Here is a 57,091-nt window from a genome sequence, read left to right as displayed (position 1 = left end):
ATAGACTCTCCATCCGATTTCTTATAACGTGTTTGGCGTAGGATGCTCCGTCTTACTTCGTTCTTCGGATTTCACTTCGATTAAGTGAGCATCGAGTTTCCGCTTCAATTCATCCAGCAGCACCTTCGGATCACCCTGCAAATTGACAGCCAGCTTCTGCACCCGGTACAGCTCGTCCCACATATAACCGCCTATCGGCGATACCGGACGAATGTAGGCATGCTCAAGAAGTTTAACGAAGACTTCCAGGTTTTTCTTCTTATCCAAGCCCAGCTGCTTGTTCACTTCCGGAATACTGCTCAGATCATAGGTTTGGCCGCGGCCCGCCCAGAGAAACGATCCTTCTTTCCCCGCTACAAATTTAATAAACCGCCAAGCGAGTTCTTTGTGCTTCGCGCCTTTGGGCATGGCGAACGACCAGCCCCCTGCCCACGTCACCGATCGGCCGACTTCCTTCGCGGGCATAGGTGCAATTCCCCATTCGAAATTCACGTCATCCATATCGTTCAGCAGCCAATTCCCTTCATAAATGAAGCCGACCTTCCCCGAGACGAATGGATTAACACCGGCTAGCCTAATCGCATCCGAGAAGCTTGCCAGCTTCTTGGTGCCGTACTTCTTGGCATAGCTCTGCATCCATTGCAGTGCCTCGACGTTCTCAGGATTGTTGGGTGTCAGCTCTCCTGCTTTCTCCCAATGACCGCCAAAATTCCACCCGTTCGCATATAAGAAGCCTTGCGCCATCCAAGGGACAAAACCCACTTGCTCGTAGGCGCCTTCTTTATTTCGTTTGAACATTTTCTCCGCCATCGCATCTAAATCGGCAACCGTTGCTGGCGGCTTGTTGGGATCAAGACCCGCTTCTTCCATCATCGATTTATTGTAAAGCATTGCCCGGCTGTCCACATTCCATGGCAGGGCAAACGTTTTATTGTTATATTGCGTTTCCGGCCAGATGTTTCGATAATAGATGCCTGCCATATGATCCCGAATCACATCGCTGGACAAGTCCTCCAAAGCCCCCATCGCCGCCCATTCGCTGACCAAGAATCGATCGATCATCGCGACGTCAGGCGGCCTGCTTCCTGCAATCGCCGTTAACAGTTTATCGGATGCCTGCGAATTATCGGAATTCTCGACAAACATCATTTTAACTTTAATATCCGGATTTGCCTTCTCAAAAGGGACAACGACCGTATCATGGAATTCTTGTTGAAATCCTCCGCCCCACGGGAACCAGAAGCTTATCGTTACAGGGTCGCTGCCCTGCTTCACACTGCTCTTGGAATCTTGCTGCGAAGCCGTCAGCATGGAGATGGCTTCTGAACTTAATTTGGTTCCTTTGATAAATAAGACACTCGATAACATGATGACGATGATCATGAGGGCAAGCATGAACGAAACAAGCTTCTTATTATTTAAAAGCATTTTCATCGTGACCTACATCCTCTCTTCCATTCTCGCGAAATCAATTCCATCTACTGCCATACTGCATCAGGCGTTCAGCCGGCATGTTTGCTTTGATTTCTCTTGGTGAGGGGGATCGTCATCGTGACTTCGGTGCCAACGCCATTTTTGCTTTGAATCTCGATTCCGTACTGGTCGCCGTAAGCGATATGGATTTGCGAATTAATATTCCGCAGGGCAAAATTATCGTATTCCACCGGCCCCTTGCCGCTTAGAATGAGCTGCAGATTGGAGAGCTTGTCTGCTGCAATTCCCGCGCCATTATCCGTTACCTTAAACTTCAGGCAATCGTCCTCGTGAATAAACGCGACATCAAGCCGTCCTTTGCCGGACTTTTTCTCCAACCCATGATAAATCGCGTTCTCTACAAGCGGTTGGAAAATATATTTCAACACCGTATACTTCTCAAGGGAATGATCGACATGCAAATGAAGCGAGAACTTATCCTGATAACGAATTTTCTGGATCATAATGTAGCTGTCGAGCAGCTGTACGACCTCGCTCACGGAGACCTCGTCCCGGCCTTCGTTTAAGCTTACCCGTAAATACTTGGACAGCCCGAATATCATGGTACTGATATCGTCCACCTTGTGAATGCGGGCAATCCAATGAATCGAATCCAGCGTATTGTATAGAAAATGGGCATTGATCTGAGAGCCGAGCATTTTGAGCTGTAGTCCCTGCTCGAGCAGCTTCTGCACGTAGAGCTCATTAATCAATTCCTTGATACGCGCAACCATCCGGTTAAAATGGGTAAACAGATAGCCAAATTCATCCTCCCGTTTGTCTTCGATACGAGCGTCGAAATCACCGTTCTCCGCTTTGCGCATGGCACGAATCATCTTCTGGAGCGGTCGATGGACCGTCGAGGCGATAAAGATGGCGAGCAGGATGCCGATGAAGGCGAACGCCAGTCCAAGGGTAAGGATATACCACCGGAGACTGCCCGCTTCCTTGATTAAGTCAGCGCCCAGCAGCATGCCGACAAGCGTCCAATTACTCGTTTCCAAGCGGTTGTAGACAACCAGCATTTGTTCCCCATCCATCGGTGTGCTGAATATGCCTTGCTGCTCTTCGCCAAGCGAAACCCCAAGCATGTTCGATAGGCGTACGCCATCCTTATCGCCGATGATTTGCCCTTCTTCATCCACGATGACATTCATGCCTGATCCGTTGTAGTCGATTTCCGACAGAATCTCGATAATCTCCGTTGGATCGATTTCATAGACCAGCACGCCTATGATTTCGCCGCGGGTAGTAAAGTTCTTCTCCGCACGGCCAAAGCTGAATACCGGCGTAGGGTCTCCACTCTTAATGAGCGAGGGACGGATGCCAAAATAGACGACCTCCCCGTCAGCCTCCCGAATTTGCTTATACCAGGATTGCTCCATAAATCCGTTGGTGTAGGAGTTATACGCGGGAAACGAAGTCTTAGGCGAATAATGATAGGAGAAGCCTTTCTCACCGAGCAAATAGATATCGTTGATATCATTTCTTGAATTCACGAGATTCGATAGAAAGGCCGTATTCGCGTCATTATTCTGTATCTGCTCTGTCTCATTGGTAAACTTTCCGATGAGCTGTTTCTGAATCTCCTCGTTGCCTACGACCTGAAGGGAACGATCCTCGTAGCCTTCCAAAATAATATCGATCCGTTTGCTCATCTGCTGTACATTCTGAAGCGCCATTCCGCCGATCTTGTCCTCCATCAGCTCCGCGGATTTATCATAAAAGAGATAGCCCATCACGGTAATAATAATCAGCATGCTGGCTACAAATAACACAAAAACTTTCACACCGACGGTAGGGAGCTTCAACTTTCCAATGCGTGCCAGTAGGATGGTATCCCTCTTTTCTTATGTGCCGTAGTTTCGAAATTGGGCAGGGGTTATCCCTTCCGATTCCTTAAAGGTTTTGACGAAATGCCGGAAGTCCTTATACCCCACTGATTCTGCAACCTCATATATCTTAAGCGGCGTCTGCTCGAGCAGTTCTTTCGCTTTCGCGACTCTTATGCGAATGAGATAACGGCTCAATGTTTCGCCGACCTCAGCATGGAAGACCCTGCTGAAATAGGATGGGTTCATATAGATCGTTTCTGCGACTTTATTGAGGCTGATGCCATGGTGATAATTATCGTGAATGTAGCGCAAGGCGATTTCGATCGTATTGCGCTGTCCTGATCCGGTAGCGGCTCTATCTTTCTTAAGAAAGACACTTATAATCGTGTTCTTCCAGTTGTCCAGCGTACAGCGGTAGAGCTGCAGCTTCTGCTGATGGGTGACGATGCATGGCTCCGAATGCTCTTTCGCTATGCAAAGCTCCTTCCATTTGGATAGAAGAATGCCGATATACATGTTCATCTCGCATCTAACGGCAAGCGGCGAGGTCTGTTTAACAAGCGCTTGAATGAGCTGCGTCTGCTGGTCAAGCAGATCGATCACCTTTTCTTCGTCCATGAGCTTGATGGCATGAAGAATGCGATTCATCCACGACATATCCAGCGCTTCGGCTTTGATCGCAATGGAGGGCACACCTCCGGCGAATGTGACCGTTTGTTTTCCATTAGAGGTTCCGACATCCGTGCCGTCAGGACCATAGACAAAACCAGTGCCGTTCAATACATATCCCACACTTCTTGTAAGCGCTTCCCTAAAAGCGAATACTAGTTCTTTGGCCTCTCCCATGCCGCTGATGCCTATGCTAGTTTGAATGCCCAGCACTTCAAGCGCGCCTTCAATGATCAGCTGCCCGCAGCGGTAGGCTTCCAGGTCATGATCAGCTGTCTCGTTCTCCCAAGAGATAATTAGCGCTACATCCGCAAATTCATTCTCATGCAGCAGACATGCCGCGCAGGATACGCCCGCTTCATGAAAGACCTCCTCCATCAGTTTGCCAAGCGCGTATCGGAGCTGGGAACAGCCTCTCTCGCTCATATCCCGCTCGCCCCAATCATGGACAACGGCAGATAGGACGATAAGTCGATTCGGGTTCAAATCAATGCGAAGCGCCTCCCATTTGGACACTACATCCTGGCCTGAAACAGGCTGGGTTAAACACGTTTCCAAATGCTTCTGCCTGGCGAGGGGCAGACTCTCTCTAACACGGCCTGAAAGCTCCTCCAGCCGGTAGGCGAGCTCTCTCTTCTTCGTGATTTCACCGATGCAGCGCTCAATAATCTCCATGAGGACCTTTTCCTCAATAGGTTTAAGAATATAATCGAAAGCGCCTAGCTTCACTGCTTTCTGGGCATACACGAAGTCACTGAACCCGCTTATAAAAATAACCTTTATATCCAAGCCTCTTCGCTCGATTTCCTCCATTAATTCCATACCGTCCATGGTGGGCATTCTAATATCGGAGATGACGATGTCCGGCGCATTCGAATCGATCAGCTTCAGCGCCTCACATCCATCCTTGGCATCACCAATGAATTGAATGCCATGCGCGCTCCAGTCAATCGTCTGCTTCAATCCTTCACGAATCCAACGCTCATCATCGACAACCATAAGTTTTATCACTTTATTTTGCCTCCTTCGACAAAGCGTCCCCCATCTAACTGGACTTTGACTTTCATATTACAGAAGCAGGGGAAGTTATTTAAGGTTGTTATTTTTGGATTTGGTGTATTATTTTTACCTGCTGGCTGCTCCTCGCAAGTTTCTTTAATTGAAAAATTATCCATTCGCATTATTATACAATAACATTACAAAGAGGTCGTACTTTGTCGGAATCTTGGAGTGTTCCTCTTAAGCGAGTAGAAGCACAAAAAAGGCCAACCAAGAAAATCCGGTTGGCCTAGAGGACTGCAGGCTATGAAGCAGAATAATGGCGTTCTAAGTGTGATACGATTGTCGGCATTGCTTTTGAACAGAGGCATCTCCGCTTCACGCAAGCTAACGAACCGTAGAGACCTTATTTCCGCCAAATGGCTGGGTTTGAAATTCTAACGAACCCTACAGGCCTTATTCGGTGTCAAAAGTACCTTTTTCGTCTCATTTCCCCTCATTAGCGTCCGTACGGTTCGTTAGATCCGAGAAATGGAGTATTTCGCTTAAATAAGGCCCACAGGGTTCGTTAGCGCGAAACCACTGCATACAGGCAACTGCTCGCTCTTATCGATCAGCTGCCTTTGTAATCTCTATTCATTATCAGTTCTCAATTCTCTCTCAACTTCTCAAGAATTCTACGCTTCCGATACATCATCTTGCCCGTTTCGGCGACATTCTGAAGGGTGGACCGGTTTAGATAGGCGCCGAACAGGATGCCTGCGATTGGAATCATTTGAAACATCTTTTTCCATCCGAAGTTGTCTCTGTACGTAAGCATGACCTCACGCCATCCTTGCAGCTGGGACATGACCTGCCCGCTTCTCTCGCCGGAATGGAAAGCGGCGAGATCATCAAGAATCGCTTTCTTGCCTACGATGTCGGCGGAGGAAAACTGCATACACTTGACGATAAAAACCCGTTCCGACTGCTCGGTCGGGTCATAGCCATAGCTAATCGCAACCTCTTGCAGCGCTTTAAGTGAAATGCCCAGCAGAAGCGGAATGTCGATGGCAAGCGTGAATATACCACCGATTCCCGTAGTTGCGCCTTGCACCGTCGCCGCCTTGCTGCTTGATTGGATAATGCCATCGGCCATCTCATCCATTCTGCCTAGCGGAAGCTGACCGATTCGCTCGAAAGCAACGGCTTCATCCCGCTCTGCATTCGGAAAGAATCTATGGTACATCTGCTCCTTGCTGATCAGATAACGTCCGCCGCTCTGAACGTAGCTCCCTAGCTCGTCGAGCGCAGTGCCTATTTTATCCTGAATGAACTTGGGGGTGATCCGGTCCAGGAGGGCAAACGGCAGCCTGCCGAGCTTTTCCCAGAAGAACAGCCCTTTCTGATCCTGCTCCCATCGTTCGATTTGGCTTAATTCCTTTCTTAAATAATCTGTGGTTTCTGTATTCGTCATCATGGAGTAGACACCTCGTCTGGAAATTTCACTTTAGCCATTCATACTGTAAAATGCTCCGCGACGTTTCAACTAATTCGGATCAGCATGACAATCCTCTTAATGGAGCCTAACAGAAACAGGCCGCCAATCTCGGCAGCCTGTTCACAATAGGTTGGATTCATTCGCGATGCCCGCGCATCATGGCCCCTTCTTGGGGTAACCAATCCCAATAAATATTCGCGGTGAATTCGAGGTCAAGCCTGTCCTCTGCATAAAGACATACCAACGTATATCGGAACGATGTCTCTACGAATACCAGATGAAGCTCAAGCGTTTCATTGTCTTTCCATCTGAAGCAGCCCGCGACTTTCTTCCCCATGCCATCGCTATGCTCAGAGACGCGTAGATCGTTCATGACCCAGAAGCCGCGCCCTAGTTGGAGAGTTTGGTCCACGAAGTTTTTGCGAATGGCCAATACAGCTTCCCACTTATCGAACCGAATAGATATCTTATCGATATGCTCGCGGTTTGCCTCCATCGCATAGACCCTATCTCGGATCAGCCGCTCGACCTTGGAATGGGTTTCCTCGAGCCGCACATCGATTCGAAGATCTTTCAATCGATCGCTCAGTTCCTGATAAGAAGATTCATCTGGGGCTAAAATTTCCTGTGACATCCCTGGCAGCAGCGTCTCCCACACGGAGCTCACCAATTCGTGCTTATAGTCGGTCCCCGAGAACACCGCGAGCACGACATCTTGTTCAGGCATCACGAGGCAGAATTGGCCGAATGCGCCGTCCGCCCGATACGAGTTATGCCGGCATAGCCAAAATTGATAGCCATAACCATGCGTCCAATCGTTATCTCCCACTTCACCGTTGGAGACTTGATAGGCAGATGCCTCGTCGACCCAACTCGCGGGGAGCAGCTGCTTGCCTGCCCACTCGCCGCGTTGCAAGTAAAGCTGCCCAAACTTTGCAATGTCTTCGCTCGTTAGGGTGAAATTCGAGCCGCCGTACGCAATTCCTCGCGGGCACACATCCCACGTCACGTTCGACAAACCTAGCGGTAGAAATAAACGTTCATCGAGAAAGTTCGATTCCGATGTGGCCGCCTATGCTTCCTCAGTTTTGTACCCTATCACTCATACGCTGTCATATACTGGAAAGTTGCACTGTTCATTTCACTGGCAAGCCGCTTTATTAACACAAAAGAGACAGCTGAAGTCAGCTGTCTCTTTTCCATTTACAGATTTGCAGTTGTATGTGGCGGTGAATGTACGGCAAGCCCAATCACGACTATTCGGCTTCCCTTTTTATACTTTTGGAGCACCTTAGGAACCTTGTTTCCCTTTGCGTTAATAATACTAATCGTAAGTGAAGCGTTATTTTTCGTTGCCACATAAACGGCGCGGCCATTCGCGAAAATTCTTTTCCAGTTATTATCAAAGTAATAGACCTCATCCTTTAGATCCGACAAGGTATACCGCCGGGTTAACGCCAAGTGAACCACCTCCTTAACGTAAGTTATGTGGAGGTAGCTGATAATTCTTGGACCCTTCTATATCCACCTTAGAAATCGTTTATGGACCAATATCACCTCATTCTGCACTGCCCAATTGCCTAAATCCGAGATCCCCTGATCCTCATCCTTAGCGAATCTAAAGCACATATGAAGGGGGACAATCCTTTTCCCATGCGGCTTTATGCCAATCGTAGGTCTGAAATAACCCATGATGAAGATCACCTTCATATCCTTCGCTTGAATGTTATGGCCGTTTAAGACAAGTTGCCCGCTTTGCAAATAGAGCTCTGTTGGTTTCTTTAATGTTCTAACCACGGTGGTCAGCAAAACAACCAGACACAAAAGCAGCTCCGCAGCTGTAGCAGATATGGATATTACGTTCTCTGTGCGATTCCAAGAGTCGATCGCATGATAGATGAATAGGAAGATCATCATCGACATGGACAATATGATTCTGTTCCCGGAAGGATTTTTAACAATATGATGCTTGAAATCCAATTGTATTCCTCCCCGTCAACTAGCCAACTTGGACAAATCCTTCTGATTGCGATTCCAATCATAAAGCACTTTCCATTCCTTATTGTCCTCGGTCATAGTCAGTACGCCTGTTACTTTGACTTCCTTCGTAGCACCTTGATCATTGGTCAAGACTAGACTCATGTCATAGTCCAGAAACCTATTATCTTTAGCGTCTTTACTCGGTTCGATATGAATATTCTCTGCTTTGATCGTCGATTTCTCCTTCTGAGCGATTTGCAGAGGCAAGCCAATCACCCGATTCGCCATCTGAATTTGATAGAAATCATCTGCCAGCAACGGTTTCAATTCACTCGCCTTAGCCTGAACACTCTCGGGGAATGTTACCTTCCGGTAATCGTCCACATGATATTCGAGCTCTAAGTATGCCGTCGCAGCCTTAATTTTATCTTGCTTATCCGGATCTCCGAAGGTGCATCCAACCAATATAGAGAAAAGATTACCTATAATGATTACCGAGCTTGCATACTTTTGTTTCATAGCCAACCTCCAAGTACCGGAATTTTGTCCACCTACAGCCTTTCATGCACAACTTCCGTGTCGGCGATAAAATCATGAAGTGACCGTTTATCCTCGCGAGCCGCTACCATTGTTGCACTTACGATTAAGGCGATCCCTAGCGAGAGCGCATAGATCAAGCCGGTAACCACATTTCGCAGCAGCATGGTTGCAATACTCGGCGGTTCTCCGTCGCTCATTCTTATGATTCGAATTCCACAGATCCGCTTGCCAATCGTATAGCCATTCCAAAAAATCGGAGTAAGCAGTCCATACAGAAACGTAATAAAATCCGTAACATGCTCGGTTCCATATCCTCCGGTGATCATAACCGAAATGATGGTGAGCGGAACTCCTACGAGAAGCCCATCAAGAATCAGTGCGCCTAATCGAATCCAGAAACCAGCTGGTTCATTTGTGTTCAAAATAGGACCTCCTTCGTATCTGGGTTGCCGTTATAATTGCAGTAGCGGCGCTGCCGTTCAACTGTAAAATTAATCGAGCATTTGGTTTTGATATAATTTCCGTTTCTTGAAATATTTTACGCAATGCAGGATAATACGTTGCGCTTTAACTAACCGGTTATCACGTTTACCTAATTGTATTAAGTTCATTGGAGGGATGAAATTGAGGCGACTTATAATACTTTCACGTATCGTTCCGATAATCGGTGCTTTCCTACTCCTAATTACGGTTTCTGGAGTCATATGGTATCAGCATGCGGAACCGCTGCGATACACGGGTTTAACCGAATACACGGACTCCGTCGGCAATGAAAAGTTTTATACGATTGAAATTGTGAATAGCAGCAGTACAGACATCAACATTCAAAACGTGACAATCAACGGTCAGCGGATGTCTGATCGTGTTCAACTAGGCGTTACTTATGATTCGAACCACTTGGTGCAATATATGGGGGATCAGACAGACCCTGCGACTGAAGTTATGAACTTGCATGACGCCTCCATTCAACCGCAATTATCCGCCCGGGCGGTACGCGCCGTTCTCGCAAATCAAGCGAACTCTAATCATCGTACCCCGATCCATTACGGAATCGTCATTCGCTATGACAAAGAACCCTTAAAAGAAGTCACGATTCGGTATCGCTTTCTAGGTTTTACAAAGAAATTGCGTGTCGCCACTATTAGTTGAATAGCGGGAACGCACAAAGCTTGCCATAAAAAAAAGCCGCGATATACGCGGCCATCCATATTGTCGCAATCAACGTTTAAGCAGGTTGATATGATCGAGATTCGTACTGCTGTTGAAAATAAAATTGAGTTTGAATTTCCCACGGTTGTAGGTGATTTTCTGCTGCACCAAGGATCCATTCCGAATGATGACCGAGCTGGAAGGCGCTCCCCAATGTCCGATGAGTATGCGCTTCGTTATTCCGCCAATATTCGTCTCCCGCTCAATATCGGTCCCGAAGTAGCGAATTTCCCGTATTTTGTTTAGCTTATATGCGATGGCATAGCCGGGATGACCCATCTCCGAATGATAGAAATCAAACCCATCCGCGTCCGATCTCGGCGAGCCCGGTTTACCGACCTTGCCAATAACATCCTGACGAGTGCTGATCCCGATCTTCAGCCCACTCACCGCACCGGGAAATTGGCCAACCAATGCTGGCTTATAGAAGCTGTTTAACGTCTTCAGAGCCATCGCCGCGTCAGTACTGCTCGCTTGTCGCACTTTCCCTGCTACTTCTTTGGTGTCGGCGTGAGCGATAGCACCGGATGTGACGATTAGACTGAAAAGCGTTACACTAAGTGCAACTTTTGAAACTTGGTTTATCATTAAGATCCCTCCGGCGTTCAAATCGCTTAGATTGGATTTTCTGAGATATTTTACCCCGATGTCTGATGGATTACTCGAAGTTCTTACATTTACTCCTGCCTTGATCGACTAACATAGGCAAAAAAATAGCCCATCTATCCGCTGGAAGCACGGAAAGATGAGCCTAAACATGCATTAATAGAAATAATCGTATCCGCCGTATCCACCATATCCGTCATAATACCCGCCGTACCCGCCAAAGCCTGTGAACAGGCCAATTGCGAGTAAATCGAACAGCAACAATGGAAGAAGAAATTTCACTTTTACTGTTTTCCCTTTTTCCTGTGTAAGAATCACGCGGTTACCTTGAATTTGCGATAGTGTTCCTGTAACTACTGTTCCGTCTTTCTTGACCGCATAGATCTTTTTGCCATAATACTTCGAAAGCTCTTTTTTGCTAACAGTCATTCGTCATTCCTCCCTCTCAACTGCTTGACTACTCTATTAATCTATTCAAGTACACTGCAGGATGTTTGGGATTTTCATAGAATTACATGGACCCAATCTATAAGACAACTACGATGTCAATTTCGCTGCTCGCCTTTTGTTCATCGCGAATGAAATAAGTCCCATCACCAGCCCGATCGCCGTCCAAATGGCGGCCATCCATGGATGATAAAGTACAGTCCCGTTCGTATTCGCCAATGCGCCTCCAACACCGGCTCCGGTTGCTAATCCCAGATGCACAAACGATATATTCAAGCTGAGCACAAGGTTCGACGACTGCGGCGCTAATTGGACGAAGTACGTATTGATTGAAGGAGCCGTCACAAACATGCCAAATACCCACAATGTAAAAACCAGCAAGCTGAGCAGCAGTGATGCATGAACGGCAGGAAGTATGGCTAGAGCAATCGCACGTAAAGACAAAGCGAAGGCCAACAAACGCACGGCTCCCCACTTATCTACGCCAACTCCGCCTAATCGAGAACCGATCAAACCGAACATGCCGAATACTAACATGACCACACTGATGTCAACTGCTTGCATGTGCAGGATTTTCTGAAAATACAACGTCAAATACGTGTACATCACCGAGTCTCCGGCGCTCGAGAAGAAGGAAAGCAGCATCGCGCTGACGATAACCGTATTCTTGAGAACGGTAACCTGCTTTCGGAGAGGAGCCGGCGCATCTCCTTCAATGGTAGGCAATAAGCGACCCAGCCCGAGCAGAACGAATAAGCCGATGATGCCCATTAGAAGAAAAATCAACTTCCAACTCCACTCGCCCGCGATGGCGATACCTGCCGGCAAGCCAAGCACCATGGCGCCGCTGAATGCGAAAGCGATCAATCCCATCGCCCGGCCGATTGAGTCCGGGGACACTAATTTCGCTACCGAGCTCAACGCGACGACGCAGAATACGCCTGCGCTTAATCCCAGGATGACGCGTGACAGAAGCAGTAGCGCAAAAGTCGAACTCGCGTATGCCGCCAGGCATCCAACAATAAAAACAGCTAATGAAACGAGCAGCATTTGTTTACGCGCAACGCGTGAGGTCATCGCAATTACGATCGGAGTGCCGATACCGTAAGCCAGCGAATAGGCTGTAATTAATTGCCCGGCAAGGGCGACGGAGACATTCATGTCCGCCGCAATAGTGGACAGAATGCCGGATACGACGAGCTCCGCCGTCGCTACGAGGAAAGCGCCGAATGCCAAGAGGTACAGGTTTAGTCGGTTCATAAAGTCATCATTCCTTTGCTGGTAATCCGTGGAATAACCGGTTGAATTGATTATAATGAACCCACTATAATTAAGTAAGAAGGCAAATTTTTTGGACATTGTCCATTCATTTGGATCAACTAACCATTTGGTAAGTGGCATCCCCGGAGCAACACATAAGTGGAAGTAAGCTGGATTTTGAGAAGGTGGGGTTGAACGTATGAATATGGCAGCCAATAACGAAAACAGCACTCCGCATATATGCGAAGTGCTGCAAATTCTCGGGGATAAATGGGGATTTCTTGTCATCTCCGAGCTATCCAAAGGACCCAGACGATTTAAGCAGCTGCTCCGCGATGCCGGCGTAATCAAAACCCAGTCGTTGACGAATACGCTGCGCCACCTGGAGAAGACCGGTATCGTGCTCAGGCAAGTTTTCCCTACGGTCCCCGTGACCGTGGAGTATTCGCTGACCGATAAGGGAACCGATTTTCAGGCTGTCCTGCTAGAGCTGGATAAATGGGCTACCAAGTGGGCGAAGCCGTAACCTAATTACCGTAGATCTCAAAGTCATCAATCGAGTACGCATAGGTGGTTCCCCGCACGGATGTCTAGCTATAACTGCTCGTACTCTACAAAAGGATCGCCAATTTCGATGCGATACGCTTCGGCATCGCTCGCCCCCACATAGAGATCAGCCAGACCATTTGGCTTTCTCACAATGCCCCCGCTGAAGATAACATCCGTCAGATCAGGCCGCTTGGCCGCCCCTGCCGGGAAGCTGGACCGCCTTGCAATCATCTTCATAGCGGTTTTCTCAAACGTATCCGGATGAATGGCAAACGTCATCGCTTGATAATGCCGGTTCCCGTCGTCGTCGAAGGAAGCAATATGCCCCAGCACGCCTACTAAACCATTGGCGAGCAGGTGCGGTTCATTCGCTCCGCCCCACTCCGATGCCAAGAATTGATCTTGAAATACAGGTGCATTCGCAATTTGTTCTGCCGTAATGTCCTCCAGAGCCGCACATTTGAAGAAGCCGATCTTGCCTCTGCCGCCCTTCTCGCCCTGCGGTCTGGTCAGCACGCCGATTTCACCGCTTGCCAGCTCAACAAGGCGCACATCCTTCATGTGATCCGGCCCGGTCAAGAACAGCTCCAAGCTTGCGATATCCTGTCCCCGGTAAAACTCCGTTACCCATGAGATGATTTTCTCCGGATCGGCCGGATCCATAACGAGTTTGACTCCGCCGAAGATCAGCTCGCCTTTAATACGGGTGAAAAACGGATCCTGCAGTTCGTATGGCGCATGAGAGGGATGCGGTACCCATGAATCACCTTGCTGATGGAAGAAGACTACTTCGGATAGCTCGGTCTCACGGCTCTCGACGCGTCCCGCAAGGATGGATTCGCCTCTGTCCAAGAAGGGAGCTGCAATGTTGTATACGTCTCGGGGGCCAACTCCCTCAAACTTCAGCTGCACACCTGGTTGATCGCCTTTTGGCTGCTGTTCGAACTGCTCCAGCAATTCCGCGCAGCTCTGAGCTTCTGTATGCTTCTGTAACATGAACATTCGTGTCGTACCTCCTGTATCTGTAAATCCAGTGCTAATCTTCGTAAGGCGGTGTCCGGTACCCTCCGGCGTAAGTCGAATCCGGTTTGGCGAATTCGCCTAGGATGCCGCGGCGTAGAGGCGTTGTCCGATCCATAAGCTCGCCGTCATTCTCGAACCGATCGGAATAACGAAGCCATGGCGGACTGTAAATATAATGCATCGTGTACCGGTCATAGTCGTGATTATGCTCATGCGAACGATGCCAAACTGCATTATGGAACACCAGCGCTGAACCTGCGGGTGCACAAACCACATGACGTAACGGACATTCCTCCGTCCCTTTCCGGACGCTATCCGGCAATGGTACCCGGCTGCGATGGCTGCCCGGAATCATTTCCATGTTTCCTTTGCCCGGCTCGCTTTGGTCCGTCAGCAAGTATGATACTCTCAGTTGAAGCAGCGGAATCGGATGCCCCAGCAGCTTAAAGTCGAATGCGCTCGATCCATCCTGATGCCAACCGCCATGCTTACCGCCGGCAGGCTGAACCGTACACCAAGCGGATTGAAGAATGACATTATCGGAGCCATATAAGCCGCGTACCTTCGGCATCGCTGCCGGGTGATCAATAAGCCGCTCCAATGCCGGTTCGCTGGCATAACCTTCGCCGACCTGGTGGGCTCCGCCATTCTTCGGTTGATCGGCATGCAGACGCTGCGAGGCTTCCAGACATGCCGCAACCTCTTCCGGATTTAGTACATTCGGAATGACAAAATAACCCCAGGATTCAAACATAAATCGGTCAAGCTCCGTAAATTCTCCCGGTTTGACGATAGGCTCTAGCATTTCAATATCCTCCTTTGGAAAGCGCAAAGCTTCCATTCATGGATAACAAACAGGCTCCCAAGGAATTGAGAGCCTATTCGCCTTTTCATGCGATTGCTTATGTTATTGACCTTCGTATGGATTTGTTTTCAAGAACTCATTGAATTGTCTCTCAACTTCAGCAACAACCTTCTGGTACCCTGCTTTATCGAGCTGCTTCTGGATTTTCGCCAAATTGCCCGCTGCATCATCCAATACGCCATCGCCGATCCCGTATAGCTGCGAGCGAACCTCGCTGACCTTCGCAACCTCAGTCTTCACGCTGTCCGGCACGAAGCTGAAGCCGGCATTCGGTGCCTTATAGAAGAAGTTGGTATCGCCCAAGTTGTTCAGCATCGTTACAATATTGTCCGGTGTCTTGCTGTCATAGCGAACCATCGTTGGGTTCCAAGAAAGGGTGAAACCCGGGAAGTTGTAGTTAGTAGCCGCATCTACCGTTGCTGGAATGGAATACTTCGTCGTACCTTCCGCCTGCCAGTGCTTGCCGGCGATGCCGAACTCGAACAGATCATGATTCTCTTGGCTCGCAAACAACCAGTCAAAGAAGGCGATCGTGCGATCAATGTTCTTGGAGTTCGCAGGGATGGCAGCGAAGTTCCAAGCTTTAAAGTCGCTTCCCACTGCTTTAGGCGTACCCTCCATAAGACCCGGTGTAATCACGAATGCACCTAGCTTTGCCCCCGGAATCGACGTCTCCAACTGCTGGCTTTCCGAAGAATAAATATCAAGTGTACGTAACACCGATGCTGCCTTGCCGGACATAAATTGGCCATCCGGATCCTTCTGTGCCAGGATATCCTTCTCTAGATAGCCCTTCGTATACCATTCGCGGACCATTTTGAACCCTTTCAGAGGATCTATCGTATTCAGCGGTGCAGGAAGCAGCTTCAAGAATTCCGGATCGCTGTAGCCATCCACGGTCTTCGCTGCATAAGCCGTTCCGTCCGGTTTAATCGCGATACTGACCCCTGTACCCCCCATGTTCACCATTGCGTTATGCTTCTCCGTAAGCGGATTCGTCATGGAGAGCAGCAAATCGGACACCAGATCCGTATTGCCGTTCATCGTAAACGGTACAATCCCTTTGTCATTAGCAAGTACTGCATCGTAGAACTTCTCCAAATCCGCGAGTGATTTAATTTCGCCGATGCCGTACTTGTCAGCCATGTCTTTACGGTAGTAAATCGTACCGCCGCCACTGAAAGCATGCGTGAACGGAATACCATACACATGCGAGGAGCCGCTCTTGTCTGCGAAGCTGTTATTCTTGAGATATTCGGCCGTAAATGCTTTCTTCAGCCCAGGGTATTTATCATTATTGAAGTAGGAGTCCAGATTGACCAGCTGATCCTTTGAAATCATCTGGCTGATGTTCGGATTCGTCCATTGTGCCGTGAACACGCTGTCCACTTGCTCGCCGGCAGCCAGCTTCAGGGAAACCTTTTGGCCAATGTCATCGAATGTAGTGAAGTTGAAATGAATCTTCGTATTGAGCGTATCTTTCGTTTGTTCATAGAACTTGTCGAGCACAGCTTCCAGATCGTTAACGTTAGCGGTTGGAGAAGGCATGTAGAATTCAAGCGTAACTTCTTCAGGAGCCGTGCTTTCGGTTGTTTCTGCTGCGTTAGAAGTATTGTTGGCTGCCGCCGTATTCGTCTCGGCTGCCTTGTTCGTGGTGTTTGCGGCCTTATTGGCGTTATCCTCCGAATTGTTGCCTGAACAACCTGCTAATGCTGAAAGAGACAATGTCGCTGCAACAAGAAGCGCTGCGTTTTTATGCAACTTTTTCCTCATTTGTGTACCCCTCTCGTTCTGATTGGAACGCTATATGCTAACCGGCCTCCCGGTAATAGCCTGAACGAACGCCTTTATGAATCTGATCCAGCTCCTCTTATCCTTTGACTGCTCCGACCGTTAATCCTTTGATAAAATACTTCTGCAGAAATGGATAAAGTAAAACAATAGGGCCGATGGATACCATTGCTGTAGCTACTCGAATGCCAATGGTCGGCACCGTTGCACCGCCAAGAGCTGCCCTTGCTGCGGCACTTAGCGACGAGTTCAGAAACTCCGCCTGCTGCTGCAGTCGCATGATCAAGTACTGGAGCGTAAACAACTTCTGATCATCGATGAAGAGAAGAACGCGGAACCATTCGTTCCAATATCCCATCGCCGAGAATAAGCCGATGGTTGCGAGAATTGGCGCTGATAGAGGCAGAATAATTTTGAAATAGATATAGATTTCGCTTGCCCCATCGATCTTCGCCGACTCAGACAATGCCTCCGGCAAAGAAGAAAAGTAATTCTTCATCAGGAAAACGTTGAAGCCATTCAAGGCACCGGGGATGATTAACACCCAGATGTTGTTATGCAAATGCAGCATGCGCGTCGTTAGAATGTACGTTGGGACCAAACCACCATTGAACACCATCGTTACATAGGTGAAAAATGTAATGCGATGCCGATACTTCAAGGTGCTGACCGTCAGCGGGTAGGCCAGCGAGCTGGTAAGGAAGAGCGTCAGTATAACGCCGCCGATGGTCGTGATGATTGTAACGGAATAAGCCCGATATACACTCTGCGTTCCTGTGAATATGAGCTTATAGGCGGTCAGGTCGAACTGCGATATCCATAAGCTGTACCCATTGCGAATCAGCGCCAGTTCATTGGTGAACGAAGCGGCAAGTGCAATCCATAGCGGCAGCATGCAGATGAGCGCGAATCCGATGATGGTTATGTAGAAGACGGTAAGCAGCGTCCGGTCACCCATCGTCTTGTGGTGCATGGCGATTCCTCCTTCCTTTCAAGGCTGGCTCTTAGAACAGTGCCGAATCCTTCGATAGCTTGCGCGTGATGCCATTAGCGGAGAGTACGAGCAAGAAACCAACGACGGCTTGGAATAGGCCTACTGCCGATGACATCCCAATATCGTTGTTCATCCGAAGTGCGCGGTACACATACGTATCAATGACATCCGTCGTCGGTCGCAGCACCGGATTATCGCCTACAAGTGCGTAGATCATGCCGAAGTCACCGTAGAAAATGCCGCCGATCGACAAGATGAACAGCATGAGTGTCGTTGTCTTCAACATCGGTAGTGTGATGCGGGTAATCGATTGGAAACGGCTGGCACCGTCAATTCGGGCCGCTTCATACATCTCTTGATCCAGGCCGCTTATCGTTGCCAAGTAGATGACCGTGCCGAATCCTACACCCTTCCAGAGCCGAAGCAGGACTAGAATGAGCGGCCACCAAGAAGCATTTTGATAATAGTTGATTGGCTCTAATCCCAGTAAACCGAGTACATGATTGATAACACCCGCATCCGTGGAAAAGAGTGCGATCGAGAAGATCGAGATTACCGTCCAAGAAATAAAATTCGGCAGAAACATAAAGGACTGCGCGATTTTCTTAACCGCCTTGCTGCCGATTTCGTTCAGACCAATCGCCATAAACATCTGTACAGCGAGTCCTGTTATGATGAACAGGATGTTCAGATAGATCGTATTAATCGTGACCGTAATCCAATCGTTGGAGGTAAAGAAGAACTTGAAGTTCATGAGCCCTACGAACTCACTCTTCAGACCATAAAGTCCTGCCATCGGGTTGTAATCCACGAAAGACATGTAAAGTCCGGCCATAGGCAGATAATTGAAAACGATGAGAAACAGAATACCGGGTAAAGTGAGCAAATACAGATATCGGTTCTTCATGATCTCTCGCAAAAAGCTGTCTTTCTTCTTCCTCTCAGCCGCTGCCTTCGACTGCGTTTGCCGCTCAAGCGTTAGGGGAGCTGGCATGGTTGTTCCTCCTCTGATCCATCATTTGTGCATGCTCATCGTTGATTATTCAGCTGCTTGAGCCCAAGATTGGCTCTGATTGCTTCCATTGTGATCTCTGCGTAACCGATAGAGGTATCGCTTGCCCCGTAATAGATCTTCACTAGATCGTCTTCATGCAGAGCGCCGCAAGGGAAGATGACATTCCCGAAAAACCCTTCGAGCTCATAGTCCGCTTCCGGCTCCATGATCGGCTGCTCACTTCGTGCAAGGACTTTCCATGGCTCCTGCTTATCCAGCAGCAGTGCCCCGATGCAGTAGCGGTTGGACTTATCCGCTCCGTGATAGATCTCGAGCCAGCCCTCTTCGATTTCGAACGGGACTGCGCTGGCTCCGATTCGGCCGTCATCCCAGCACCCCGGCCTTACGCCAATCAGGTGACGGTGGTTGCCCCATTGCATGAGATCACTGGATTGTGCAATCCACATCTCTGGCTGTCCGTAGTGGGAGCAAGATGGACGGTGAAGCGCGTAGTAGCTGCCTCCGATCGATGACGGGAAGATTGCCACGTCTTTGTTATCGGGGTGAAAGATGTTTCCTTGTCTCTTAAACGTTATGAAATCTTCGGTTGTGATGAGTGATGTGCAGATGCCGTATGCAGAGATTGCAGAGTAGGTTATATAATAGATGTTGTCTATTAATGTAATGCGGGGGTCTTCGATGCCATAGCTCTCATATGGACCGTTTGGCAGTAGGGTAGGTTCAGGATCAATGGTGAAGTGAATGCCATCCGTACTCCTTGCCACTCTTAAGTGCGAGATGGACGTTAAGTAGTTCCGTTCAGGCGTGCGGATGACTCTTACATCAGAGAAGTCGTATTCCGGCTTGCGTTCTATCGCATGCAGCACGATACGGTCTTCGGCAGGATTATACAAGGGGGTTACGTAAACCTCGGGATCATCGTTAATTGGACGTTCAGCAACGCGCAGCAGCAGGATCGTTTCATTCAGATAGCGGGTAACTCCTGCATTGAATACCCCGATGACTTCCATATTCGGATTGGAAGCGTTAACATTTTGAGGTTGAATAATAGGATTACTCGGTGATCGCCTCGGTTTCGTCAAGGGCACACTCTCCTGTCTATTACTTACCTGTTGTCTCAGCTACATTTATTACCTTATGTAAGCGATTATAATTTAGGTTATTTATTCCTGTCAACGATTATAATTAAGTAATTTTTCCATCTGATATTTCGACTGTAACAGGTTGGAAATCCCTAATAAACCTAGTGAAACCGAGGGTTTTCGCGGACTAGCATGCTGTTAATCGCCCTCATGATCGTAACTACATCGTGAAAACCGGGAAAGTAACACGGAAAATATTAACTTTACAATTGACTTGTTAAGTAACTTTTTATAGTATCTAATTAGAAGTCAAAATGACATTATTAGGGGAAATTCGCATGCAGGTGGGTAAAGTTACGTTAGAAACCATTGCCGCGAAACTCGGCATTACGAAAGTCAGCGTATCTAAAGCTCTAAATAACCAGCCGGGTGTCAGCGAAGAGTTAAAACGACGTATTGTACAATCTGCCCGCGAGCTTGGCTACATAAAGAAGGGGAACGTCAAGCCTTCTGCCACAGTCTCCAAACTAGGACTTCTTGTACCTAAACGATTCTTTCTGGAGTCGGATAACTTTTATACGAAAATCTATTATTATACCAATCAGGAATGTGCCAAGAAGGATATCAGCCTATCCCTCTATGTGCTGGATCCCGAGCAAGAACAGAGCGGCTCACTTCCTCTCTCGCTCATTCAGAATCAGAACGAGCTGAATGGACTATTCGTAGCCGGCGAGGTCACTGCGGATTACATGAAGATCCTGCTAGACCTACCCTTTCCCGTTGTAGTGATTGACTTCTACAAAGCAGGCATGGCACTGGACTGCATTCTGGCCGATAACTATCAAGCCGGTTATACCGTAACGAATTACCTGATCCAGCATGGACATACGCGGATCGGTTTCGTCGGCAATCCCCAATTCACAACCAGCGTGATGGACCGCTATTGCGGGTATATTAAAGCGCTTACCTATCATCAGCTTGAGATTAATCCGAGCTGGCGAATTGTAAATAATGATATCAACAATTCTTATGTCATGGACTTCCAGCTTCCGGCCGAGCTCCCAACCGCATTCGTATGTCACTGTGACATGGCTGCCTACAAGCTGCTGCTCAAGCTGCAAAAGGAAGGCATTTCCGTGCCCGATGAGGTTTCCCTTATCAGCTTCGACAACACGGATTTAAGCCAGAGCGTTACGCCAGCTCTGACTTCGATGAATATAAGCAAACATGATTTTGCGACCGAAGCTGTTCATCGCATGCTATGGCGTATTAAGCATGAGAGCGCACAGAACAAGACGACGTATTTGCAAAGTACTTTGATCGTACGAGATTCCGTGAAACGGATGTAAGCTTGATGTCTTTGACGCAGCAAGGCTGCCGGCGCTATTTGCCCGGCAGCCTTGCTGCGTTCATATTCATTTACTAGGCTCATAGAATGAATAGAAGTATATAGTACCTCCAAACGGAGTGATGTAGAGAATGATTCTAGAGGCTGGGATTGTTAGCGTATCTGATGCGGATAGCAGAATCGTCCCTTTTCTATTTGTTGCGCTTGTGCTTATCTTTCTAGTTGAACAATGGATGAGGAGAAAATAAGTCTTAGAACCCGCCTCTCGAATGAATGACTTCGCCGGTAATCCATTGGGCATCGTCACTAGCGAGAAAAGCAATTAGACGTGCTGCATCTTCCGGAAGCCCGATCCGGCCCATAGGGAATTTGGGGAGTAAAGCTTCTTTCACCTCTTCGGACATCCAACCCGAGTCAGTAGGACCCGGATCGACAGCATTCACGGTTATGCCAAGCGGTGCCAGTTCTGCAGCCAGCGATTCGGTAAAAAAAGAAATAGCACCCTTTGTCGCGGCATAGGCAAGATTGCCAGGCATAGGGCCTTTCCCCTGACCGGAAGTGAGATTAATGATGCGTCCGCCGAAATGACTATGGGAAGCATGACTGATTTTCTCTGCCTCTATCATGCGGGCGAATTCAGCGGATAGCATGAATGTCCCTCTAACGTTCACAGCACAGTGTGCATCGATGAGAGCCTCGCTTAATTGCCGAAAATCCGCATCGACGCTATAAGTAGCGTTATTAATAAGGATGGTGGGCAAACCAATTTCTTTCCGTACTTCTCCCAGTAATAAGGACGCTGAACCCGAAATCGCAAGGTCCAACTTCATATGTCCAACTTTTATTCCCCATTGGCGCAGTTCCTCAGCAAAACGTTCAGGCCAGCTCTCGTCAGCATCATTCGGGTAAATGACTTTATCGTACTCATACAAGTGCGTAAAGAATACGCTGGCGCTTTCAGCTGCAAATGCCCGACAAATAGCGGCACCAATTCCACCGGGACGACTAACCCCCGTAACTATAGCGATTTTCCCTTGCAATCTTGTCATTACAGATTTACCTCCCGTTATCGAAAACGCAGCTAGCGTAATAGCTGGTCCGGAATACTTGTAGGCTTTCACCCCTGTCAGCCCAGATGAGTATCTTATGGGTGAAGTTACTTTTGATAAAACGGGGTGCTCGGTTTGGGATACTTTGTTCCTGTTGAACCAGGTGTGAAAATATATGTAGAGGATATCAACCCGCAGGGGAATAAGACAATACTTTTTATCCATGGCTGGCCGTTAAACCATAAGCAGTTTGAATATCAGTTTAATTATCTTCCCACAAAGGGTTATCGTTGTATTGGTATTGACTGGAGGGGCTTCGGTAATTCCGATAAACCATTTAGCGGTTACAATTTTGACCGATTAGCAGATGATGTTCGTGCAGTAATCGATGCGCTTCAATTAAAAAACATCATACTTGCGGGACACTCCACAGGAGGCTCGATCTCGATTCGATACATGGCCCGGCATCATGGGCATGGAGTTTCGAAACTGATCCTAATCGATGCAGCATCCCCAACTAGCGTTCCGAAAGAAGCGGCAAACAAATTCATTGCAGAAACGAATACGGATCGTCCTAAAATGTTACGGGATGCCACGGATATCTTTTTCTTTCAGTATATAACAGGACCGTCCGCAGATTGGTTCTTTCAGCTTGGACTAGAAGCAGCAAATTGGTCCACCTCCGCCATCATGGCTACGCTCAGAGATGAGAATGTATACCATGATCTTAGTCAAATAGCGGTACCTACCTTAATCATTCACGGCATCCATGATAAAGTCGTTCCGTTTACCAATGGGCAGGAAACCAATAAGCTAATAAAAAATTCGCAATTGGTTCCGTTTCTATATAGCGGTCATTGTGCCTTTCTGGAAGAGCGTGACAGATTCAACCAAGTCATTACTCAGTTTATGGGATGATCGGCTAATCTTATTGAATGACATCCGCTGCAGGCAATATAAGATAGACGGCATCAATTTCATTGTTCTCATGAAGGAGTGCATGTGCAATCCGATGTCCCCCATCAATTAATTGTCCTTCTGAACATAATAATATGGGGTACTCCATGTTTGCGTTGATAATCCGCTGACAATGAAGGGCAACATTGCGTATCGTTGGAATTGGTGTATTCCTGCTACCCGCAAACCAACAATCCTGATCAAGTTCCTTGATTGTATCAATCTTGATTCTATGAACGGGTAAGTTCTTAGCTAGCTCCCATAGTTTTTCCACGTCCCAGACATGCCGCCTTCCGTCGACGATCCTACCGTGTTTATGCTTCATTCGCGAAAGTAGATCTTCCATCATAATACCACCCGTTTCATGATAGTTGTTCGAGGGTTACATTCAGGGAATAAGTGCTTCCAGCAATTCCTTCCGATACTGATTAGCTATTGGGTCATACACCCCGAAGCCCGAGCAAAATTCCCAATAAGCCCAGCTGAAACCGTGCTTCTCCGCTTCCTCTCGCACAAAGGACGTCCAACGTGCCCGTGAAGGCATATCGGCTTTGCTGTACGCGCCGAATTCGCCAAGATAGATCGGGCGATGATTTTCCTTTGCCCAGCTGTTCACCTTATCAAAGGCTTCCACGATCGAATTGGGACCTGCCGGATTCGTTTCCACCGGTTCCGTATTGTAATCTTGGAACCAATCGTCCACCCAGTTCACCTGCTTGGCGGAAGTGATCGGTTCCACCTTCTGCGCCGGAGGACCTGGCCAAATGACGCCGATGGTACCGACCTCCGGCCCTCCCCATTCTGCTCCCTGGTGGGTGAAGAGAAAAGGATCGTAATAATGGAACGTAACGATAACGTTCTGTTCGTTAACCGGAATGTCGAGCGACACAAGATCAGCGTAATTGCTCCAGTTGACGGAGCCGATAATGACCGTATGCCATTGATCCTCGCTTCGAATCGTATCGAGCGCTTTCTTCAGCATTTTATTCCATTTTGACCAGGTCAGAGAACCGTTTGGTTCATTGAGCATTTCAAAATACACATTGCCGGGAAGCTCCTTATACCGTGCCGAAATTTGCTTCCATAGCGCCAGAAAACGAGTCTCCTGCTCATCTGGATTCAGATAGATCTCATCGAAATTGTGCATGTCAAGAACTACGTTCAGCTCCTGCTTCAGCGCCTGGTCGATGACCCAATCCATGCGTTCGAAAAACTTGGCGTCAATAGCGAATGGAGCTTGCGCGTCCGCATGCGCCGACCATTTAATCGGAACGCGGACCGTTTCGAAGCCTGCATCCTTGATCGTCTTGAAGTAGCTTTCCTGTAGAATAACTCCCCATTGCCCTTCTATCGGCGCCTCAAGCGCGTTGCCAAGATTGACTCCTCTCCCGAGCTGTTTCGCCTGTTGAAATACATCAAGCGGCGCCGACTGCGGGTCACGCTTCGGCAGCTTCGGGTCCGGCGTAGTCGCGGGCAAAGCAGCCGGAGTCGGATCGGGAGACGGCGTATTCTCCTCCGCTTTGCTCGCCGGAGATGGTGTATTCTCCTCTGCTTTGCTGGCCGTCGGCGTGGCATTCTCCGTCTTGGTCGATACCTCATCCCCTAGGTTTTGCGTGCCACCCTTACACCCCGTTGCCAATATAAACATGAGCAGTAAGACAACGAGCGCAATACTCCATTTTCTCAATTTCGCGGCCCCCCCTGAAGTAATTCATTCTAAATACTTTTCTAAAATGAAGATCACTTCTCTTGGATTGTATTTGCGTATTAGTTCTTCTCTTCGTAAAATCCCGCTTTCATAGTCATCTACTCGGACTCTCTCCATTTCTTCCAGATTTGAACCTTTGACTACCAGTTCCGTTGGTTTAAATCCATTTTTCAAATAAAAAGCTTCTACTTTGGGATCATCCGCTGAACCTACACCAATTCTATCATAGCTTCTTTTCTTCACCGCAGTTTCAAAGATCCGCAGCATGTTTGTTCCCAGCCCAACTCTAGCATATTTCTTTGTAACATCCAGATTAACCGCGATCCCATTCAGATTAATGACTGCATCATTTCTCTTAGAAGGACTTCCATAGCAGATACCAACCACTTCACTACCATCCACGGTTACGAAGTACAAGTCAGGAGCGCTATTCACCCTTTGCATAAAATCTTCAAAGATTTCTACATCCAAATACTCGCACTGAAATGCATGCGCTTGCTCATAATCACTTTCCTCGATTAATCGTATCTTTTTCTCCATCAGGCAACCCTCCGTATTGATAAATACGCCGTTACTCCGCTATTCGCACATATACCCGATCATGATACTTTTCTACTGCCACAGGGGATTCGAAAAACTGGCTGAGACCGCCTGTCGTCAGGACGTCTTCCGTTCGCCTGCTGCGCACGACCTCGCCGCCTCGGATGAGCAGCGCATGCGTGTAAGGGTGGTTTCGTATTGTCATACAGAATGTCAATCATGTTCGCGTCCTTTCGATGCGGCATACCACTCCACGATTCCCCATTCGCGGATGATTTCTCGTCCTATGTCAGATGGCAGCTTATTCTCAGTGTCTACGATTACATTCTCCAATTTCTTTTCGGCGAGTTCCTTGGTGAGTTGGGTTGAGCGCTGTAGATGCCAATTTAGTGAATCGATGGTTTTTTCCCTGCCACGAATCCGATCATGGTTGACTTCAAGTGACGCAACAAGGCGTACTACGAATAGTTCAGCTCCCGGTATTGATAAACGCATCTTGTTCAGATGTTCTGTGCTCTCCATTACACTTGGTATGATTAGACACTTTGCTCCAATAGATAGATAGTTTGTCCAGACAGCAGCAAGATTTTTAAACCCAAGCTCCATGTTAAAAGGATCTTCTGATGGTGTAGGGAATGCACGCCTCACATCATCGAGGTCGACTACCGCATGCGGAAGCATAAAGTCATGCTCCAATATTTCGGATATGGCATCTGCGGTACTCGACTTTCCAATGCCAACAGGTCCAATAATATTCAGCACGGGAACAATCCAATCTCTCGTGTTCATAGAATCCACTCCAGTAATTGTGTAGGTTATCTATTTCATTCGTTTGGAAATTGGATGATTCTCTTCCATCTCCACTAAATCCCACAGGTTTCCATATAAATCCTTAAATACTGCTACGGTACCATAGGATTGAGTTTGTGGTTCTCTCACAAATTCCACTCCTCTTGAGATCATTTCATTATAATCTCTCCAAAAATCATCTGTGTTTAGAAACAGAAAGACTCTACCGCCGGACTGGTTGCCTATAAACAGTTCTTGTTCAGGTTTTGATGCTCTTGCAAGTAAAATGGTGGTACCAACTGAACCGGGCGGAGATACCACTACCCACCGTTTATCTTGCTCCGGCTGATACGTATCTTCAACCAATATGAAATTCAACTTCTTCGTATAGAATTCAATGGCCTCGTCGTACTCTTTTACAACAAGAGCGATATGTATGATGGATTGAACCATATTCCAAACTCCCCTTATGGTCTATATTGTTTCAACTTACAACTTTTCTTTGCTAAAAGAAACCACGCCAAGTTGTTCATCATCATTGAACCCTTTACATTTTGATAATTGAACATCAATATACTCACTGTCTCTATCGTGAATCCGAATTGATTTACAAACATACTCCGTCTTGATTTTGTTGTTTGGATACCATGCATCTCTTGAATTATCTACGATCCACTTAATTTCTTTGCCATTCGAAATTACGTCATGTATGGCCGGTCCACTGTCGAATCCTTGCTCTATAATCATTAAGTTGTCTCCTAGACCACCTTCGAATCTTTTCACCACTTTCTCTATTCGTTCCAGGTCGGCTTTGTCAAAATTAGAAATAACCGAATTTGTGGCAGTATCACTCTCTTTATTTGATTCAGTATCAAACGCAAAAATATAAATAAGCAGAGCAACAATAATAACTGATTGTGTGATAATTATGGTTTTTATCGTATTGATTTTAATCATAGCCACCTTCCGCATCTTTAACATGCAAAATTTCCCTAACTAGACTTATAGACTCGAATAGACCTCATTTGTTGCGTTATCCATCCCATTAGTTGAGCAAAGGCAGCAGATCCTTAGTGATCAGCTGCCTTTGTTTTAATAATTAGGTGCGTCTTGCAGCGGCTTTTGAGAGTAGGACACTAACAATCAAAACAAATATGCACATTAGAAATGCCAAAGTGCCCAGCCACCTGTTATAGCTAAATAAATCAAAATAATAATATCTAGAATCAGGAACCTGAATAACCGCCGGATCTATCCACCTTACTACATGAGGGATTACATAAATCCAACTGAAAATCGGTATCCCGTATGTTCCGGTCAGCTAAACACGAAAAAAGCACGCTGGAATATAAGCAAATTGTTCCACATTGGACGTGTTCATTATCCCCTGTAGCCACAGATAGATAGTTCCCCCAAGCCGCCTGACGAACACTCCGGATTCACTCTCAACTCCCAACTCGCCTCATAACGCAGAGCAATGGAACCTTCGTAACGAACCCCATCGAAATGACAACAATGTATTTAAGTAATGACTTAATTAATCGTGAGACAGTAGCCAACGCACACGCATTCTCCTTTGCCCATACAATGGAATAGGCATTTTGAGAATGATGAGGAGGCAGAGCCGACATGCATTTCGAATCGACCTTACGGTCGAATATTGTTGCGGCAGCCAAGGAGTTGCAAAGCAGCCCCGCGGGATTCGCTACGTTTAAGAAGTCGTTTTGTAATGAGAAGTATTGGACATTGACGGATGAAGGAGGATTTCAGCTCAAGGATAGTGTCATGCCGGCCGAGGCCATCCAAGATATATTCTCAAACGGGAAAAAATACGGCTTCGAGTGTGCGACTGCCGTTATCATCGTTCTTTACAAAGGCGTTCTGGATTCGCTCGGAGAAACCCCGTTTAATCGATTGTTTCAAAATCTGTACCTGCACTCCTGGCAAGCAGACAGCGACCTTGGACTGATTACCGAAGACACGCCAAGCTCGAATGCAAAGCCCGGTGACGTGTTATATTTCAAAAACCCGGAAGTTAATCCAGAGAAAATGGAGTGGCAAGGTGAGAATGTCATCATGCTGAGCGACGACCTTTATTTCGGACACGGAATTGGTATCAAATCCGGAGAGGGTATTATCGCTTCATTGAACAAACGCCGCATTGCGGATGCAACGAAATCCGCCTATTTGGAAGATCGGCTGGTTTATCCTGATTTCTACCATCTATCCCAATACGCTCCGGCTGATATGCGCTTGTACTACAATACAACCAGATGGCCAAACCCGAATGCAATAGGTGTAAGCATCGGCGCACGAAGATACATCCGGCATTAGCATAAAGGCCAGGAAGAGCGAATGCTCAACCTGGCCTTTATAGTTAACAAAGGGCCACCCCGCAGGCAGCCCTCATAGATTTCGAATTATTTGGTTCTGCTCGTGCCTTGCCCGCCTTTTACCAGCTTCAAGGTCGCGACGATCAGAAAGCTAACGATTACAAGCAGCAGCCATGAGCTCACTTTCCCAAAATGAACGATTCGCCATGATCCGGTCTGATCCGGATATTCCCAAGCCCCGAAGAAAGTTGCGACGTTCTCGGCGAGCCAGATAAAGAATCCGATTAAAACGAATGAAGGCGCGAGCAGCATCCGGTATCTTGTCCCCCCAACCTCAAAGGTAACCCAAGTCCGCCAAAATACGATTATTACAAGTGCAGACAACCACCAGCGAGCATCGATCCAATAATGATGGGTAAAGAAGTTTAAATAAATCATGGCAGCTAATGTTACCACCACCGGAAAAGGCGGCCATCTAACCAATTCGACGTCCATCCGCCGCCAGGCTTGGCAGAGATAACTCGCAACACTCGCATACATAAAGCCGCTGTATAACGGAACGCCAAACACCTTCGTGTACCCTTCTCCGGGGTACGACCATGAACCCATATGCACCTTGAAGATTTCAAGTGCCAAACCTATCAAGTGAAACAAGGTAATAACCTTAACCTCATCGCGTGATTCAAGGCCGGAATGAACCATCCACCACTGCATCCCGAGGCAAATAAGCAGCAGCAAGTCATACCTCGGGAGCCATGGAATCTGGATAAGCTGTGTTAATGCCAGCGAAGCGAATATAACAACGGGAAACAGGCAAGACCATGCCTGCTCCCAGCCAAAACGAACAAGCTGCAGGAATGCCCTTCTCATTATTCATCCATTTGGTATTCCAGAACATCTCCGGGCTGACAATCCAAAGCTTTACAAATCGCCTCTAACGTGGAGATGCGAATCGCTTTCGCCTTTCCGTTCTTCAGAATAGAAAGATTCGCCATCGTAATTCCGACCCTTTCCGAAAGCTCCGTTACGCTCATTTTTCGCTTCGCCAACATTACGTCAATATTTATAATGATCGCCATATTATTCACCTCAGACCGTTAGGTCGTTTTCTGATTTAATAGCTATGGCATTGTTCAGCAGCTTCTGAAGAACAGCCGCGAAGACCGCAATCACCATCGAAGCAAATATAAATACCATCCCGATTACAATGACGCCGGGGGAGTCGTCTCTCTCCGCTAAGAGGTAAAAGAGGGGCATCCCCAGTACAAACAAGGCACTGATTGAGAATGCACAGTATTTGATCTTCTTCAAAGCAGTGACAGATAAATCCGAGAACGCTTGGTTCCTGTCAATATAGCACAAAAGTTTGAATGCTTGATACAGTGCAGTGTAAAAGGGAATCACCGTAGCATAGAGATCAATACAAACAAAATATTTGAGATAAGTATGATCCGGATACAGCTCTACAATATAGCTCGCGATCTCTGGAATGACAAAAATGCACAAAGCCAGAACCGGAATGCCGATCAGAAAAACAGTTATCTTCAAAAAAAGTGTTGAACCACGTTCCATGTCATGCACCTCATTTCCATTCTCTCAAGTTGAATTTAGCACAAAGTTTATCGTTTTGCAATAAATTTAAATCGTTAAACAAGTCATTTATGTTGTTTCAACTTTCACGGATTGGCCTCAATTCGTTTATTGTACATTGCCATTCCCAGCGGAACATGGCATTGTCAAAGGTATTGAACGGGCACTAATGGGGAGGGAATGAGGGACATGCTTTATAGAGAAATACCCGGTACAACGTTAAATGCCTCAGTCATCTGCATGGGTACAGGCGGCTTCGGCGGTGGAATGTCACGCGAGGATGCATATCTGCTCATCGATCTCTATCTAGAGCTTGGCGGCAACTTTATCGACACGGCACATTCGTATGATAACTGGCTTGGGATCGGAAGAAGCTTAACCGAAACCCGTCTTGGCGAATGGATGGAGGAACGAGGCAACCGCGATAAGCTTGTTCTAGCTACCAAAGGCGGTCATCCCGAAGAGGAAACACCGCATCAAGCAAGGCTTGGACGAGACGTTCTTCATCAGGAGATTGATGAAAGCTTGAAGCTGCTCCGAACCGACTATATCGACCTGTACTGGCTGCATCGCGATGAGCCAAGCAGGCCGGTCGAAGAAATTATGGAGACTCTTCACAGCCAAGTTCTAGCTGGTAAAATCCGTCATATTGGCTGCTCACATTGGACCGTGGAACGGATTAAACAAGCGCAGAGCTACGCGGCTGCCAATGGTCTAACGCCGTTTGTTGCCAATCAACCGTATTGGAATTTAGCTGGATACTATACAGGTTCTGCAAACGATGATCTTGAAGCAGACAGACGCTACTATGCGGAAAGCGGTTTAGCCGTTATCCCCTTCTCCTCTCAGGCGAACGGTTTCTTCAGCGGTAGATATGCGCGAGGGAAAGCAGCAGGTACGCATGCAAGTGCAGCCCATGTGGAGCGAAACTTCTTTAACGATCGCTGCTTCGACCTCCTGGATCGCGTACGGCAATTGGCAGGCGATCTCGGAACAACCGGCACGGTTATTGCTCTAGCTTATTTGACTTCGCAGCCATTCTCTGTTTTCCCGATTATCGGCTCAAAGACGCCGGACAATATGCGCGAGAGCTGCGCAGCCGGCGATCTCATCCTAACGCCCGAACAGCTTCACTTCCTTGAGAAGGGTTAACCGACGCGAATTTCTAACGAACCGTAGAGGCCTTAATCGGCTGAATTCCGAGGTTTCGAGAATCTAACGAACCGTGCAGGCCTTATTTCAGGATTATCGGCTCCCCTATACACGCAAAACAACAAATAAGGCCGCTGCGGTTCGTTAGAATTTTTTCGCTGCTGTTTTGGGGCAAATAAGGCCTCTACGGTTCGTTAGCGTATTCCGCCCCCAAAATGCAAAAAAGCAGCCGAACAATCTCGGCTGCTTCAATTCCTATAGTTTAGTGCGTAGCCTGCAACGAACCCTTCTCGCTCAGACCAAGCGCCTTCGCTGTGGAAAGTTGATGTTGACGGATCAACTCAGGGTTTTTCAACAGGGACACGCCATAAGAAGGAATCATTTCTTTGATCTTCGGCTCCCACTCTTTAACATGTTCAGGGAAGCATTTCTTAATGACTTCAAGCATAACGGAAACCGCAGTTGACGCACCAGGAGATGCACCAAGCAAGGCTGCAATGGAGCCGTCAGCGGCGCTAATAACTTCCGTACCAAATTGGAGTGTTCCTTTGCCGGCCGCAGTATCTTTAATAATTTGTACACGCTGACCCGCTACCAGTAATTCCCAATCCGCGCTGTTTGCATTCGGAACAAATTCCCGTAACGCTTCCATTCGTTTTTCTTTCGATAACATAACTTGCTTGATCAGGTAGGTGGTCAATGAAACGTTCTTCACGCCAGCTGCCATCATCGTAACGAGGTTATGTCCTTTAACGGAGGACGACAAGTCGAACATCGAACCGAATTTCAAGAACTTCGGCGAGAAGCCGGCAAACGGTCCGAAGAACAGCGACTCTTTCTTATCGATCACGCGTGTGTCCAAATGCGGAACCGACATTGGAGGCGCACCGACCGGAGCTTGTCCGTATACTTTGGCACGATGCTGCGCTACCACTTCCGGGTTCTGACAAACCATGAACAATCCGCTTACCGGGAAGCCGCCAATCCCTTTACCTTCTGGAATACCGGATTTCTGCAGCAAATGCAGACTTCCGCCGCCGCCGCCGATGAAGACGAACTTCGCCGTTTGACGCTCAACCGCGCCGTTCTCGACATTGCGCACTTTCAGTTCCCACGAGCCGTCTGACGCACGTTTGATATCATCAACATTATGGTTGAACTTGATATCAACGTTCTCACTCTTTAGGTGGTCAAACAAGATACGCGTCAAAGCGCCAAAGTTCACATCCGTACCCGATTCAATTCTTGTAGCCGCGATCGGTTGGTTCACATTCCGGTCTTTCATCATCAGCGGAATCCATTCCTTCAGCTTCGCTGGATCTTCGGAATATTCCATTCCGTCAAACAGTGGATTGTGTTCCAAAGCTTTAAACCGTTTCCTCAAAAAGTTGACATCTTGTTCCCCTTGAACAAAACTCATATGAGGCACCGGAACGATAAAGTCCTGTGGATTACGAATCAAGTTGCTGTTAACCAGATAAGACCAAAACTGTCTCGAAAGCTGGTATTCTTCATTCACTTTAATAGCTTTGCTAATATCTATGGACCCGTCCGGTTTCTCGGTAGTGTAGTTAAGCTCGCAAAGTGAGGAATGTCCTGTTCCTGCATTGTTCCATTCGTTTGAGCTTTCCTCGCCGGCAGTTCCGCGCCGCTCCAGCACGGTAATGTTCCAGTCCGGTACTAATTCTTTAAGCAGCGAACCTAAGGTAGCACTCATGATGCCGGCACCAATTAAGATAACGTCTGTTTTCGTTTGTCTGTTGCTCATGTTTACCGTCCTTCTACTCTACGATTTGCAGAAAGGATGTGAGCGTTCCTGCTAAAGCGCCACAGCAAGCCAGGGTAAAACCTTATCACACATCTTTTCCGGTCATTTTTCTCTCTCCTAGTGTATCACTATTATTTAGAGAATAAAATAATTGGGTTCAATAATCCTTTACAAATTCGTGTACCAATTGCACCTAACATATCCTTTATTCCACTATGCTTGCCGATAGCGGTAAAAACTAACAGGCCCCATACCTTTATTAGTTTAACCACTTCTTCCTAGCAAATAACAAAGCCAAATCCCGCCAAGCTCTAATCGTACTGCATCGTGACCGTGCCGGCAAAATCAGCTGCATTGTCTGCAGATACATGCAGCATCTTCACATCTAACGTTGAACGCGTCCCTGCGGCCGCGAGGAATTTATCCGCCTTAGCGAAGACGATTCGCCCAAGGAAGCCGAGTGCCTTCGTACGATAATGCATCGGAATCGCCACTGTCGCCTGCAATTGACGCATCACCTGCGCAGCCTCCGCTCCATCAAGCGTCATTCTTCCCCCAACGGGAATCATAAGGACATCCACTTTGCCGATTGCATTGACTTGCTCATCACTTAGCAGATGTCCCAAATCTCCGCAATGGCAGATCGTCAGACCATCCATTTCGAAGCGGAAAATAATATTAGGTCCTCTTTTCTTCCCTTCCACCTTATCGTGGAATGTCTTGAACCCGGTTATGCGCACATCGCCGCAGTTATATTCCTTTGGTTGATTCACAAGGATATAGTTGCCCGAGGCCGCCTCGATTTTATTATGATCGCCATGATTATGCGTGACTACAACGATATCCGATTCAATGGGGACCGGCATGCGGTAGCCAAGAAATTTATAATAAGGATCGATGAGAATCCTCGTTCCTGCTTCTGATGTCAGAAGAAATGAGGAATGACCGAACCATTTGATTTGCATAGGAGGAGCCCCTTTTTAATGGTATTGGATTGCATTCAAATCTTTATTCCCTTGCAGCTTCTTATACACGTTAAAATACACCCACACCGCATTGATCAAAAGGAGCGCACTGGTAACAATAAAGACGTAGCGGCTGCCGAACCAGGCTGCCACTTGCCCGCCAAGAACTGCCCCTCCAAATACGCCTAAGTAACCTGCCGACATCGCAAATCCAAACACCCTTCCCGTAATGGCTGTAGGTGTAATTTTCTTAATCAAAATGTTAACGGTAGGCGTTAGCCCGGCAGCCGTTAGCCCTAACAAGAATCGCAGAATCATTAACTGCCAAGGATTACTTGCGAAAGCTTGAGGGATGAATATGATCCCGGCCGCAACCAGAGAAAACAACATGACTTTATGTGCCCCGATGCGATCAGATAACTTCCCTAACCGTGGAGCCGCAAAAATATTGGCAAGCCCCGAGGCAGAGAAAGTGATCCCGGCAATGAGCGCGACATGACTGAGATTGCGGGTTAACTGGGTAATATAAACGGTAAGGATCGGTTCCACCGAATACAGGGCTACCGTTAAAACGAAGAAGGTCACGAACATCGTGATCGTCAAGCTTTTCTCCGGAATAAGAGCCCACACTTCTTTGGCACTCTTCACCTGTTTATCTTCGCGCTTGAAGGTTTCTTTGACGAATAAGGCCGTTGTTAGGAACGCGATAAACATCAATGCTCCTGTGATGAAGAATACATTTTGCATCCCGAAATTCTCCACCAGGAAGCCGCCGATCATAGGCCCAAGCAAAGAGCCCGCAATGCTGGCCGTCGACAGTGTGCCTAACGCATAACCGGCATGTTCTCGATTGGTCTGAGTAGCAATTAACGTCGTACACGCCGTGCCGTAACCGGTGATAATGCCTTGCAATAAACGGAGTCCAATTAATACATATACATTAGGCGCAAAGCCCATACAGAAAATCACAATCGCCATACCCAGACTCGCTCGCAGCAGCATCGGCTTCCGCCCGTATTTGTCTGCAGCTGCACCCCATATTGGCGAGAATATCGCGGAAATGATAAACGTAATGCCGAACGCAAGTCCGGAGAATTGAGCAATTTCGCTTGCATCATCGACGCCAAGATGCTTGATAAACAGCGGCAATACAGGCGCAATCTGACTCATGCCCACTCCCGTCACAAACATCCCGAACCAGCAAACAATCAAATTTCTTTTCCAAATTGGCATCGGATGCATCAACCCAACCATACGAAAAAAACGTATTTGCTCATCTGTTGAACACTTCCATTCTTTATGATAGCATGAAGCGGAGACCTCTCCATTTGATGTTAAACGGAGACCGCTCCGCTTGTCAAGACAGACCTATTTGAATTTCGGGAAGTGAACCTATCGATGCAAGACTCTCCTCTACCAACGCCTCCACCACGTTCCGAACGCCGCGATGCTGCCGAGAATCGTCAGCGCATCTTGGATGCAGCACTTCGCCTCTTCGATCAACATGGTGTAGAACAAGTCAGTATGAACCAAATTGCTACAGAAGCACAGATTGGTCCGGGCACGTTATACCGCCGGTATCGCAATAAAGGCGAGCTTTGCCACGATCTAATGAAAGAGAACATCATCCTTCTGTTCGATAGTATCGAAACGCACTTGCTGGATCATCGAACAGCCCCGCCGAGCGAACGTTTGCAAGGGCTGCTCAGCTTGTTCATTCGATTCAGGGAGAAGAAATCCCAGCTTCTTAAAGGGGTTGAGGACTCCGCTTCCACCAACCGGTTTAGATCGCGAACGCAAAGCCCTTTGTATGTAGAGCTGCATCAGCTGATCGTCGGGCTGCTCGACGAAATGACGGTTTCCGGTCAGCCGCAGCAGCCGAACAACGTGTTTAAAGCGGACATGCTCCTAATGGCGCTAAGCAGCGAATCCTACTCCTTTCAGCTCGAAGAACGCGGCTATTCATCGGAGCGGTTTCTGGAACAAATCTGCCTCACCTTCCTTCCGCAAACCTGAGCGCGAGCTCCCAGTAAAAAACGGCAGCCCTAGACGAGTGATCGTCTTGGACTGCCGTTTGGTGTACCGTATTGCAACATTTAATTTATCCATGCTCTGCCTTAGAAACTACCGACTATTCATTTGCTTCAAGAATTCCCGCATGAAGCCGGGGAGGTCCGGCCAAGCATGACCGGAAATGATATTGCCGTCTACGCAAAGGGTTTCTTTCGCATAAGTCGCGCCAAGCGACTCAACATCCGGACGACAGGCCGAGTAAGCCGTCATCGAGCGGCCTTCGAAGTAGCTGCGATTGTTAACGACCGCTAGAATAAGCGCCGCATGACAGATTGCGCCGACAGGCTTATCCGCTTCGAAGAAATGGCTGACGATACGAGGCACGTTATCGTCTAACCGAATATATTCAGGAGCTCTGCCGCCTGGGATAATAAGTCCGGCATATTCGGAAGGATCGACCTCGGAGAATGCAAGATGCGAATTCAGCTGATAACCCGGCTTCTCCGTGTACGTGTCCCAGCCTTCGAAATCATGGACGACCGTTCGCAGCGTCTTCACGCTTGGAGCCGCGATAACCGCTTCAAACCCTTCCTCCAATACGCGGAAATAAGGATAATACACTTCCAATGACTCAGCGGCATCACCTGTAAGGATTAGAATCTTCTTAGACAACTCGATCACGCTCCATGAACAAATTAGAACCCCTATTCATTGTCCATGAAGAGGAAATATCTGTAAAGGGACGTAAATTGCCCTATTTTGTCGAGGGCTTCTGCATGCTAATCATCGGTTCAGCGTTTTTTCCCTTTCAACAAGGGTTTGTTCATATCTCGCTATTTTATCATCCATGCGCTCCAGTACTCGCTTCATCTCTTCCATCTTGGCGAAGAGCTGCTCACGCTGCCTGATTAGAATTTCTTTTCTGGCATCTACGGTCTCATCGCCCTGTTGAAACAAACGAACATACTCCGTCAAAACATCAACCGGAAGGCCTACCCCTCGCATACATTTGATGTAATCCACCCACCTGCAATCTTCCTCGGTATAATCGCGGATGCCGCTTTTGTTTCGGTTCACCCGAGGGATAAGCCCAATGCGTTCGTAGTAGCGCAGTGTATCTTGGGATAGAGCGAACTTCTCGCTTACTTCTGCGATTAACATGCTATTTCCACCTCCTGCTTTCAGATCAAGAACGCCCCCTCATCGAACAGGGCGTCCTTATCGTTACAACTATTAGATTGCGCCTACCACACGGTGAGGAATATACGGCTCTTCCAGCGAAGCAATTTCTTCAGCTGTTAGTTTAATCGCAAGCGCAGCTGCCGGATCTTCGAGATGAGACAGTTTCGTAGCACCGATAATTGGCGCGGTTACCGGTTCTTTCTGCAATAACCAAGCTAACGCGACCTGTGCACGGGGAACGCCGCGCCGCGCTGCGATTGCCGCTACCCGTTCTACAATCAGTCGATCTGCATCAGCCGTTGCATCGTATTTCGATTTCTGAACCTGATCGGTTTCGGAGCGTTTGGTGGTCTCCGACCAGTCGCGCGTCAATCTTCCGGAAGCCAGCGGGCTGTATGGGATGACGCCAATCCCTTCTTCCTTGCAAAGCGGCAGCATCTCCCGCTCCTCTTCACGATAGAGCAGGTTCAGGTGATTCTGCATCGACACAAACCGGGTCCACCGATTCTTCTCCGCCACATGCAGCGCCTTTAGAAACTGCCATGCATACATCGCTGAAGCACCAATGTATCTGGCCTTCCCTGCCTTCACGACATCATGCAAGGCTTCCATCGTTTCCTCAATTGGCGTGTTGTAATCCCAGCGGTGTATTTGGTACAGATCCACATAATCGGTTCCCAATCGCCTAAGACTCTTATCGATTTCACTCATGATAGCCTTCCGTGAAAGTCCTGCGCCATTAGGCCCTTCATGCATGCGAAAATGCACCTTCGTCGCCAATACAATTTCGTCGCGATTCGCATAATCCTTAAGAGCCCGTCCAACAATCTCCTCGCTTGTGCCGTCCGCATATACATTCGCCGTATCAAAGAAATTGATGCCAAGCTCAAGCGCTCTCTTAATAATAGGACGACTGTTCTCTTCATCAAGAACCCATGGATGAATCCACCGCTCCGCAACACCAAAGCTCATACAACCCAGACAAAGCCGGGATACATCCAGGCCTGTATTTCCGAGTTTCACATATTCCATTAGATTGGTTCCTCGCTTTCCGTTCATTCGATTACGCTTCATAAGCCTCATTGGATAGTATCTCACTTGGAGTTAACTCCAAGTCAAGCCCACATCATTCGTCGTGGCATACACAACAGGCTGCCAATCAATTGGCAGCCTTCGTAAGAAAATATGATGCTTCAGAGGTCACTCTCAAGTACGGAATAGATTACTTCATTACACCATTTCTGATTGCAGAATCTTGTCTCCCGAAGTAAACCGTCCTTTATCATGCCGGCTCTAATCATGACTTGTTCGGAAAGCTCATTCTCCGCATTGGCGTAAGCGACTATACGATGAACATGAAGTTCGCTAAAAGCAAAACCGATGAGCGTTTTTGCCGCATCAGTTGCGTAGCCTTTTTTCCAATGATCTGGATGCAGTGCCCACCCCATCTCCCACTCCTTGATTTCAGCCCAGTTTAATCTAATTCTGACTCTGCCAATAGGACGCAAATCAAATTTATCACAGATTAGAAATGCATATACGACACGCGGATTGGCATCACGATCGGCCAGGATCGTTTGGAAATTTTTTATGATTTGGTCAAGGTCCGGACGTTGGCTTTCGTATTTGTAAGTATGGCTATGTTGTTCTAATTCACTGTAAAAAGTAAAATCGTCTGCCGTGTACTCTCTGAGCAACACTTTCTCGCCTGTGATCTCCATGATCATTCCTCCGGGTCCATCGCCGATTTAAGGTTTCCACTCCTTTAAACTGTAACATTATTACATATTTGTTGTCAGTGTTAGACCAAACTTTTCAGGTTTCTCACCGCTTTTGTTATAAAATAGAAGTGGAATGGGGTACGATATCAAAGCATAACGGAGGTCGATTGCATGCAAACGATTCGAAATCTATTCGCACATATGGATTGGGCAAACCGCCAACTGCTTGAAGCGCTGCGAGCCGCGCCGAAAGATGAAGCGAGCAAAGCAACGCTACTGTTTCTGCACGTACTCCAGGCGGAGCGCATCTGGCTGACTCGGCTGCGCGGCGAGAGCAGTGAAGGTATCATCCTGTGGGTGGAGGATGCGGATTCGCTCGACTGCGAAGCGCTGATCGAAGCGAACGGAAGCGGATACCAAGCTTGGCTAAGCGCCTTGCCCGAAGAGGAACTAGACAAGTCGGTTGCTTATCGCAGCCAAGCCGGAGCACCGTTTGAGACTTCGACTCGCGACATCTTGATCCATGTCGCCCTGCACGGTCAGTACCACCGCGGCCAAATCAACACGCTGCTCCGCCAGAGCGGGGCTGATCCGAAGGGTGTGGATTACATCCTATACGCGCGACTTGGCGGGGGATGATAGTTAAGAAGGGCTGCCGAGCGGCAGCCCTTCTTCTATGCTCAAAACATGAAATCGATGGCCATGCCGATCCATTTGTTCAAATCAAGAGGCCGATGCACAATCAAGCTCCCCCACAGGATGCAGCCGATTGTCGTAATCGCGACGAACAAACTCATTTCTTTTCGACCTATCGTATTGGCTTTCATAATAATTAACCCGGAAACTAGGAACGCGATATAGAGTAGAATCAGCCAGATCATATCGCCGCCTCCTTCGCACCTGCGCCGCGATTGCGAAGCCAAGCGGAGACAAGGAACAATAAAGGAAAACCGAATCCGAACGGAACGTAATAGATGAACAAATAGTCTTGGACCCATTCCGCATTCTCGACGATATTAGCGAAAAACAAAGCGTAGGCTGAGATGACCCATACGAGCGGGTAAGCAACGATAGCTCTGTTCTCGATTGCAAACAGCTGGCAGATCGCCGATACGGCGAAATAGAATAGCACGCTGAGCTTCAGGAACACGAGCAGAAGCGCGTTCACGGATATGATCGCTTCCAGATGCTCGATGAAATTAGAGAATTGCATTTCGCGGAAGATGATATAAATGGGGTACGACAGATGTGATCCACGGTAAACGCCGAGTATGCCGATCGTAAAGAAAATCCCCAGTGCAAGCTGGAAGCCCATAAAGGCGATTCCGCCCAAAAAGGCGGCATTGAGCCTTTTACGGACCAAAGGGAATGCCATCATGAAAACAACGGTCTCCATGAACGGAAAGCCGAGCGCGTATTTCGTCTCCGCTAGGGTCGGCCAGAATTCGAAAGCGCCCGGATAGTCAAAGTTTCTCCAGTCCCACTCTCTCAACATGACGGTAAACGGCGTCCAATAAGCGATGATCAGAATGGGGAGAATGACTACGCTCACCATAGAGATCGTATCGATTCCTTTGATCACCGCATAGGCGCATACAAGCAGAGCCAAGATGTTAAACACGCTAATCGGTGTTCTTGGCATCAGGTTAACCTGCATGTAGTCGCTCATGTTTCGTGTTACCCATGCCGCCATTTGAACGAAAAACACGATATAACACAGCGCTACGAAGCCTCCCACGTGCTTACCGAGCGCCTTTTGGGAGATTTGGACAAGGGATAGACCGGGATACCGGCTTGCCACGTACAGCCAGAACGCTCCGGCGGCAACGCCAAACAACGTGCTCCACAGTTGGACGAGCCATCCGAGCTGCCGCGCTGCAGAAATAAGTCCGACGGGCAGCAAGATGAACGACGTCCCCGCGACGAACGCGGCAGTCATTGCGAATAGTTGCCACCCGCCCAGTTGCAGATGTTTTTCCAATGCCATCTCTCTCCTTATTGGTAGGGCGTTCTCGTGTTGCCGAACACGGCCGCTTTGGAGCTCACTTCGAACGAAACATCGAAATCTCTCCACTTTCCGCGTCCTTGTTTCGTATCTCCGATTCCAAGCAGATCCCAGTTTTTCTCGCGCGCGAATCGGACGAATTCGTCCGACTGCTCCTTTAAGGTCCTATTAAAAGCCTGCTCGATTTCGTGTGAATTCTGAAGCGTGAGCGGTCTCATTTGTTGATTGTACAGAATCCGAAGGTTAGCGTGGATTGTAATATGGAGCCGCGACGGCCCCCATTTTCGTTTAACTTTGATATTCCTCGTCTCCAAATCCACGTGGACGCCGTTCACTTTGATGCTTTCCAAGCACCTGCGGGCATCGCCGTTCAGAACGTAATACATCTTTTTGGTGTTTTGATCGATCTCCCCCACCATTTTCGCTCGAATGAACACTGCGCCTTCAGAAATTTGAAACCCTGTTTCTGTCGCCTTTATGGTCTCTACTCGATCCGGTTGGGAAGCCGGACTACTTCCGTAGTAATGAAGGATCGGAATGATCGTCGGACGGCTCAAAGGAATCCCCTTCACGATATCTTCCAATTGAGTCAATTTTCTGGTCATGCCGAATGTACTCGCTTGCCAGTCCATCAACAACCGGAGATTTCGCCCTGGCACCCGGTCGAGCGGGGTGAAGTTTTCCATGACTTTCTGAATTGGCGCATCCGTTACGACGGCGTATACATTGGTTCGTCGCTCCGTATTCAGTTCCAAATAATTGATTAATTCGAGCAACCCCTCTCTCGCGATTCTTTCGGTGAACACATAGCATTGCATGTGGGCGGTGAAAAGCATCCGAGACATGATCGTGCCTGTTTTTTCGGTTAACAGGCCGGGGTTTTGTTCCGAGACTACATAGGTATAGACGGACGCTTGCGCAGGGCCGGATTGCCGGGGTGAGATACCGGTCGGATTGATGACTTGGTAATAAGCAGTTATACGTTTGGTTCTAGGATCCATGTCCGCAGCGGTCATATCCACCAAGGCCAGATGATTGATCTCTCTCATATCCCAGCAACCCGTGCACATTAGCAGCAGAGCGGCAACCTGTAACCATTTCATGATCATGAGCTCACCTTCTGGACTTTCCCTGTTGAAACATTTTCGAACGGCCCTTCAGAAGCGGCCTGGGAACCCGTACGAACGTATCCTTCCAATCGGGCAGGTACATGGGAGCAAATGGCGCGAAATACCGGACGCCGAACGAACGGAGGGAAGCAAGATGAGTCAGCAGAAAAAACACGCCGCACATGAGTCCGAACAGTCCCATCGTGCCGGCAAGGATCATGAAAGCAAATTGAATGATGCGCTGGGTGATACCAAAGCTGTACATGGGTGAGACGAAATTGGATATCGCGGTGATCGAGACGACGATGACCATGGCCGCCGAGACAATCCCCGCCTCCACTGCCGCCTGCCCAAGGACAAGCGCTCCGACGATGGAGATTGCCTGTCCGGCGATCCGCGGCATCCGCAGCCCCGCCTCCCGTAACACTTCGAACGTAACCATCATCAAGATCGCTTCAATGAAGGCCGGGAAAGGCACACCTTCCCGTTGAGCGGCCAAGTTGACCAAGAGTGGGTCAGGAAGCAATTCCTGATGATAGCTGACGACCGAAATATACAGCGCGGGAACGAATATGGCGAGAAAAAAGGCAACCAACCGAAGCCAGCGCAGCAGCGTCGCGATATCGGCGCGCTGATAATAGTCTTCCGGCGCGGAGAACAACTGGAAAAACGTCAGAGGGCCCGCTAACACGATCGGCGTACCGTCGGTCAAGACCGCTACTTGTCCTTCCAACAACTTCGCGGAGATAGCGTCCGGCCTTTCCGTTGCAATTAATTGCGGAAAAGGCGTGAGGGCTTTATCTTGAATCCATTCCTCGATATAGGCGCTCTCCAAAATGCTATCTGTATGAATCGCCTGTAGCCGCTTCCGGAATTCATCCACTATTTTCACCGAGGCTATGCCTCGCATATAGGCTAAACAAACCATCGTTTTCGTTTCCGTTCCGATAACCATGGATTCGAATACGAGTTTATCGCTTTTCACTCTCTTGCGGATAAGAGACAGGTTGCGGATCAAATCCTCCACGAACCCTTCTCGCGGCCCACGGATCGTCGATTCCGTACTGGGTTCTTCAACGCTGCGTTGTTCCCGCTTGCAGACATCCATCGCAAGTGCTTGATTACTCCCTGGGAGAAGAATGAGGCAATGTCCACCCAGAAGCGCTTCCACGCACTCATCCAGTCCGGCCGTTTCCTTCATTTGACCATGGGAAATGCTCATCTTTAACCAGGAAAAAGGCTCAATCTCGAGGTGTTCCGCATTTGTCGCCTGCGTAGCATGAAGGAGCGGACGAATAATCGCTTCGTCCACTTGATTTTGATCAGCTAAGGAAGTAAGAAAAAGGCAGGATACCTCGAACCCCGCCTTTGTCTGCAGATGGCGGCGTACAACATCCGGAGAGACTCCCAGCCGTTCCGTTATCCGATCCGCAAGATCCTGATTTTGCTCCGTCATGGAAACGTTCCCCTCCTGCAATTACTCCAGTCAGGTTGTCCAGAAAGTGGGATATTCATTCCTTATTATGGAGAGACAGCGTTCTGTCGTGCGGCAGGGTCAATCCTTACATAATTAACCGTTTTAAGATGCAATAGGCCACCAATATGAATTGGTGGCCTTATTTCTATAGCTATTTCTGAATCATAACAGTAAATCCAGTTGACCCTTTGGTGAAATCGGATTCCTGGCAGAATCCGATTTTTTCATATAGATGTATCGCTCGTTTATTAAACGTTGCCACTGTTAGTCGTTTTGGGAGACTTCCGTAGGTTTTCTCTATAGAGCCAAGCACAGAGGTGAGAAAAGACGTTCCATTTCCCTGCCCCGTATACTCAGGTCTCATTCCTAATCCAATGTCTATAAAATCAGGTGAATACGTATAGCTATCATTTGGAACTTGTGCAGCGATTCCTATACAAAAGAATCCGACTAATGCTGTGTTACTATCATATACAGCAAAATAGGAGCCTGATAGAAATTCCTTTAACGACTCAGAACTTAGTACGTTGTTGTAATAATCATAGGGTTGCTCATACTTCCAACCTAATATATTTCCAGCGGCATCTGCACTCATTCGCCAGTGTAAAGCATTAAGATGTCCTCCTTTGAGGCAAAAAAGCGCTGTCCATACGTTGCTGTTCGCAATCCGCGAAAAGCTAACGAACCGGACAGGCCTTATTCGGCCGGATTTCTCGCCTCCGAGAATCTAACGAACCGTAGAGGCGTTATTACCTCAAAATTCACTCCAATTTCCCCACAAACCGCCGAATAGTGCCTCTACGGTTCGTTAGAATTTTTTTGGAGCTGTTTTGAGGCAAATAAGCGCCGTACGGTTCGTTAGAACTTCATCGCAGTTGGTAGCTATAGTAATCCTGCGCATGCACCACTTTGAATCCGACCGATTCATACAACCTTAGAGCGTGTTCATTCTTCGTTTCGACTTCTAAGTGTACCGAGTAGCCGGCTGCGCTTTGCTCTTTAACGACTAGGCGCAATACTTTGCTGCCTATCCCTTTACCTTGATGTTCAGGTAGGATAGCAAATCCATAAATCCATGCTTGCTCCTCTTCGCGGCTCACCCGGATCTTGCCTACCGTGTCTTCGTTCACGTCAATCATGAACACATCGGTGTTCCCCGCATAAACGTGACTCTCCATCGCTCGGGCATCTGCTTCTTCATCTCCGAACGCCAGAACGGATATGCGTACACGCAGTTCGTAATCTTCCGGCATCGCTGGCCTCAGAATAATGCCGTCCGTTTCGCCAAGAGGCTTTTCTCGCCACTCCATTTGATGCTCGGAGAATGCATACTCTGCGCCTTGTTTCCTCAAGAAAGCTTTTGCCGTATCTGATCCCGCAGGCGCGTTCAGCAAAACTCTCTTGAATCCGTTCTGCTCGACCTTCTCCATCGCTTGCCGGAACAAGCGCTGGAAATGCCCCTTCCGTCGTTCACTGGGTTTCACCATGCCGCATACTTCGACCGTTGACCCAAAAGCATACAAACCTACAAATGCTACAAGCTGTTCATTTTCATAATGAAACAAGTCGAGTTGGTCAGAATCGCGTTCTCTAAGCATTTCCCAGTTGAGCTTCAACTGGACATGATCATAAGCTTCACACTCGATTTGCAATTGTTCGATAGCTAGTATTTGCCCAGTCGTTAACATGTTTTCTCCTTTGTCCGTCCGTAGATTTGCTCCATATTACTTATTCAAGTTTAGAAGAAACTCGCGAGTCGATTGATAGGCATCGTTCCATCCCATTTTCGCATAGAAACGAAGTCCATCCATGCCTTTAAAATAATACGCGCCGATCAATCTCTCCTTGAAATCCGGTATCATAATTCCGGCCTGCTCTTGATAAGCTTGATAAGCTTGAATCACTTCAAGACCCGCCATATGTCTATCAAGTATCGCGAGATCTACGAGAAAGTCGCCGTATGCGCAGTTACCGTCAATGATGCCGGTGATACGCTTACCGTCCGATAAAATATTCCATTGGTGAAAATCCCCATGAATAAAATGCCGGTGCGGCTCATTGTAGGTCGAATAGCCCATCAAACGGCTATAGCACTCATCGAACACATCTTTCTCCAAGCAAGTCGTTTGAAAAAGGTCATACCAATTCTCCCAGAAGTTCCCCGTTTGATCCTCCGCGAATACATCGACCAGATAATCCTTCCACGTATGAAAGGTACCATCGCCCGTAGGTTTGATCCACCCATAGCCGCTTGTTGAGCCCAGCTCGACATGGTTAATTCGGGTCAGGAGCTGTATCAGCTCCGGAAGCTGGTTCAACTGCTGCTCCCCGGAACAATCCGCGAAATTGCCGCCTTCGATTCGCTCTATGATCACGTATCCCAGATGCCCTACCTTCCCTTGTCCAAGAAACCGCGGGAACGGTATTCCTTGACTAGATAGCAGGTTTGAAATATAGCGATCCGTTTCGTACGCCCCTGCCATGTCACTGAATTTAATGACATGTCCCCTTCCTTCATGCATGAAGGAGTAAACACTGCTCAGGTTGCCGCCAGTCATTGGCGTTATCTCCGCCGCCCCTGATCCCAGATGAGCTCTCAATACTTCCTCTATATCGGCGAGAGCTAGAGTTGGCTTTTCGTATGCGGTCACGTTAGAACCTCCTCTGGCTGCGCTGGTTTGTCAGCGACTATGATCTCAACATTTCCTTTGAGGTTGATTCCTTTGGTTACTTTCAATATAAGCATTAATGGGATATATAAGAGGAGTGACAGCATGATGCCAAAGATAAACATAAAAATCGGCGGAAAAATAAGGGCAAATACCTTTTCTTGTATACCCGACAACTGTTGACCATTGAATGTCGCGTTCAACTTACCGCCTAGCAAACCAATAATAAAAAACAACAAACCTAGCATGGTTCCAAAAGAAACTGCAATATAACTATTCCATTTGATGAACGAACCAAACCGAAGTCGAGTTATTTTAAATGTCTCACTATTCACATATTAGCCCCCAGCTGTTTAGATAAAAGGCAGCAAATCACTCCGATCTGCTGCCTCTCTCTTCTACGTTCTTTATCTTTTAATCTGCTCCAAAATAGTAGGGTCCTTCAGCTTACGGTCCTCAGCAAGCAGCAGGACCTTCGACATAATTTCCGCTGTCCGCGGATCTTCGTCGACGAAGGGCAAGAAGATCCTGCCGCGATGCTGCGCGTGCACCGGTAAGATGTGCAAACTTCCGCCGGCCATTTGATGCACCATACCGCTGCCCAGATGAACGGTATATTCGCCTAAGGCTCCTTGGATATGCACATGAGAGCCCTTGATCACTACATTGTCCAGCTTCAGAATCGGAACAAGCTCGCGTACCATCGCTGCCCGCATCTCCACGGTGGATAGGCTTGCCTCCGGATCAACGCCGCCGACATGAGCCACACTGACAACCAGATCAACGTCGCGCATCACCTCGGAGAAGATCACCTTCGGAATATCAACCAACTGCATCGGTTCGCCTGTTTTGCGCTTATAGAAAGCTACCGTTTCAATTGTCGGCGCTTCTACCTCGGCCGGCGAGAACCAGTCTGCCAAGGCATACAGGGTCACCACGATGTTTTGCTTATGATACACCTTCTGCAATCCCTCTTCGTAGCTCGCCGTCCACTGACGGGATTTCAGCAGCGAAGCTGCTTTTCTAGGTTGAATCTGGTGCCCATCATAACGTCTGGAACGAACCCCTTCCAGCAATTCATCGGCATTCGGGCGGTACAGCTCCCGGAACACTTGCTTGAAGGGCTGTACGATTTGCTGCTCAATGACAACCTTCTGATACGCCGCCCACGCTCCGCTCTCGTACAAATGAACCGGATGCGCGATCAGCACTTCCTCTGCCGCATCCAATGGAATGACGTTCCCGCTAATGTCCCGCAATTTCCCTTGTTCGAAGAATCCAATCGCATTCGCGGACTTAAACAACAAGTCCTTTAACAGTGGCTCGATCACTTTGTTGGTTTGAATGAGGCTCAGCTCTTCAGCGGTGAACGCCTCTTCCAGCACCATCGCTCTCTCCAGTGCGGCTCGCGCGCGTTTATGCTGATCCCTCAATGAGGTTTGCAATTCTTTCAAGCCTGCCAGCGTTTCATCATGCTTCAGCTTGGATGGCATCGTCTTCACCGGCTTGCCATCCTTCGTAATGGATACCGAGGCTTTGCCCCTCTCATCCATGACCAGGCAAACCTGCCATTCTTGTACCGTAACCGGCTCGAAGCTGGCCGCAATTTGCTTGAATTTCTCCGCTTCCACATTCCACGTCATGCGGATCACATCGGAATATCCGGCGTTACGGGCCAAATTGTCCAGCGCAATGTTCACCGCCTTCGACTCGCTGTCTCGCCGCAGTGCGCCGAACTGCTTGCTCTCTTTGGCAAATTGCTGCAGGACTTCATACCGGTGAATAAGCTCGGCCTTCCGATTATCGTTGGCGAACGGAATCAAGCCGTAGCAGAGCACATGATTCTTGTTTCGTTTGCTCGAAAGCTCGCTCTCAATGGCTTCCGCATTCAACCTGCCGAGCACGGCATCGCAAAATAACTGAGACCGCTTATGGTTCGCACCATCTGCAATATATTTGGCGCTGTCATAGACCAGCTGAAAGCGTTGTTCCCCAATGGTCTCGTAGGCTTCGAAGAACCAGTTAATATCGAAGGCCCCTTCATTAAAATCAATCGCCGAGATCGGCGAATACCGCGCAACCATCGTTTCTTTATCCGTAGAGAAATGCTGGTTCACATGCGCATGGAAATACCAGCAAGCAGAAGCCAGTCCATCCCAGCCTAAGTAATCGGTGATAATTTCCACCCATTGCGGGGCATACATGGCCGCCTCGATCAGTCTAATCTCTGAAATATCGCGGCCTTCCAGCAGTCCTCTTAATGTATTGGCGTCGTCGTCCGGCTTCGGATAGCAGCACTTCAGCAGATGGCTGATCATATCCTTCTTCGTTTGCCCGCCTCCCCAAGCATAGAAATACCCGCGTGCCAGCTTCTCCTTATTCCCCAAACTGAGCAAGCAGCCGACAAAATACTGCATGCCCTCGTATTTGTTAATACGCTGGGCCAGAAAGCTAACCGCTGTGTCACTGTCCCCGCGCTGCAGCTCGATTTCGACAATCCGCTCCACTGCCAATCTGCCGATTAGCTCCGCTTGCGGATACAGAAGCAGCTGTTCGCGCTGATGGCGATGCTCATTCGTAATCGTGTTGATATGATCAGGGCTGCTCTGCCTGCCGAGCAGTTCCTTATACAATTCATTGGTCGTAATGAAGCCGGACTCATACGCCTTGGCAAAAGAAGGTAACCCCACTACGTGACGATCCGATTGTTCATCCAAACGTTCATAATGGTACAGCAGCGCAAACCCCGCCCGGAACATATCCTCTTCGTCGTTATAAACCCCGGCCATTTCGGAATACCAGAACGAGACTTCCTCTGTCGTCATGATTTCCGTGAATCTCAGTACCTGTGAGCGGTATGGCTGCTGAATCTCCAAGCTTGGATGCTGCTTGACGAACTCACTTTGTTGATCGATCAGAATACCTTCATATATCGCAAGCGACGCATTGTGTGTCAGTACGAATCGCTCCCGCGGATCACACTCATTGAACATGGCTTTCAGGAGGCTATAGATGAGGCGCTCATACTGCATGTCCCCGAGCCACTTCGCTACCGCACTGATAACGGATGGCGAAAGCATCTGATAGACATGCGAGATTTGAAAATGGGACGAAAAATCGCTGAGCGACATCCCGTATCTTCTTGAACAGACATCGTAATAGAAGAGCAGCTCAAGAATGCGCTTCGTATCGAGCCCCTTGTCCTGGGCGAAGCTGCGCCACACGTCTGCCAATGGATAATCATTCAATACGGCAGGCCCCTTATTATGCGAGTTTACCAGAGCACGCATGCCCCATTGTTGTGTGCCAAGTACGATTTTGCCGCGGCTGCCGTCATACTCCTCAATCTCGTATTCATAATCCCGATACTCGTGGATGAGGTCACGCCAGCTTTCCAGCAGATCTTGAATTTCCTTGGCACTTGATGTCAAGATGTCCTGAAGCGAGGCACCCGGCCATGGCTTTAGCTCAGGCAGCTGTTGGAGCTGCTGCGGGTCAAAGAGTCCATAACCATTCTCCGGACTATATTCCACCTCAACCGTCCCCGTAATCCGCTCGATCAGAACAAGCTCCCTCGAAGAGCGCTTAATCACATCCTTGTCCTTCAACAGCGCGACGCATTGCTCGTAAACAGGCAGCCTCTTCTCGTCTTCCTTCAGGTTCAGAACCATATCGAGTCCGCCTAAGCGCTTGTCCTCTTTCTTATCCGACAGCAGACGCTCGATCGTTCCTTTCAGCTGTTCCGGCTCCTGCTTGAGCAGCAATTGAATAACCGCTTTACGAAGATCACCTGCTTTGTACTGCAGCAATTCTTCCACCCAGCTATATTCCTCATCGCTTAGCTGTAAGAGCTCCACGCTTCGCTGCGCTGCCTGGCGAACTTCCGACCCTTTGTCGCCTAACGCCTCAATCAACGCTTGGCGCTGCTTCTCGCTTTGCGGTCTCTCAAGGCAAATATGAACGAGCGTGGAACGTGTATCCACATTCATTTTGTCCCGGTAATCGAGCATGACATCGAACATTTCTTGATCACTGTGAATATAAGCCACGATTAACATGAGTGCGCATATCTGATCGGCTGACACCGTCCGGCTAAAGGACAGAGCACAGTTTGAATAGGTCATTTCTTTCTTCGGCATACGAACCAGGATGTGCTGCAATTGACCAAACATCGTTCTATCCGTGACGACATACTGTTGAAAATCCTCTGGCCCCAGCTGTCGGTGGTTTAAATTGTAGCTTGAGACATCACTGAACAAATTGGGCAGCACCCAAGCAAGGACTTCCAGATCCGTGCTGTCCAAGAAGGCAGCGGCGATCTGGTGTTGGAATGCAGCAAACTGAGTCTGAGCTAAGAATTGCAGGGCAGTAATTTGCTTGTATTTGGAGCCGGATTCCCTTAACGCTATGATTTTCGCTTCGGTATCCATCAATTCATTAACGGCAGTAGCCCATAGTCCGACGTACAGCAGCTGGCTGTCCTCGCTTTCCAGGCATTCGAGAAGGGAAGCCTCGTTCGTCAAACAATCGTAAGCGGCTTTTAGACATTTCTTAATGACCGCCGGCTTTTGCGCTTCCAGTGCCAAGCCTGTCCACACATCAAACGCACGAATGATGGATGAGAACCGGCTTAACTCATGCTCGATAATGATGCCCAGGATGTAGATAAACCCTTCTCTGCTGGCTTCGTCCATACATTCCGTAATCGTCTGGCGCAAACCCTCCTGCAGCTTGGCGGCCAGCAGCAATTCCCCAATGATGGCATGTGCTTCCGGATTGCGGCTCATGAGCATTCCTTTGATGATGTTGCGGGTAACGACAGCCGTGTTATTCTCGCTGTAAATGACTTCTTTCAACTGCTGGAGTAGTGCGCCATTTCCCTCATCAATCTCCAAAGCAATATAGTTATGCAAATACGGATAGTCGGCTGTCTCCGATTCAACTCCTACAACTTCAAGCTGCGCGGTAGAATATCCCATCGCAACAAAACGCAGCGCATACCCTAACCGATCCAAATTCGACTCGAGGTATACCCCCGAAGCGCGATTCGTCCGGAATGATCGCCTGAGATAACCCATCGAGAACGGATACAGACTGCACCGGTCCCATATTTTCTTGAACGCTGCCGCGAGTGGATCACCCAGCAGAAAACGCAGCACCTCAAATTGATCCCCTGAGAACACATCCGTAACTTGGGTGTGCGTCTCTGACAGCAAGGCTTGTCTCAGCTTGGTGTACTTATCGAATGAAACATATTCACTTCTATAACAATCCATGATGACGGTTGCCATCTCCCGCTGGGCAGCGGGTAGACTATTCAAATTATCCATTTTCCGAGCAAAATATTGCTTTATATTCTCCAACCGATCTTTGGTCCACTGCATCATTCCCACTCCCCTTCATTACCACATTCGCCCAGCAAGCATCGTCAATCGTATAAACATAATTCGGTCGGTGCCTTGCAGCTGAATAGGTTCATCCAGCTTCTCTATCTCACGCTCATTAATAAATACTTTATAGAGACCGTCCTTGTAGCTGAGACAAGCATTGTCTACAGCCTGAACGAAGTCTTGCTGATTTGGGTTATACCTCGCACCGAATCCCACTTTACCGGACTCCAGTTGATCCGCAATTTGTTCCTCCGTCAACGCGGTCAGCACCTTCGACTGAACAGCGTCACCACTGTTATACCGCTGCACTTCGAGCGTAACGATCTGTGTAATCAGCTCTTCCAGCGTTGTCGGCAGGTGAGGTAATTGCATGGCCATTTCACCAAGGATTGGCTTACGTTTACCGATTTGCTTGACCATAATGAGTATTTGCATCACATTGCCCCAATCTGATTATTCGTTATAATAGGCCTTCTATTTATTTCGAAGCGTTCGGATTAATTCCCTCCCATGACCACTATGAACTACTCCAGATGCCCGAATTTCCGCCATTTGCCCCGTGATGATCGGCCTCAGAATCATAGCTCTATCTTGCAATTAGGTGCATACTCCTGCCCCGGTCTAGTGCCAATCACCTGATTTCACCGATGTTCCGTTTCGAGACGAATAAGTATAGTAAGATATAGGAAATGAAAGAGATTCTGAACACGAAAGGAAGTATGCACTTTGAACAAAGACGCGAAAGGAAGCGATTTTCAACCCAGAGCCGCTCGTAAGCGGAAGAAAAGCACGGTGCTAATTCTCCAGGCAACAGCCGGCATCCTATTGATTAGCGGAATTCTGTATAGCATTTATGCAGCTCAATCCGGCTCCAAACCGAAGCAAGCCGCGACAGGGAATGATCCTGTGGGCATTCAAGTGATTAAGGATGGGGACACGACTACCAAGACTGACGGCGGCAAGGTTGTTCATCAGTTAGCGCCTGCTCCCGGGAAATCATCTAACTCGACTACAACGACTACGAAACCCGAAACTTCAGTCAAAGGTGATCAAGAAGCTGCTGTGAAGACAGCTGCCACACCGGATAAATCGACCGCTTCGAAGCCCGAGATTAAGGTTGTCCAAGCTAGTAAACCGGCTAGTAAGCCTTCATCAAGCTCAACTTCCAAGCCTGCAAAATACCCGATGACCTATGTTCTCAAAGAAGGGGACACGCTTTCCTCTATATCGATGAAATTCTATCATTCGAAGCAGTACGTCGCCCGCTTGGCGGAATATAACCATATTGTGTTTATCAATGATATGGTCGCAGGGGATACCATCAAGATTCCAGCGTTATCTTCGACTGCCGGATCCACGGCTGTTAAGCCGCAGAACATGGACTACTCCAAGGTCACACTACCGGCAACCTATTTGGTCCGTACCGGCGATACCTTGTCTAATATTTCACTGCAATTCTATCAAACGAAGAAATATGTAGCGTTGATTGCGAAGCAAAACAAGCTCGATCCTAACAAGAATCTGATCGCGGGAAGCTCGTTGCTCATTCCGGCCATACCGGTCGTGAAGCCGCTTGCCACTCATACGGTGCAGCAGGGAGAGACGCTCACAAGCATCTCGCGGAAACACTACGGTTCCACCAAGTACGCCATAAACATCGCACAGACCAACCATCTGGCAAATAACGACGATATCAAAGCCGGCGATGTGTTGAAAATTCCTTATCTTAAAGCTTAAATCCGAGGGGCTGCCATTTACATGGGCAGTCCTTAACTTTGCCCCAAGAGCAGGATCACTCGTCGTAATCTTCATCCGAATCCTCGAACAACTCATCCAGAACCGTCTTTCTATTCTCTAGAAACCGCCTTGTAAGGATGTAATGCAGCGTATCCTCATACCTGATTTCCTCAATGGGATGTACATCGAAGTTCACGATCTGCGCATCCGGATAACCGAGTAGAATCGGGGAGTGCGTCGCGATAATGAACTGAGCATCCTCCTCCAAATCCTTAATGACCCGCATCAAAGCCAGCTGCCTTGCAGGCGATAACGCTGCCTCCGGCTCATCGAGCAGATAGATCGCCTTCTTGCCAAACCGATGCTGGAACAGCGACAAGAACGCTTCACCATGTGACTGCTTATGCAAAGAACGACCTCCGTAAGGACCGAAACTATCCGGCATCGAATCGATGTGAGAGGCGAATTGATAGAACGTTTCTGCTCGCAGGAAGAAGCCGTTCGTAATCTTCGGCATCCACGACAGTCGAATATGTTCCCCAAGAATAGAATGCGAGGCATCCACATCATAGTTGTTGTTCCGTCCACCACCGGCCGTGTTAAATCCACATTGAAACGCGATCGCTTCCAGAAGCGTGGATTTCCCCGAACCGTTTTCCCCTACGAGAAAGGTCACGTTTGTCCGGAAAGACAATGACTTCAAATACCGCAATGCAGGTATCGAGAACGGATAACGCTTCGAATCTGTTTCTTCATTCCTAATCAGTTCGAGACTGCGCAGATACATTGACTTCAACTCCAATACCATTCATTCATTCATTCATTCAAGCTTTGCAGCCAGACATGGCCCTCATGTTGCCCTCCACAAAGCGATCTGGCTAAGACGTACCGCTAATGAAATCCTCAGCCGAATATCCCTCAGGTGATGCACTGCTATACACCTGCTTATAATCGTCCCGCTTCCAACTACTTCGTACCGATGCTTCGACTACCGTATGATCCATCAGCTGCAGAAACTCCGGATGCTGCTGCTCCACCCACTGCCGTGCCTGCTTCATGTCATTCGCATGAGGAATAACAATGGATTGCGGAACTAGGTCAGCAAGGTTATTGTAGTCCTCACGTTTCTCAACCAATCTGGTGAATACGGAAGTATCCTCATTTATCGCTTCGAGCGATTCGTCCACTAGCCGGTAATAGAAACCATGGACTTGCGCGTTTTGTTTGTCTGGAAAAGGTCTATCGAATCTAAGGATTTTCACAATGTGCGGGTGGCTGTTAAACCATCTGTTCTGCTCGTAAACGACGGAATACGAAACATTGATATAGGAATCGTCACCTACCGTACCCAGCTGCTCGTAACTGCAAGGTATCATCCGATCGCCATAGGGACTGATTGAGATGCTGTTCCCTTCGGGAGATGTGCCATACCCATAAACTCTGGCTACTATGATTTCTGTCTGCTGCGATGCAACGATTACGCCCGCTCCAACAACAAGCACACAGCTGATTACGATTCCAACTAACCATTTTCTCATGGATTGCTCTCCCCGCCTGCCTCTTCATTACTTACCCTGCCCGAGAACAACTGTCCATCGTAAATGCCCGTTTTCCATAGGATTTGACCGTCCGCACCGTAGGCTTCAATTTTGAGCGGATCCGGTCCATTTACAGGAGGGGCTTCCAGATTATCGAAGTAAGCAAACCAGTATCGACCTTGTGAGGTCGTGATGATTTTTGCCTCTTGGCTTACGGTTAGCTGCTTTACCAATACGCTCTGTATATCGTTATCCGTAATGACCCCTGCCATAGTGAACTTAGGGATATGCGGATCATTCGTCATTCCCCAGTTGAACCCTTCTACAGGATTCACCTCTACATTCCCACTACTATTCCAATACCCTTGTTCATTGGAGTAGAACGCATGCCTGAAACCTGTTTCATCTTTATACAGAAGTATCCTTCCTTGTGGTACTTCCTCTTGGTAAAGGAATTCGTATGATTCCGGATTGGACATTTTCACAAATAACTTATCCATCTTGTCTTCTTCTGTCTCCGTACATCCCGCGCAGAAGAGCATCACCAGGAATAAGAGGCATAGCCTTTTCACACCATCACCTGCCGCTACTATTAGTCACATCCACCGTATCTCGAAATGAACCGAACACACCTATAAGCAGTCCGATCATGCCAATGGTCACGCCATAACCTGTTGACTCGCCGAAAGCTAAAACGAATAAAATTCCGATCAGCGTTAATTGAATGCCTAACAGCTGCACTTGAAGAACACTCGGCCTGATAAAATCCAACATGACCCCCGCGACAAACAGCAGTGTAACAATGACCACCAATACCGTTACAACTAGTAAGCCGATGCTCGCCATTTAACGTTTGGGCCCCCTTCGATTCAGCCTAATCGCTCTAGGTAAATTCAGGACCCCAATAAGAAAAGTGGAAATGAAGGGGATCCATTGATAGAAATGAACATGAAGTTTACCGTCTCCAACCGGACCGGTCTTGGGCTGATAAAAGTCCCATATGACATACGAAACACCGAGTATGGGGAGTATGATGCACACGATGCTCGCTACTAAATAGATCCCATTTCTGTTCATTCCCTTACCTCCGTCTTATCCGTCAGATGCCGGTTCTGTTCATAAAGGCGCGTACATCATGAGTGCGTGATTCTCGGTGATATACTCATCGTTTATCATTTCACACTCTTGATTATAGACACGCCGATGAAGCACGTTACGCCGAACGTAACCACCCCAAAACTGTTGCTCGATACGGTGCTCCTTCTCATAGATTTCGTATACATACAGTGGTTTGTAAAGCAGTCCCCATCATAAGCCGCAGCCTAGATCTCTGAATGGGTTTCATCTACACTGCACCTTCCTTATATGATCTCAACTTCTATATTTTTACACTTAATTAAGACGTCCGCCGCAACAAAAAGTTGCAATACGAATAGACTGCCGACCAAATTCGTCCGGCAGTCTATCGATTGAGCGATTGAATGAATGAACTTAACGCCCTGCTTTAGCTGAGAGTTCAATTTCCAGACTCTCAGCCTCTTTTCGATGTGTTTTCGGGGCTGAAAGTTCGTTTTTCGCACTCTCAGCATCCAGAGCCAGGAGATCACGGTTGGTTTGCTTTCTGAGAGTTCGATTTCCGAACTCTCAGCTTCATTTTGGTGTGTTTTCAGAGCTAAGAGTTCGTTTTTCGCACTCTCAGCATCCGCGACCTGCCCGCAGAACGACATTCAACCCTCTACCTCGGCGGAAGAATTTTCAGATGCTTGAAATCCTTATAAGCCTCTAGATCGTCCAGGATCAGCTGTTTCCCCCGTCCTAATGCTATGGACAGTCTGTCCTGCCCCGCTTCTTGAACTTGTATGAGGCTCCCGTCAGCGAAACTGATCGACATCCCGTGAAAAAAGGTCTCCACTTCAGCAGTGGAAGCAGCTTCCTCGACGCCGCTCTTAACAAACTTCTTCAGCATGCGGCAGACTTTGTTAATCGATTCGTGGTCAGCCTTGTTGGAACTGTTCAGCGGAACGTAGGTAAGATCCCCGTCCTGTAGATTTACGGACGCCACGGTTTCGGGACTGCAGACAGCTGCCAATTCGCTGAGTGATTTGGGCTTCGGCAAGTTATTCCGTTCCTCCTCGTAAGAAGGCCGATCATAGGTTAATCGAACGGTGCGATTCGTCTTATCCAAGGGACTGTAGTACAGGAAATCCAGCGACCCGTGGCCCATATCGCCGGCA

At 48.2% G+C, this 57,091-nt stretch carries 58 protein-coding genes and 2 pseudogenes (1 of these 60 running past the window's edge); 9 read left to right on the top strand and 51 right to left on the bottom strand.

Annotation, left to right across the window (positions count from 1 at the left end):
• Positions 1-21: 21 nt before the first annotated feature.
• From AC6ESO_RS27050 to AC6ESO_RS27015, 8 genes and pseudogenes are all read right to left on the bottom strand, one after another.
• Positions 22-1,434, bottom strand: coding sequence for an ABC transporter substrate-binding protein (locus AC6ESO_RS27050; protein ID WP_497094107.1), 1,413 nt, complete (start codon positions 1,432-1,434; stop codon positions 22-24).
• Between the two features lie 68 nt (positions 1,435-1,502).
• Positions 1,503-3,251 carry a cache domain-containing sensor histidine kinase gene (locus AC6ESO_RS27045; protein WP_497094106.1) on the bottom strand — a complete coding sequence of 583 codons (1,749 nt, stop codon included), beginning with the start codon at positions 3,249-3,251 and terminating at the stop codon, positions 1,503-1,505.
• A gap of 72 nt (positions 3,252-3,323) precedes the next feature.
• On the bottom strand, positions 3,324-4,988 hold the full coding sequence (locus tag AC6ESO_RS27040; protein ID WP_497094105.1) for a response regulator transcription factor: 1,665 nt from the start codon (positions 4,986-4,988) through the stop codon (positions 3,324-3,326).
• Positions 4,989-5,625: 637 nt separating this feature from the next.
• Complete coding sequence (locus AC6ESO_RS27035) at positions 5,626-6,432, bottom strand: EcsC family protein (protein WP_497094145.1); 807 nt, start codon at positions 6,430-6,432, stop codon at positions 5,626-5,628.
• 160 nt (positions 6,433-6,592) lie between these two features.
• Positions 6,593-7,501, bottom strand: a pseudogene (locus tag AC6ESO_RS27030) (serine hydrolase domain-containing protein); the annotation flags it as partial.
• A gap of 473 nt (positions 7,502-7,974) precedes the next feature.
• Complete coding sequence (locus tag AC6ESO_RS27025; protein ID WP_497094104.1) at positions 7,975-8,436, bottom strand: hypothetical protein; 462 nt, start codon at positions 8,434-8,436, stop codon at positions 7,975-7,977.
• Between the two features lie 15 nt (positions 8,437-8,451).
• Positions 8,452-8,955, bottom strand: coding sequence for a hypothetical protein (locus AC6ESO_RS27020; RefSeq protein ID WP_497094103.1), 504 nt, complete (start codon positions 8,953-8,955; stop codon positions 8,452-8,454).
• Positions 8,956-8,987: 32 nt separating this feature from the next.
• Positions 8,988-9,401 (bottom strand): RDD family protein, encoded by a 414-nt coding sequence (locus tag AC6ESO_RS27015; protein WP_497094144.1) that lies wholly within the window; start codon positions 9,399-9,401, stop codon positions 8,988-8,990.
• A 199-nt stretch (positions 9,402-9,600) separates the two neighbouring features.
• Here AC6ESO_RS27015 and AC6ESO_RS27010 point away from each other — a divergent pair, with 199 nt between their 5' ends.
• Positions 9,601-10,125 carry a hypothetical protein gene (locus tag AC6ESO_RS27010; protein WP_497094102.1) on the top strand — a complete coding sequence of 175 codons (525 nt, stop codon included), beginning with the start codon at positions 9,601-9,603 and terminating at the stop codon, positions 10,123-10,125.
• A gap of 69 nt (positions 10,126-10,194) precedes the next feature.
• Here AC6ESO_RS27010 and AC6ESO_RS27005 read toward each other — a convergent pair whose 3' ends face one another.
• The 3 genes from AC6ESO_RS27005 to AC6ESO_RS26995 form a co-directional block, all read right to left on the bottom strand.
• Positions 10,195-10,773 carry a DUF4309 domain-containing protein gene (locus AC6ESO_RS27005; RefSeq protein WP_494817898.1) on the bottom strand — a complete coding sequence of 193 codons (579 nt, stop codon included), beginning with the start codon at positions 10,771-10,773 and terminating at the stop codon, positions 10,195-10,197.
• Between the two features lie 174 nt (positions 10,774-10,947).
• The gene (locus AC6ESO_RS27000) at positions 10,948-11,220 is read right to left on the bottom strand and encodes a hypothetical protein (RefSeq protein ID WP_494817897.1); all 273 of its coding nucleotides are present in this window, start codon (positions 11,218-11,220) and stop codon (positions 10,948-10,950) included.
• Between the two features lie 108 nt (positions 11,221-11,328).
• Entirely contained in the window at positions 11,329-12,498 is a 1,170-nt protein-coding gene (locus AC6ESO_RS26995; protein ID WP_497094101.1) for an MFS transporter, read from the bottom strand.
• 199 nt (positions 12,499-12,697) lie between these two features.
• Between AC6ESO_RS26995 and AC6ESO_RS26990 the strand changes: the two genes are divergently transcribed.
• Positions 12,698-13,024, top strand: a complete 327-nt coding sequence (locus AC6ESO_RS26990; RefSeq protein WP_497094100.1) for a winged helix-turn-helix transcriptional regulator — start codon at positions 12,698-12,700, stop codon at positions 13,022-13,024.
• 68 nt (positions 13,025-13,092) lie between these two features.
• Here AC6ESO_RS26990 and AC6ESO_RS26985 read toward each other — a convergent pair whose 3' ends face one another.
• The 6 genes from AC6ESO_RS26985 to AC6ESO_RS26960 all read right to left on the bottom strand — a co-directional run bounded on the left by AC6ESO_RS26985 (position 13,093) and on the right by AC6ESO_RS26960 (position 19,817).
• On the bottom strand, positions 13,093-14,043 hold the full coding sequence (locus AC6ESO_RS26985) for a DUF1861 family protein (RefSeq protein ID WP_497094143.1): 951 nt from the start codon (positions 14,041-14,043) through the stop codon (positions 13,093-13,095).
• Between the two features lie 40 nt (positions 14,044-14,083).
• Positions 14,084-14,875 carry a phytanoyl-CoA dioxygenase family protein gene (locus AC6ESO_RS26980; protein ID WP_497094099.1) on the bottom strand — a complete coding sequence of 264 codons (792 nt, stop codon included), beginning with the start codon at positions 14,873-14,875 and terminating at the stop codon, positions 14,084-14,086.
• Positions 14,876-14,977: 102 nt separating this feature from the next.
• Positions 14,978-16,708: a DUF3502 domain-containing protein gene (locus AC6ESO_RS26975; RefSeq protein WP_497094098.1), complete on the bottom strand. Its 1,731-nt coding sequence runs from the start codon at positions 16,706-16,708 to the stop codon at positions 14,978-14,980.
• 97 nt (positions 16,709-16,805) lie between these two features.
• Positions 16,806-17,699: an ABC transporter permease subunit gene (locus tag AC6ESO_RS26970; RefSeq protein WP_494817892.1), complete on the bottom strand. Its 894-nt coding sequence runs from the start codon at positions 17,697-17,699 to the stop codon at positions 16,806-16,808.
• Positions 17,700-17,730: 31 nt separating this feature from the next.
• Positions 17,731-18,714 (bottom strand): ABC transporter permease, encoded by a 984-nt coding sequence (locus AC6ESO_RS26965; RefSeq protein ID WP_497094097.1) that lies wholly within the window; start codon positions 18,712-18,714, stop codon positions 17,731-17,733.
• A 35-nt stretch (positions 18,715-18,749) separates the two neighbouring features.
• Positions 18,750-19,817, bottom strand: a complete 1,068-nt coding sequence (locus AC6ESO_RS26960; protein ID WP_497094096.1) for a glycoside hydrolase family 130 protein — start codon at positions 19,815-19,817, stop codon at positions 18,750-18,752.
• Positions 19,818-20,155: 338 nt separating this feature from the next.
• On the opposite strand from AC6ESO_RS26960, the gene AC6ESO_RS26955 reads away from it, so the two are divergent.
• Positions 20,156-21,166: a LacI family DNA-binding transcriptional regulator gene (locus tag AC6ESO_RS26955; RefSeq protein WP_497094095.1), complete on the top strand. Its 1,011-nt coding sequence runs from the start codon at positions 20,156-20,158 to the stop codon at positions 21,164-21,166.
• A 250-nt stretch (positions 21,167-21,416) separates the two neighbouring features.
• On the opposite strand, the gene AC6ESO_RS26950 is transcribed toward AC6ESO_RS26955, so the two are convergent.
• Positions 21,417-22,214: an SDR family oxidoreductase gene (locus AC6ESO_RS26950; protein WP_497094094.1), complete on the bottom strand. Its 798-nt coding sequence runs from the start codon at positions 22,212-22,214 to the stop codon at positions 21,417-21,419.
• Positions 22,215-22,349: 135 nt separating this feature from the next.
• On the opposite strand from AC6ESO_RS26950, the gene AC6ESO_RS26945 reads away from it, so the two are divergent.
• Positions 22,350-23,132: an alpha/beta fold hydrolase gene (locus AC6ESO_RS26945; RefSeq protein WP_497094093.1), complete on the top strand. Its 783-nt coding sequence runs from the start codon at positions 22,350-22,352 to the stop codon at positions 23,130-23,132.
• A 10-nt stretch (positions 23,133-23,142) separates the two neighbouring features.
• On the opposite strand, the gene AC6ESO_RS26940 is transcribed toward AC6ESO_RS26945, so the two are convergent.
• The 7 genes from AC6ESO_RS26940 to AC6ESO_RS26910 all read right to left on the bottom strand — a co-directional run bounded on the left by AC6ESO_RS26940 (position 23,143) and on the right by AC6ESO_RS26910 (position 27,165).
• Positions 23,143-23,445, bottom strand: a complete 303-nt coding sequence (locus AC6ESO_RS26940; protein WP_497094092.1) for a hypothetical protein — start codon at positions 23,443-23,445, stop codon at positions 23,143-23,145.
• A gap of 114 nt (positions 23,446-23,559) precedes the next feature.
• Positions 23,560-24,858, bottom strand: coding sequence for a glycoside hydrolase family 5 protein (locus tag AC6ESO_RS26935; protein WP_497094091.1), 1,299 nt, complete (start codon positions 24,856-24,858; stop codon positions 23,560-23,562).
• Positions 24,859-24,882: 24 nt separating this feature from the next.
• Positions 24,883-25,419, bottom strand: a complete 537-nt coding sequence (locus AC6ESO_RS26930; protein WP_497094090.1) for a GNAT family N-acetyltransferase — start codon at positions 25,417-25,419, stop codon at positions 24,883-24,885.
• A 31-nt stretch (positions 25,420-25,450) separates the two neighbouring features.
• Complete coding sequence (locus tag AC6ESO_RS26925; protein ID WP_497094089.1) at positions 25,451-25,624, bottom strand: hypothetical protein; 174 nt, start codon at positions 25,622-25,624, stop codon at positions 25,451-25,453.
• A gap of 8 nt (positions 25,625-25,632) precedes the next feature.
• Positions 25,633-26,208 carry a hypothetical protein gene (locus tag AC6ESO_RS26920; RefSeq protein ID WP_497094088.1) on the bottom strand — a complete coding sequence of 192 codons (576 nt, stop codon included), beginning with the start codon at positions 26,206-26,208 and terminating at the stop codon, positions 25,633-25,635.
• A 30-nt stretch (positions 26,209-26,238) separates the two neighbouring features.
• The gene (locus AC6ESO_RS26915; protein WP_497094087.1) at positions 26,239-26,661 is read right to left on the bottom strand and encodes a VOC family protein; all 423 of its coding nucleotides are present in this window, start codon (positions 26,659-26,661) and stop codon (positions 26,239-26,241) included.
• Between the two features lie 36 nt (positions 26,662-26,697).
• Positions 26,698-27,165, bottom strand: coding sequence for a DUF4362 domain-containing protein (locus AC6ESO_RS26910; RefSeq protein WP_497094086.1), 468 nt, complete (start codon positions 27,163-27,165; stop codon positions 26,698-26,700).
• A gap of 672 nt (positions 27,166-27,837) precedes the next feature.
• Between AC6ESO_RS26910 and tgl the strand changes: the two genes are divergently transcribed.
• Positions 27,838-28,542: a spore coat transglutaminase TGL gene (tgl, locus tag AC6ESO_RS26905; RefSeq protein WP_497094085.1), complete on the top strand. Its 705-nt coding sequence runs from the start codon at positions 27,838-27,840 to the stop codon at positions 28,540-28,542.
• 86 nt (positions 28,543-28,628) lie between these two features.
• Here tgl and AC6ESO_RS26900 read toward each other — a convergent pair whose 3' ends face one another.
• From AC6ESO_RS26900 to AC6ESO_RS26890, 3 genes are read right to left on the bottom strand one after another with little or no spacing between them, the layout of a single operon-like run.
• Positions 28,629-29,411: a DUF817 domain-containing protein gene (locus AC6ESO_RS26900; RefSeq protein WP_497094084.1), complete on the bottom strand. Its 783-nt coding sequence runs from the start codon at positions 29,409-29,411 to the stop codon at positions 28,629-28,631.
• Entirely contained in the window at positions 29,411-29,620 is a 210-nt protein-coding gene (locus AC6ESO_RS26895) for a helix-turn-helix domain-containing protein (RefSeq protein WP_497094083.1), read from the bottom strand. The genes AC6ESO_RS26900 and AC6ESO_RS26895 overlap by 1 nt, the downstream gene beginning before the upstream one ends.
• A gap of 10 nt (positions 29,621-29,630) precedes the next feature.
• Positions 29,631-30,113: a DUF2975 domain-containing protein gene (locus AC6ESO_RS26890; protein WP_497094082.1), complete on the bottom strand. Its 483-nt coding sequence runs from the start codon at positions 30,111-30,113 to the stop codon at positions 29,631-29,633.
• Between the two features lie 207 nt (positions 30,114-30,320).
• Between AC6ESO_RS26890 and AC6ESO_RS26885 the strand changes: the two genes are divergently transcribed.
• A complete protein-coding gene (locus AC6ESO_RS26885; RefSeq protein ID WP_497094081.1) occupies positions 30,321-31,283 on the top strand; it encodes an aldo/keto reductase in 963 nt (320 codons plus the stop codon).
• Positions 31,284-31,545: 262 nt separating this feature from the next.
• On the opposite strand, the gene AC6ESO_RS26880 is transcribed toward AC6ESO_RS26885, so the two are convergent.
• From AC6ESO_RS26880 to AC6ESO_RS26870, 3 genes are all read right to left on the bottom strand, one after another.
• Positions 31,546-33,051 (bottom strand): malate:quinone oxidoreductase, encoded by a 1,506-nt coding sequence (locus tag AC6ESO_RS26880; protein WP_494817870.1) that lies wholly within the window; start codon positions 33,049-33,051, stop codon positions 31,546-31,548.
• 311 nt (positions 33,052-33,362) lie between these two features.
• Complete coding sequence (locus AC6ESO_RS26875; RefSeq protein ID WP_497094080.1) at positions 33,363-34,016, bottom strand: MBL fold metallo-hydrolase; 654 nt, start codon at positions 34,014-34,016, stop codon at positions 33,363-33,365.
• Positions 34,017-34,031: 15 nt separating this feature from the next.
• Positions 34,032-35,249, bottom strand: coding sequence for a multidrug efflux MFS transporter (locus AC6ESO_RS26870; protein WP_497094079.1), 1,218 nt, complete (start codon positions 35,247-35,249; stop codon positions 34,032-34,034).
• A gap of 165 nt (positions 35,250-35,414) precedes the next feature.
• Here AC6ESO_RS26870 and AC6ESO_RS26865 point away from each other — a divergent pair, with 165 nt between their 5' ends.
• A complete protein-coding gene (locus AC6ESO_RS26865; RefSeq protein ID WP_497094078.1) occupies positions 35,415-36,032 on the top strand; it encodes a TetR/AcrR family transcriptional regulator in 618 nt (205 codons plus the stop codon).
• Positions 36,033-36,140: 108 nt separating this feature from the next.
• On the opposite strand, the gene AC6ESO_RS26860 is transcribed toward AC6ESO_RS26865, so the two are convergent.
• From AC6ESO_RS26860 to AC6ESO_RS26845, 4 genes are all read right to left on the bottom strand, one after another.
• On the bottom strand, positions 36,141-36,701 hold the full coding sequence (locus tag AC6ESO_RS26860) for a DJ-1/PfpI family protein (protein WP_497094077.1): 561 nt from the start codon (positions 36,699-36,701) through the stop codon (positions 36,141-36,143).
• 111 nt (positions 36,702-36,812) lie between these two features.
• Entirely contained in the window at positions 36,813-37,190 is a 378-nt protein-coding gene (locus tag AC6ESO_RS26855) for a MerR family transcriptional regulator (RefSeq protein ID WP_497094076.1), read from the bottom strand.
• A gap of 72 nt (positions 37,191-37,262) precedes the next feature.
• A complete protein-coding gene (locus tag AC6ESO_RS26850; RefSeq protein ID WP_497094075.1) occupies positions 37,263-38,243 on the bottom strand; it encodes an aldo/keto reductase in 981 nt (326 codons plus the stop codon).
• Positions 38,244-38,404: 161 nt separating this feature from the next.
• Positions 38,405-38,932 carry a GNAT family N-acetyltransferase gene (locus AC6ESO_RS26845; RefSeq protein ID WP_497094074.1) on the bottom strand — a complete coding sequence of 176 codons (528 nt, stop codon included), beginning with the start codon at positions 38,930-38,932 and terminating at the stop codon, positions 38,405-38,407.
• A gap of 171 nt (positions 38,933-39,103) precedes the next feature.
• Here AC6ESO_RS26845 and AC6ESO_RS26840 point away from each other — a divergent pair, with 171 nt between their 5' ends.
• Positions 39,104-39,571: a DinB family protein gene (locus AC6ESO_RS26840; RefSeq protein WP_497094073.1), complete on the top strand. Its 468-nt coding sequence runs from the start codon at positions 39,104-39,106 to the stop codon at positions 39,569-39,571.
• A 41-nt stretch (positions 39,572-39,612) separates the two neighbouring features.
• On the opposite strand, the gene AC6ESO_RS26835 is transcribed toward AC6ESO_RS26840, so the two are convergent.
• From AC6ESO_RS26835 to AC6ESO_RS26790, 10 genes are all read right to left on the bottom strand, one after another.
• Entirely contained in the window at positions 39,613-39,813 is a 201-nt protein-coding gene (locus AC6ESO_RS26835; RefSeq protein ID WP_497094072.1) for a hypothetical protein, read from the bottom strand.
• Positions 39,810-40,913, bottom strand: coding sequence for a GerAB/ArcD/ProY family transporter (locus AC6ESO_RS26830; RefSeq protein WP_497094071.1), 1,104 nt, complete (start codon positions 40,911-40,913; stop codon positions 39,810-39,812). The genes AC6ESO_RS26835 and AC6ESO_RS26830 overlap by 4 nt, the downstream gene beginning before the upstream one ends.
• A 14-nt stretch (positions 40,914-40,927) precedes the next feature.
• Positions 40,928-42,040, bottom strand: coding sequence for a Ger(x)C family spore germination protein (locus tag AC6ESO_RS26825; RefSeq protein ID WP_497094070.1), 1,113 nt, complete (start codon positions 42,038-42,040; stop codon positions 40,928-40,930).
• Between the two features lie 10 nt (positions 42,041-42,050).
• Positions 42,051-43,502, bottom strand: coding sequence for a spore germination protein (locus tag AC6ESO_RS26820; RefSeq protein ID WP_497094069.1), 1,452 nt, complete (start codon positions 43,500-43,502; stop codon positions 42,051-42,053).
• Positions 43,503-43,674: 172 nt separating this feature from the next.
• The gene (locus tag AC6ESO_RS26815) at positions 43,675-44,118 is read right to left on the bottom strand and encodes a GNAT family N-acetyltransferase (RefSeq protein ID WP_497094068.1); all 444 of its coding nucleotides are present in this window, start codon (positions 44,116-44,118) and stop codon (positions 43,675-43,677) included.
• Positions 44,119-44,389: 271 nt separating this feature from the next.
• Positions 44,390-45,211 carry a GNAT family N-acetyltransferase gene (locus tag AC6ESO_RS26810; protein WP_497094067.1) on the bottom strand — a complete coding sequence of 274 codons (822 nt, stop codon included), beginning with the start codon at positions 45,209-45,211 and terminating at the stop codon, positions 44,390-44,392.
• 36 nt (positions 45,212-45,247) lie between these two features.
• Positions 45,248-46,174 (bottom strand): phosphotransferase family protein, encoded by a 927-nt coding sequence (locus AC6ESO_RS26805; protein ID WP_497094066.1) that lies wholly within the window; start codon positions 46,172-46,174, stop codon positions 45,248-45,250.
• The gene (locus tag AC6ESO_RS26800; RefSeq protein WP_497094065.1) at positions 46,171-46,527 is read right to left on the bottom strand and encodes a hypothetical protein; all 357 of its coding nucleotides are present in this window, start codon (positions 46,525-46,527) and stop codon (positions 46,171-46,173) included. The genes AC6ESO_RS26805 and AC6ESO_RS26800 overlap by 4 nt, the downstream gene beginning before the upstream one ends.
• Positions 46,528-46,599: 72 nt before the next feature.
• Entirely contained in the window at positions 46,600-51,579 is a 4,980-nt protein-coding gene (locus AC6ESO_RS26795; protein WP_497094064.1) for a DUF4132 domain-containing protein, read from the bottom strand.
• A gap of 15 nt (positions 51,580-51,594) precedes the next feature.
• Positions 51,595-52,017, bottom strand: a complete 423-nt coding sequence (locus AC6ESO_RS26790; protein ID WP_497094063.1) for a hypothetical protein — start codon at positions 52,015-52,017, stop codon at positions 51,595-51,597.
• Positions 52,018-52,308: 291 nt separating this feature from the next.
• Here AC6ESO_RS26790 and AC6ESO_RS26785 point away from each other — a divergent pair, with 291 nt between their 5' ends.
• Positions 52,309-53,319 carry a LysM peptidoglycan-binding domain-containing protein gene (locus AC6ESO_RS26785; RefSeq protein ID WP_497094062.1) on the top strand — a complete coding sequence of 337 codons (1,011 nt, stop codon included), beginning with the start codon at positions 52,309-52,311 and terminating at the stop codon, positions 53,317-53,319.
• A gap of 55 nt (positions 53,320-53,374) precedes the next feature.
• Here AC6ESO_RS26785 and AC6ESO_RS26780 read toward each other — a convergent pair whose 3' ends face one another.
• The 6 genes and pseudogenes from AC6ESO_RS26780 to AC6ESO_RS26755 form a co-directional block, all read right to left on the bottom strand.
• Entirely contained in the window at positions 53,375-54,106 is a 732-nt protein-coding gene (locus AC6ESO_RS26780; protein ID WP_497094061.1) for an AAA family ATPase, read from the bottom strand.
• 91 nt (positions 54,107-54,197) lie between these two features.
• The gene (locus tag AC6ESO_RS26775) at positions 54,198-54,857 is read right to left on the bottom strand and encodes a hypothetical protein (RefSeq protein WP_497094060.1); all 660 of its coding nucleotides are present in this window, start codon (positions 54,855-54,857) and stop codon (positions 54,198-54,200) included.
• Positions 54,854-55,357: a hypothetical protein gene (locus AC6ESO_RS26770; protein ID WP_497094059.1), complete on the bottom strand. Its 504-nt coding sequence runs from the start codon at positions 55,355-55,357 to the stop codon at positions 54,854-54,856. Before AC6ESO_RS26770 ends, AC6ESO_RS26775 begins: the two co-directional genes overlap by 4 nt.
• Before the next feature lie 76 nt (positions 55,358-55,433).
• On the bottom strand, positions 55,434-55,703 hold the full coding sequence (locus tag AC6ESO_RS26765; protein WP_497094058.1) for a hypothetical protein: 270 nt from the start codon (positions 55,701-55,703) through the stop codon (positions 55,434-55,436).
• A gap of 270 nt (positions 55,704-55,973) precedes the next feature.
• Positions 55,974-56,153, bottom strand: a pseudogene (locus AC6ESO_RS26760) (VanW family protein); the annotation flags it as partial.
• A 439-nt stretch (positions 56,154-56,592) separates the two neighbouring features.
• Positions 56,593-57,091: the final stretch of a copper amine oxidase N-terminal domain-containing protein gene (locus AC6ESO_RS26755; protein WP_497094057.1), read on the bottom strand. It continues 1,103 nt past the right edge of the window; only the last 499 of its 1,602 coding nucleotides appear in the window; the start codon falls outside the window, past its right edge — the gene reads right to left on this strand; its stop codon occupies positions 56,593-56,595.

The sequence above is a fragment of the Paenibacillus rhizoryzae genome (genome assembly GCF_059686995.1).
This window is presented reverse-complemented; position numbering and strand designations above follow the sequence as displayed.

What these genes read in the sequence shown, in the direction of transcription:
- AC6ESO_RS27050 (WP_497094107.1), bottom strand. Translation starts at nt 1,434, where the DNA reads ATGAAAATGCTTTTAAATAATAAGAAGCTTGTTTCGTTCATGCTTGCC.
- AC6ESO_RS27035 (WP_497094145.1), bottom strand. Translation starts at nt 6,432, where the DNA reads ATGACGAATACAGAAACCACAGATTATTTAAGAAAGGAATTAAGCCAA.
- AC6ESO_RS27020 (WP_497094103.1), bottom strand. Translation starts at nt 8,955, where the DNA reads ATGAAACAAAAGTATGCAAGCTCGGTAATCATTATAGGTAATCTTTTC.
- AC6ESO_RS27005 (WP_494817898.1), bottom strand. Translation starts at nt 10,773, where the DNA reads ATGATAAACCAAGTTTCAAAAGTTGCACTTAGTGTAACGCTTTTCAGT.
- AC6ESO_RS27000 (WP_494817897.1), bottom strand. Translation starts at nt 11,220, where the DNA reads ATGACTGTTAGCAAAAAAGAGCTTTCGAAGTATTATGGCAAAAAGATC.
- AC6ESO_RS26995 (WP_497094101.1), bottom strand. Translation starts at nt 12,498, where the DNA reads ATGAACCGACTAAACCTGTACCTCTTGGCATTCGGCGCTTTCCTCGTA.
- AC6ESO_RS26990 (WP_497094100.1), top strand. Translation starts at nt 12,698, where the DNA reads ATGAATATGGCAGCCAATAACGAAAACAGCACTCCGCATATATGCGAA.
- AC6ESO_RS26985 (WP_497094143.1), bottom strand. Translation starts at nt 14,043, where the DNA reads ATGTTACAGAAGCATACAGAAGCTCAGAGCTGCGCGGAATTGCTGGAG.
- AC6ESO_RS26980 (WP_497094099.1), bottom strand. Translation starts at nt 14,875, where the DNA reads ATGCTAGAGCCTATCGTCAAACCGGGAGAATTTACGGAGCTTGACCGA.
- AC6ESO_RS26975 (WP_497094098.1), bottom strand. Translation starts at nt 16,708, where the DNA reads ATGAGGAAAAAGTTGCATAAAAACGCAGCGCTTCTTGTTGCAGCGACA.
- AC6ESO_RS26970 (WP_494817892.1), bottom strand. Translation starts at nt 17,699, where the DNA reads ATGCACCACAAGACGATGGGTGACCGGACGCTGCTTACCGTCTTCTAC.
- AC6ESO_RS26965 (WP_497094097.1), bottom strand. Translation starts at nt 18,714, where the DNA reads ATGCCAGCTCCCCTAACGCTTGAGCGGCAAACGCAGTCGAAGGCAGCG.
- AC6ESO_RS26955 (WP_497094095.1), top strand. Translation starts at nt 20,156, where the DNA reads ATGCAGGTGGGTAAAGTTACGTTAGAAACCATTGCCGCGAAACTCGGC.
- AC6ESO_RS26950 (WP_497094094.1), bottom strand. Translation starts at nt 22,214, where the DNA reads ATGACAAGATTGCAAGGGAAAATCGCTATAGTTACGGGGGTTAGTCGT.
- AC6ESO_RS26930 (WP_497094090.1), bottom strand. Translation starts at nt 25,419, where the DNA reads ATGGAGAAAAAGATACGATTAATCGAGGAAAGTGATTATGAGCAAGCG.
- AC6ESO_RS26925 (WP_497094089.1), bottom strand. Translation starts at nt 25,624, where the DNA reads ATGACAATACGAAACCACCCTTACACGCATGCGCTGCTCATCCGAGGC.
- AC6ESO_RS26920 (WP_497094088.1), bottom strand. Translation starts at nt 26,208, where the DNA reads ATGAACACGAGAGATTGGATTGTTCCCGTGCTGAATATTATTGGACCT.
- AC6ESO_RS26915 (WP_497094087.1), bottom strand. Translation starts at nt 26,661, where the DNA reads ATGGTTCAATCCATCATACATATCGCTCTTGTTGTAAAAGAGTACGAC.
- AC6ESO_RS26910 (WP_497094086.1), bottom strand. Translation starts at nt 27,165, where the DNA reads ATGATTAAAATCAATACGATAAAAACCATAATTATCACACAATCAGTT.
- tgl (WP_497094085.1), top strand. Translation starts at nt 27,838, where the DNA reads ATGCATTTCGAATCGACCTTACGGTCGAATATTGTTGCGGCAGCCAAG.
- AC6ESO_RS26900 (WP_497094084.1), bottom strand. Translation starts at nt 29,411, where the DNA reads ATGAGAAGGGCATTCCTGCAGCTTGTTCGTTTTGGCTGGGAGCAGGCA.
- AC6ESO_RS26895 (WP_497094083.1), bottom strand. Translation starts at nt 29,620, where the DNA reads ATGGCGATCATTATAAATATTGACGTAATGTTGGCGAAGCGAAAAATG.
- AC6ESO_RS26890 (WP_497094082.1), bottom strand. Translation starts at nt 30,113, where the DNA reads ATGGAACGTGGTTCAACACTTTTTTTGAAGATAACTGTTTTTCTGATC.
- AC6ESO_RS26885 (WP_497094081.1), top strand. Translation starts at nt 30,321, where the DNA reads ATGCTTTATAGAGAAATACCCGGTACAACGTTAAATGCCTCAGTCATC.
- AC6ESO_RS26880 (WP_494817870.1), bottom strand. Translation starts at nt 33,051, where the DNA reads ATGAGCAACAGACAAACGAAAACAGACGTTATCTTAATTGGTGCCGGC.
- AC6ESO_RS26875 (WP_497094080.1), bottom strand. Translation starts at nt 34,016, where the DNA reads ATGCAAATCAAATGGTTCGGTCATTCCTCATTTCTTCTGACATCAGAA.
- AC6ESO_RS26870 (WP_497094079.1), bottom strand. Translation starts at nt 35,249, where the DNA reads ATGCCAATTTGGAAAAGAAATTTGATTGTTTGCTGGTTCGGGATGTTT.
- AC6ESO_RS26865 (WP_497094078.1), top strand. Translation starts at nt 35,415, where the DNA reads ATGCAAGACTCTCCTCTACCAACGCCTCCACCACGTTCCGAACGCCGC.
- AC6ESO_RS26855 (WP_497094076.1), bottom strand. Translation starts at nt 37,190, where the DNA reads ATGTTAATCGCAGAAGTAAGCGAGAAGTTCGCTCTATCCCAAGATACA.
- AC6ESO_RS26850 (WP_497094075.1), bottom strand. Translation starts at nt 38,243, where the DNA reads ATGGAATATGTGAAACTCGGAAATACAGGCCTGGATGTATCCCGGCTT.
- AC6ESO_RS26845 (WP_497094074.1), bottom strand. Translation starts at nt 38,932, where the DNA reads ATGGAGATCACAGGCGAGAAAGTGTTGCTCAGAGAGTACACGGCAGAC.
- AC6ESO_RS26840 (WP_497094073.1), top strand. Translation starts at nt 39,104, where the DNA reads ATGCAAACGATTCGAAATCTATTCGCACATATGGATTGGGCAAACCGC.
- AC6ESO_RS26835 (WP_497094072.1), bottom strand. Translation starts at nt 39,813, where the DNA reads ATGATCTGGCTGATTCTACTCTATATCGCGTTCCTAGTTTCCGGGTTA.
- AC6ESO_RS26825 (WP_497094070.1), bottom strand. Translation starts at nt 42,040, where the DNA reads ATGAAATGGTTACAGGTTGCCGCTCTGCTGCTAATGTGCACGGGTTGC.
- AC6ESO_RS26820 (WP_497094069.1), bottom strand. Translation starts at nt 43,502, where the DNA reads ATGACGGAGCAAAATCAGGATCTTGCGGATCGGATAACGGAACGGCTG.
- AC6ESO_RS26815 (WP_497094068.1), bottom strand. Translation starts at nt 44,118, where the DNA reads ATGAGTGCAGATGCCGCTGGAAATATATTAGGTTGGAAGTATGAGCAA.
- AC6ESO_RS26810 (WP_497094067.1), bottom strand. Translation starts at nt 45,211, where the DNA reads ATGTTAACGACTGGGCAAATACTAGCTATCGAACAATTGCAAATCGAG.
- AC6ESO_RS26795 (WP_497094064.1), bottom strand. Translation starts at nt 51,579, where the DNA reads ATGATGCAGTGGACCAAAGATCGGTTGGAGAATATAAAGCAATATTTT.
- AC6ESO_RS26790 (WP_497094063.1), bottom strand. Translation starts at nt 52,017, where the DNA reads ATGCAAATACTCATTATGGTCAAGCAAATCGGTAAACGTAAGCCAATC.
- AC6ESO_RS26780 (WP_497094061.1), bottom strand. Translation starts at nt 54,106, where the DNA reads ATGTATCTGCGCAGTCTCGAACTGATTAGGAATGAAGAAACAGATTCG.
- AC6ESO_RS26775 (WP_497094060.1), bottom strand. Translation starts at nt 54,857, where the DNA reads ATGAGAAAATGGTTAGTTGGAATCGTAATCAGCTGTGTGCTTGTTGTT.
- AC6ESO_RS26770 (WP_497094059.1), bottom strand. Translation starts at nt 55,357, where the DNA reads ATGGATAAGTTATTTGTGAAAATGTCCAATCCGGAATCATACGAATTC.
- AC6ESO_RS26765 (WP_497094058.1), bottom strand. Translation starts at nt 55,703, where the DNA reads ATGGCGAGCATCGGCTTACTAGTTGTAACGGTATTGGTGGTCATTGTT.